The sequence below is a fragment of the uncultured Clostridium sp. genome (assembly GCF_900547735.1).
Taxonomy (GTDB): Bacteria; Bacillota; Clostridia; order Lachnospirales; family Lachnospiraceae; genus Otoolea.
On the sequence record NZ_URHZ01000044.1, the window covers coordinates 1 to 43,697 of the forward strand.

Sequence of the window (43,697 nt, forward strand, 5' to 3'; positions counted from 1 at the left end):
GGACTTATGTGCGCTATATCAACCTGATTCATTACTGGCATCACTGCACCTTCCCATGGCATGTCGGCCTGATGTACCAGTATAAGAGCCCTGAAGAGATTGATTTGATGCAGAAAATGGTTCATGATTGACGGTAGATTGACCGTAACAGGTATTTGGCAGGATTCGGCCGTAATTGGGGTCATGTTTCATTAATGGGGGCCGGCTGCTTCATTTTATGAGGGATTGAAGGGAGGAGTTATTTTATGTTTGGTTTGCCTTTGTGGCTTACAATATTTCTGATTCTCTATGCAATTATGATAATAGGAGTTTGGGTCTTATCTTTTTCAAATGTGCTTTTTGATGAGGAAGAGGATGATAAGGCGGAGTGCGGCAGCGCAGAATGCGGGAAAGAAGCGGGAGGAGAAATAATATGAATGACAGAGTAATCTATATTTTAGTCTTTATAGTCTATATTGCTTTTTGCCTCGGCATTTCCGCAATCGTTAAAAAGAAAGAGACTCACAGGGACAGTAAGGGATTTCTGCTGGGGGACAGAAGCATCGGACCATGGCCTATTGCTTTTTCCTTTGTTGCCACCCTGGTGAGCGCGTCGCTGTTTATGGGAAGCGGTCCGAAGATCTATTCCCAGGGCTGGCCGTTTGCCATCTACGGGCTGCTGCTGTTAAATGTGGGAATCGTTCTGGCCTGGATACTGTATGCCAAGAGACTGTCCAGACTGACGACCAAGTTTAACGCCCTGACACTGGCGGAGCTGTTTCATTACAGATACAATTCCAGGGGAATTAAGATTTTTTCTTCCGTTGCCACCATTGTCGTTTATATTCCGCTGATGGGCGCCCAGCTCGTAGCGGCAGGAAAGCTGTTCCAGAGCATTTTCGGCCTGCCGTTCTGGAGCGGGATTGTGCTGGTGGGAATGGTGCTCACCATCGTAACTGCGGTGGGCGGTTTCAAATCCGTCGTTTATAACGATTTTTTCCAGGGAATTATCATGTACGGCATCTTCTTTGTGCTGGTGCCGCTGATGGTTTATAAAGTCGGAGGGCTGACCGCAATGAATAACCGCCTGACCGCGGAGTTCCCTCAGTTTTTTATAATGCATGACGATTATTGGACTCCCGTGATGATTACGTCCTGGGTTTTCTACTTTATTTTCGGGCTTAATCTGGCACAGCCGTCTCTGCTGGTACGTTTTCTGGCCTGCAAGGATACAAAGGTTATAAAGCGTGCGTTTCCACTGGCGGTTACCTGTCATGCATTTGGAATTTTCAGTGTCGCCATTATCATGATGGCCGCTGCGCTGCTGTTCCCGGGCATTACGGACCGTGAAATAATCTTTCCCACGATTGTCACAAACCTGCTTCCTCCGGTGATGGGCGGCATGGCAATCTGTGCCGTATTTGCCTGTATGATGTCTACGGTGGATTCCCTGATGCTTGTGGCCTCCGGTTCTTTTACAGAAGATATTTACAAAGGGTTTTTCAATAAGAAAGCGACAGAGAAGGAAATTTATAATGTGGGGATTATCAGTACGGTCGTAATCGGCATCGGTTCCATCCTTACCGCCATTTACTCGGGAAAGGGCGTTTTGGAGCTGATTGTACTGGCGGAATCCTGTCTGATTCCAATCTACCTGTTCTCTGTTCTGGGAGTGACCCATTTGAAACGTCTCACATCGGCCGGAGTGCTGTCGGGCATGATTGCCGGAGCAATTGTTGCCTTTGGCTGGGAAATCATTTATAGCTGGGACATCTGTGTTCCCGTCATGCCGGCCATCATTGTATGTGCGGCAGTCACGATTGTTGTGAGTTTAATGACTCCTGCGCCGTCATCAGCCGTCACCGACGCTTTCTGGGGCAGAACGGCAAAAGAAGAACTGGAAGCGTATTATTCACAGAACTAATCGATTATTGAAATTTGGAGGTATTTTATGGATATCAATCCTGCAACCCTTGAAGTAATCAGGAACAGCCTGGTTTCCATTGCCGAGGAGATGGGTGTTAGCCTTGTGCGCACAGCCTATTCGCCGGGAGTGAAAGAGCGCCGTGACTGTTCCTGTTCCATCTATGACGCCGACGGCCGGATGACCGCCCAGGCCGAACACGTCCCCCTTCACTTAGGCGTAATGCCCCAGGCAGTGAAAGAGATTCTGAAGCTGTTTCCGGCGGAGCAGATGCGCCCGGGCGACGCTTATATCATCAATGATCCGTATCTGGGTGCGAATCACCTTCCCGATATTATTATGGTTACTCCGGTATTTTACCGGGACATGCTTTTTGCCTATGTGGGCAATATGGCCCATCACAGCGATGTGGGTGGCATGAGGCCCCGCAGCATGGCGGGGGACAGCACGGAGATTTTTCAGGAAGGAATCAGGATGCCGGGGATTAAGCTGGCCGAAAAAGGGGAATTTGGCGCCCATATCCTGCGCTTTATCCTGGCCAATACGAGGACGCCGGAAAATGTGGAGGGCGATCTGAACGCCCAACTGGCTGCCAACATGCTGGCCTGCCGGCGCCTGGGAGAACTGTGCGGCAAATATGGACTGGACGTGCTCCGCGGCAGCATGAAGCTGATTCTGGATAAATCGGAGCAGCAGATGAGGGAGGAACTTAAGAAGGTGCCGGATTGTACCGTTTACGGCCGTTCCGCCGTGGACTGCGGCGATACCTCTTACCCGATTTGCGTCAAAGCAATCTTTGAGGGAGGGAGCCTGACGCTTGATTTCACCGGGAGCAGTCCGCAGACGGCAAGCCCTGTCAACGCGGCTCCGGCTGCGACCCAGGCCGCCGTTAAGTTTGCCGTTAAGACGCTGATCGCCCCCGGTATTCAGCCGAATGAGGGAGCATTCCGGGCAGTGCGGACAATTTTACCGCCGGGAATTATCATAAATCCCGTATCGCCGGCCCCGGTGGCCGGTTCCTGTGAGGTGAGTTACAAGACGGTGGAGGCTATTTTCGACGCATTGGCCTCCCTCTTCCCGGAACAGATTATCGCCGGGTCCGGGGCGGGCGGCGTGCTCTCCTTCGGAGGTTATGATTCCGTGCAGGGAAAGGCCTATGCGTACGGCGAGGGCCTGGGAGGCGGATTCGGCGCCTCGGGTTATAAAGACGGAGAGAGCGCGTGTAAGCCCTCCATGTCCAATTCCAAGGATTCTCCGGCCGAGGTGCTGGAAATGACTTATCCCATCCGGGTTTCCGGTTTTGCGCTGCGTCCCGATTCCGAGGGCGCGGGGCAGTACCGCGGCGGATTTGGATTCTGCCGGAGCTTTGAAATGCTGGATGACAATGTGATCTGGTCTACGCAGACAACCATGTATTCTCTGCGGCCTCAGGGGCGCCATGGCGGGCTGGAGGCGGAGACGTCCGAATGTGTTGTGAATCCGGGTAAGGAGAATGAACGGAAATTGGAGGCCTATGGAACCGCAGTGCTGAATAAGGGAGATATCATTGAACTGCGCAGTGCGGGTGGAGGCGGCTACGGAGAACCGGGAAGGCGTGAACGCAGTCTTATTATGAATGATATCCGTAACGGACTGCTAAGCGTGGCGCGGGCGGCTGAGGTGTATGGTTATAAAACAGATTCGGAAGTATTTTTAGAACAGGATTACAAGGAAAAAGGAGGGGATTTATGATGGCGGATACGGCGGCGCGTGAGCGCTATAAAGTTTCAATTGATATCGGCGGGACCTTTACGGATGTGGTTTCCATGAGGGAGAGCGACGGCCTCATCCGGGTCATTAAAGTTTCCTCTACCCCGGACGATCCCAGCAGGGCGTTCCTGCAGGGAATAAGAGAGCTTTCAGAACGTCTGGATATCCGTCCGTCCGATATTTCCTGCCTGATTCACGGCTCCACGGTGGGATGTAATGCCGTAGTCCAGGGAAGGCTGCCCAAGACGGCGCTGGTTACGACGGAGGGTTTTAGGGACGTTCTGGAAATTGCCAGGATGCTCCGTCCCGCATCCTATGATCTGCACTTTTCAAAGGCGCGTCTTCTGGTGCCGCGCCATCTGCGTTTCGAGGCGGCCGAGCGGATCGGCGCGGGAGGTGAGATTGTAAAAGCCCTCACCGAAGAGGAACTTCGGAGGATTGTAAAAGAAGTAAAGGACAGCGGAGCCAAAGCGGTTGCCGTAAGCTGCCTGTTCTCCTTTATTAATCCGGAACATGAGAGGGCAATCGGCGAGGCGCTGCGCAGAGGAATCCCAGGCTGCCAGGTCTGCCTTTCCTGCGAGGTCAATCCGATTTTCCGTGAGTATGAGCGGACCTGTGTCACGGTTTTAAATGCGGCCCTGGTCAATGTGATGAGTACGTATTTGGAAAAAATACATGCCGGTCTGAGGGAAATGGGCTGTGCCGCCCCGCTCTACATCATGCGCCAGGACGGCGGCTATATGGGAAGTGCAGTGGCTCAGACCATGCCGGTGCAGGCCCTTGTATCCGGCCCCACGGGCGGGGCTCTTATGGCAAATTATCTGGGGCATCTCACCGGCAATATGGATGTTGTCTCCCTGGATGTGGGAGGCACGACCGCGGATGTGTGCATGACGACGGACGGAGAGATTCAGATTGCGGACAGTCTCCAGGTGGGCGGCTATCCTCTGAGCATGCGTTCGATTGAAGTCAATGCGGTGGGAGCAGGCGGAGGAAGTATTGCCTGGGTTGATTCGGGCGGTTTTCTTCATGTGGGACCCGACAGTGCGGGTTCCAACCCCGGCCCGATTGCGTACGGGCTGGGTGGTAAAAATGTCACCCTGACGGATGCGAATCTGGCGCTGGGAAGACTGGAATCGGGGAGTCTTTTGAACGGTGATATGACAATCGACGCAAAACTCGCCGGAGAGGCGGTGGCCGAATTTGCCCGGACGATCGGAATGAGCGCGGAGGAGGCGGCCGAGGGAATTGTTAAAATCGCCGTAGCCAATATGGCAAAGGGAATCCGGGTGATCTCGGTGGAACGCGGCTTCGATCTGCGCGATTTCACGCTTGTTCCGTTTGGCGGGGGCGGAGCCATGTATGCCTCGGAAATTGCGCGTGAACTCGGAATTCCCAGGGTAATCATACCGCGTCATCCGGGAACCGGTTCCGCTTTCGGACTGCTGACCTCCGACCTGCGCCATGTGGCTAGCCGCAGTTTTGTCTCTTCCGTGGAGGCGGAGAAAGCAAAAGAGCTGCAGGCTCTGGCCGAAGAGCTGACGGCCGGAGTGCTTAAAACGATGAAGGAAGAGGGACATGAGGCAAAAGAAGTGGCTCTCAGCGCAACGGCCGATTTCCGCTATAAGGGACAGTCGTATGAGATTCCGGTTCCTGTTACGGTTCCCATTGACGGTGAAACTCTGAAGGAGGCCGTCGGACAGTTCCACTGTCTGTATGAGGTGCGGTACGGCCATTGCAACCGCAGCCATGTTGTGGAGATTGTCAATCTGCACATTGCCGGAGTGGCGTCCATCGGGCGGGCAAAGCTTAAAAAAATCCCGGAGGGAGCCGGTGCCAAGCAGGCGGTTGTGGGCAGCCGTTATGTGGTATTTCAGGGGCAACGTTACAAGACCGCAGTCTACCAGAGAGAACGGCTGGGAGCCGGCGACGGTATTACAGGCCCCGCAGTCATCAGCGAGTATGATTCTACGACAATTCTCTGGCCCGGTGACGAGGTCCGGGTAGACGGGTACGGAAACCTTGTGCTAAACTGTAAAAAAGCAGAGAACGTGTTTTAAAATTTCATCCAGAAGGTGATTGTTCGGCCGGGAGCCATACGGCGGAAGCGGGGGACGGATATGAAAGAGATTGCGATCTTATTGGAAAACAGGGAACAGGACTATGCGGTAGGAAATTTTATTAAGGAAAACCTCAGGGAGGTGCTGGAGGACACGGTCCGGATCCGCATCTGTTTCCTGGAAGATAAGGACGAATTTCATTTTTCCTCGGTTGATTTGATTTTGGTTATGGTCCACAGGCTGATTCACGCCGTTTACAGCCAGATATCCGATTTTTATAATAAAGAGAATATTCTGTTTGTCTCCCGGACGCTGTCCAGAGAAGCGCTCGATAAAATCAACCGTATTCCCTGCGGGGAGAGGGCGCTTGTGTTTAACCGTTCCCAGTATACGACAATGGAGACGCTGCGGCTTCTGTACCAGTTGGATGTGATGCATCTGGACCTGGTGCCCTATGGCCCGACGGTGGACATATCGGAATTTAAGTATATTATCACACCTGGGGCCATGGATTTTATTCCGGAGTGCGGGGGTGAGATTGTCAATATAGGATACCGGCAGCTCGACTGTTATTCCTTTCTGGACATATTTTCCCACCTGGGTATCAGCGACGACAGGATAAACAGGAACCTGTTCCGGTATACGGAACATCTCTCGGCAAAGCACACCGATGTGGAAAAATGGTATCTGACCACCCAGATGACCTGCAGGACATTAGAAAATATCATGAGCCGGATCGATTTTGGAATCCTGGTGGCGGAGGCGGGACGGCGTGTCATCTATTACAACCGGAAGATCCGGGGCATTCTCCGGCAGGATGTGAGGGAAGGGGAACTTTTTGAAATAAAAGACAACCAGGAGATGACCAGGCAGTTATTTGAAGAGGATTTCCACAGCGAACTCATTCAGATTGGGGAAGAACGCGTCATGGTGGAGCGTTATCCGCTGTCCGATGAGGATATTGCCATGGGGTATTACTTCGAATTCCAGCCGGTTCAGAATATTAACAACATGGGGAGCAGGATCAGTGAAAAGCTGCGCAAATCCGGATTGTACGCCAAGTTTACCTTCCGCGACATTATTTACCGCTCCCCGGAGATGAAAAAATGTGTGGACGTGGCTAAGAAATTAGCCAGGACCGAATTCTCCATCCTGGTTGCCGGGGAGAGCGGTTCGGGTAAAGAATTGTTTGCCCAGTCTATTCACAACGCGTCCGCATGCTCCAAGGGCCCGTTTGTCGCCGTAAACTGTGCCGCCTTCCCGGAGAATCTTCTGGAAAGCGAGCTGTTCGGTTATGAGGGAGGAGCGTTTACGGGATCCAGGAAGGAAGGGAAAATCGGTCTGTTCGAACTGGCCAACAAGGGGAGTATTTTTCTGGATGAGATAGGGGAAATGTCCTATTCCCTCCAGTCAAAGCTGCTCCGCGTATTGCAGGAAAAAAGAATTATGCGGGTGGGAGGCGATCACTTTATCGATATCGACATCCGCGTCATATCGGCAAGCAACCGCAATCTGAAGGAAGAGGTGAAGGAAAAACATTTCCGGGCGGATCTCTATTACCGCCTGTCGACCTTTACCATTACCATCCCTCCGCTCAGGAACCGCAGGGAAGACATCCTGCCTCTTTTCCGGACGTTCTGCCACAGTCAGCCGTCCTTAAGCAGTGCAGAGGAGGAGATTCTGCGTTCCTATCAGTGGGACGGTAATGTGAGGGAGCTGCAGAATGTAGCGGCCTATTACGACGTAATCGGCAATCTGGAACTGCTCTCGATTCCTTCCGGCGTCCCGGTTTCACCTTTAAACGCAAAGGAAAAAATCGTGGATCTGCTGGGCCGGTATCCCAATGAGGGACTGGGCCGGAAACGTCTCATAAATCTTTTAAAGGAAGAGGGCGTTCCACTGAGTGAAGGCCGTTTTGAGGCCCTAATCAGGGAACTGATACAGGAAAATGTGATTTCCCGCGGCCGGGGACGTCAGGGAATCCGCCTGAACTGAAATCCGGTTTCCGGAGCCCGGTGGATGACGGGGGAACAGGCCGCATTCCATCTGAACAGGCTAATTACCGTCCGGGATTCTTTTTCAAATCCCCTGTCGCCGGATTATCAATCAGATGCCCGTCGGAATCAAAGCGGGAGCCGTGGCACGGGCAGTCCCAGGTATGCTCCTGCTTATTCCATTTCAGGGCGCATCCCAGGTGTGGACAGCGGGGACTGGATATGGTCAGAAGATTCATTGTCGCCTCCAGCGCATTGGCGGCGAGCTGCGGCCGGAGTATGGTTCTGGATGGTGAGAACAGGGCGGAATAGGGGGAATCCTGTTCCGTTATAAGGGCGGTGAGCACCATAGCGGACACCATGGAGGAGGTCATGCCCCATTTGTTAAAACCCGCGGCGGCGTAAAGATTCGGCGTGTTTTTCGAATAATGCCCGATATACGGTACATTGTCTAATGTCATGCAGTCCTGTGTGGCCCAGTGGTACCGTTCGCTGGAACCGGGATAATAGTTCAAGGCAAAACGGCGGAGCTCTTCCCAGCTTCCGCCGGTTTTTCCCGTGCGGTGGCCGCCTCCCCCAATCAGGAGAAGGCCGTCATGGTTTCTGAACGACATTCCGTTTTGTGCCTGATCGACATACATCCCGTCTAAATCCGGCGCATTTTCCAGTGCAATCACATAGGAGCGGTGCTGGTACATCTTCAGGAAATAACTGCCGTGCTTATTGATAAACGGAAAATGCGTTGCCACAATGATTTTATCCGCCGTGATGACGCCGCTGTCCGTGCGCGCTGTACTGCCTTCCAGTTCCCGCACCTCGGTGTGTTCGTAAATATTCAAATCTTTGGCGATTGCATTTACGAACTTAAGCGGATGAAACTGCGCCTGCCCCGTAAAGCGGACGGCTCCGGCCACCGGGAAGGGGAGGGGAAGCTGATGAACCGACTCGGCAGGAAAGTTCAGTCTCTGGAGGGCGTCCAGCTCTTCGGCAATTACCCGGGGATCGTCCAGGGAATAAACATATGCGTCTTTCCTTTCAAAATCACATTCAATCCCGCTGCAGAGCTCCGCATATTTTTTTACGGCCTCCTGGTTGGCGCGAAGGTACAGGTCCGCTTTTTCCGTCCCCAGGCTTTTGAGCAGCTTGTGATAAACCAGCCCATGCTGGGAAGTGATTTTAGCGGTAGTGTTTTTCGTGATTCCGCTGCAAACCGTATCCGCCTCAACCAGAACATAGTCCACGCCGGCCTGTCCGAGCATGTAAGCGCACAAGATCCCCGCCATACCGCCTCCGATGATAAGGACGTCGGTTTTTATATCTTTTTTTAAGCTTTTGAAATTTAAAACAGAAGATGTATCGCTCCATACCGATCCATGCCGGTCGCTGCCGCCTTTTCCCATATGATGTTCGGGCCTCCTTATAAATGAATTTCAATTAGAATGCCCATTTATCTCAGGTTTGATTCCCGATCATGGGGACAGCGATAAGAAATTCCGCCCGTTATGTGGATTACAGTTACAGCGGGCCAGAATTTGCTATGAAAAAAATATTTTTACATATTGACGCAGAAATCTGCCTATGCTATAATTCACCAGAAATGAACAAGGGCGTTCATGAGGTTTGGCCTCATGGACGCTTTTTTTAATTGTTGCAGTTTGGCCGAAGGCTGAGCTGTAACGAATAATCAGGCATAAGAGAGGAATGGTGACAGGATGGAAAGAACGGTATATCTCCTTTTGGAAAATGGCGAATACTTTGAGGGAAAAGGATTTGGCGCCTCTTTAGACGAAGTGGCCGGTGAAGTGGTATTTACGACGGGAATGACGGGATATCTTGAGACAATCACCGACCCCAGCTATTTTGGACAGATTGTCGTGCAGACATTCCCGATGATTGGCAATTACGGTGTGATTCCGCAGGATTTTGAAAACAAAGAAGTGCATATATCGGCTTATATCGTAAAAGAATGGTGTCAGGACCCCTCCAACTTCAGGAGCAGTGGTAATCTTGACACTTTTTTTAAGGAAAGAAATATTCCCGCCGTTTACGGAATAGATACCAGGAAGCTGGCAAAGACTATCCGTGAAACGGGTTCCATGAACGGAAAACTGACGGTAAAGCAGCCGCCGTTTGCAAAAGAGGAACTGGAAGAAATAAAGAAATTCCGCATCCGGGATGCGGTTGAAAATGTAACGCCGATGGGAAACAGACTGATTAAAACCGGTGGAGAAACAAAATACCGGGTTGCCCTCTGGGATTTCGGGGCGAAGGAAAATATCCTCAGAGAGCTGACAAAGAGGGGCTGTGACGTATACGACATTGCGGCGTCCACCACGGCGGAGGAAATCCTTGCGCTCGCTCCCGACGGAATCATGCTGTCCAACGGACCGGGTAATCCCGAGGACAATTTGTCCGTGATAGAAGAACTTAAAAAAATCGCAGAGACAAAAGTTCCGATTTTCGGCATCTGTCTGGGACATCAGCTTCTGGCCATTGCAAGGGGAGCAAAGACCGGAAAAATGAAATACGGCCACAGGGGAGCAAACCAGCCGGTCAAGGATCTGGAATCGGGCCGCGTCTATATCAGCAGCCAGAACCACGGTTACGAGGTGCTGAAAGAATCACTTCCGGAAGGGGCCGAGGAGACGTTTATCAATGTTAACGACGGCACCTGCGAGGGGATTACTTACCGCGATATCCCGGCGTTTACCGTGCAGTTCCATCCGGAGGCGTGTGCGGGGCCGAAGGACACGGAAGTTCTGTTCGGCCGCTTTATCAGCATGATGAAGGAGTACCAAGAGAAGAACGGGGCAGAGAAAACAGGAGCTGCCGTAGGAGAAAACGCAGCGGGAACAGAGAAGGAGGAAAGGCATGCCGTTAAATAAGAATTTGAAAAAGGTGATGGTGATCGGTTCCGGACCGATTGTCATCGGGCAGGCGGCCGAGTTTGATTATGCGGGAACCCAGGCATGCCGTGCACTCAAGGAAGAGGGCCTGTCCGTCGTTCTGGTCAATTCCAATCCGGCCACTATTATGACGGACAGCGCTATTGCGGATCACGTTTACATTGAGCCGCTGACACTTAAAGTGGTGAAGCGGATTATAGAAAAAGAAAAGCCGGACAGCATTCTCTCCACACTTGGAGGCCAGACCGGACTGACTCTTTCCATGGAGCTGGCGAAAGAAGGTTTTCTTAAAAGCCACGGCGTCACTTTGCTGGGAGCCTCTCCGGAGACGATAGACAAGGCGGAGGACAGGCAGTGCTTTAAAGACACGATGGAGGAGATCGGCGAGCCGATGATTCCGTCCGAGGTTGTCCGGGCGGTGGACGAGGCAATAAGTTTTGCGGCAAAAATCGGATATCCGGTGATTGTGAGACCGGCCTTCACGCTGGGCGGAACGGGAGGCGGCATCGCAAAGTCGGAGGAAGAGCTCCGTGAGATTGCAACAGCAGGCATAAGACTGTCCCCCATCGGCCAGATTCTGGTGGAGCGGTGCATCGCAGGCTGGAAAGAGATTGAATTTGAGGTAATGCGGGACGGCGCCGGCAATGAGATTACCGTCTGCTCCATGGAGAATTTCGACCCGGTCGGAATCCACACCGGCGATTCGATTGTCATCGCCCCGGCGGTTACCCTGGCGGACCGGGAATACCAGATGCTCCGCTCCGCGGCCCTGAATATCATACAGGCCATGGGAATCGAGGGCGGCTGCAACTGCCAGTTTGCGCTGAATCCCGAGAGCTTTGAATATGCGGTAATCGAGGTGAATCCGCGTGTTTCCAGGTCATCGGCCCTGGCCTCCAAGGCCACCGGCTATCCGATCGCCCGCGTGGCGACGAAGATTGCAATCGGTTACCGTCTGGATGAGATTCCCAACGAGGTCACCGGGGAAACCATGGCCTGCTTTGAACCGGCCTTAGATTATGTGGCGGTCAAATTCCCGAAATGGCCGTTTGATAAATTCGTTTACGGACGCAGAAAACTGGGAACCCAGATGAAGGCCACCGGTGAAGTAATGGCGATCGGAAGAAACTTTGAACAGGCGCTTCTTAAGGCGGTCAGGGGAGCTGAGATTTCCCAGGAGAGCCTGAATATGGACAAGATGGAGAGTCTCTCGGAAGAAGAGCTGAAGGAGAAAATTCTTTCCCAGGACGATGAACGGATTTTTGCCATTTACGAGAGCATGAAACGTGGAATGACGGTAGAGTGGCTCCATGAACTGACGAAAATCGACGAATGGTTTTTAAATAAATTGCTCCGTCTGCTGGTTATAGAGCGCAGGATGCAGAACGGTGAATTTACCGAAGAACTTCACCGGGAGGCCAAACAGTACGGATTTCCCGACCGGGTCATTAAGGAGATGACGGGACTTGCAAAAATCCGCCATATTCCAGCTTGCTACAGGATGGTGGACACATGCAGCGCCGAATTCGCGGCCAGCACACCGTATTTTTACGGTTCCTACGGGGAAGAGGACGAGGCGGAGCCGTTTATCAGGGCACATTCCACGGGGAAACCGGTCGTCATGGTCTTCGGCTCCGGTCCGATCCGCATCGGCCAGGGAATTGAATTCGACTATGCCTCCGTGCACTGCGTCTGGTCCTTAAAACGGGCGGGATACGAGGTGGTCATCGTCAACAACAACCCTGAGACGGTGTCCACGGATTTTAATGTGGCGGACCGTCTGTATTTTGAACCTCTTACGCCGGAAGATGTGCTGGATATTATCCGCGTGGAAAAACCGGCCGGGGCCGTCGTAGCCTTCGGCGGACAGACCGCCATCAGGCTGACGAAATGCCTGGTCGAAAACAACATTCCGGTTCTTGGGACGCCGCCGGACAGCATCGATATGGCGGAGGACAGAGGCCGTTTCAATGCCCTGTTAAAAAAACTCAATATGAAACAGCCGTCCGGCGATACGGTCTACACGGAAGATGAGGCCGTCGATACGGCGCGGCGCCTGGGCTATCCGGTGCTTGTGCGCCCCAGCTATGTATTAGGCGGCCAGAACATGATTATCGCTTATAACGACGACGATATACACGAATACATGAAAATTATCCTGGCCCAAAGAATTGAAAATGCCATTCTGATTGACAAGTACTTGATGGGAACGGAACTGGAAGTGGACGCCATCTGCGACGGGGAGGATGTACTGATTCCCGGAATTATGGAACACATCGAACGGGCCGGTGTCCATTCGGGCGACTCCATTGCCGTATATCCGGCGTTTATGCTGACGGAGAGCCAGAAGGACCGCCTTGTGGATTACTCCATCCGTCTTGCGCTTTCTCTGGGGACAAAGGGACTGATTAACATCCAGTATGTACTTCATAATGACACGATTTACATCATAGAAGTCAATCCGAGATCTTCACGCACCGTTCCATACATCAGTAAGGTGACGGGCGTTCCGATGGTGGATCTGGCAACCAGAATCATGGTGGGAGAGACCTTAAAAGATATGGGATACGAGACGGGACTCTATCCCTCCTCCCCGTACTACGCGGTAAAGGTACCGGTATTCTCGTTTGAAAAACTGTCCGACGTAGACACACAGCTCGGTCCGGAAATGAAGTCCACCGGAGAAGTTCTGGGTATCGCAGGAACGATGGAGGAGGCTCTCTATAAGGGAATGACGGCGGCCGGTTATTCGATGAAGAGAGATGGAGGTCTTTTAATCAGTATCCGTGATACGGATAAGGGCGACTTAAAAGAGCTTGCAAAAACGTTTGTTTCCATGGGATTCCCCATCTATGCCACGGAAGGGACGGCCAGAAAACTGAACAGCGCGGGCATCTCTTCGACGATTGTGAAAAAACTGAAGGAAGCAAAAGAGGGAGAGGAGACAACCATCTCAGTGATGGAAAAGGGCCTGGTAAGCTACGTTCTTTCCACATCGGCCACCGGCCGCCAGCCGGGGCGCGACAGCGTAAGGCTCCGTAGAAAAGCGGTGGAACTGGGAATTCCCTGCCTGACCTCCCTTGACACGGCGGCGGTTCTGGCGCTGAGTCTGGAGAGTAAATACGATGAGAGCAATGTGGAGCTTATTGATATTGCCCATATCACCCACAGCGCTTACGGGACCGGAGAGAGCAATGAATGGAAGGAACGGGCGGAGGATATCCGGATTCCGGGATATGTGCTTCAGGGGCATGAATAACAGAAGATACAGTAGAGAGGAGAAATGGAACATGGCAAAATTTATCTTTGTGACGGGCGGTGTCGTATCGGGTCTCGGAAAGGGGATTACGGCGGCATCCCTGGGCCGGCTTCTGAAGGCAAGAGGCTACAAGGTAGCGGCCCAGAAACTGGATCCCTATATCAATGTGGATCCGGGAACAATGAGCCCTTATCAGCACGGTGAGGTATATGTGACGGAAGACGGCGCCGAGACCGATCTGGATCTGGGCCATTATGAGCGTTTTATCGATGAAGATTTAAACCGTTTTTCTAATCTCACAACAGGAAAAGTATACTGGAATGTGCTGAATAAGGAGAGAAAAGGAGAATATCTGGGAGAGACGGTCCAGGTAATTCCCCATATTACCAACGAGATTAAATCATTTATCTATTCCGTGCAGGAAAAAACGGATGCCGACATTGTCATTACGGAGATTGGAGGCACTACCGGCGATATTGAATCCCAGCCGTTTCTGGAGGCAATCCGCCAGGTGTCCCATGAGATGGGAAGGGGGAACTGCCTGTTTATCCATGTCACGCTGATCCCCTACCTGGAATCCTCCGAAGAACATAAATCCAAACCGACCCAGCATTCCGTAAAACAGCTTCAGTCCTTTGGTATCATGCCGGACATCATTGTGACGAGATGCGACCGCCCGGTGGAGCCGTCTATTTTAAAGAAAATCGCTCTGTTCTGTAACGTAAAGGAAGACTGCGTGATTGAAAACCTGACACTCCCCGTGCTCTACGAAGCGCCGATGATGCTTGAAAATGCCGGTCTCGCTAAGATTGCCCTGCGGGAACTGGGAATTGCCGGCACGCCGAAGGAGTGCGATTTAACCGAGTGGAAAGAGATGCTTGAGCGCATTAAAAACAGCGCCGGTGAAGTGACGGTTTCACTGGTCGGCAAGTATGTTAAGCTGCATGATTCTTATCTTTCCATCGTGGAAGCGCTCCGTCACGGCGGATGGGAAAATGGAGTAAAGGTTTTCATCAACTGGATCGACAGCGAGAGCCTGACACGGATGACCGCGGCCAAACTGCTGGCCGGTTCGGACGGAATTATCGTACCGGGAGGTTTTGGAATCCGGGGCACCGAAGGGATGATTGTGGCGGCGGAATTTGCAAGGAGCAATCAGATTCCTTTCTTCGGCATCTGTCTCGGAATGCAGATCGCAGCCATCGAATTCGCCAGAAATGTGCTGGGATATTCGGACGCCAACTCAAGTGAGTTCGATCCGGAGAGCACCCATCCGGTCATCGCTCTGATGGAAGAGCAGATGGGCTGTGAGGATATGGGAGGAACGATGCGTCTGGGGGCCTATCCGTGTCAAATAACACCGGATACAATGATGGAAAAGGCATACCATGCCAGGCAGATCGAGGAGAGGCACCGCCACCGCTATGAGTTTAATAACCGTTACCGCGATGAATATGCGTCGAACGGAGCCGTATTTTCCGGCCAGTCACCGAACGGGAGCCTGGTGGAGGCGATGGAGATACCGGAGCATCCGTTCTATGTGGGAGTCCAGTACCATCCGGAATTCAAAAGCCGCCCAAACAGAGCGCATCCGCTGTTTCGGGAGTTTATAAAAGCGGCGGCAGCAGGAAAAAACAGATAGAGGAGGAGAACAAATGAAACTGAATGCAAATTACAGAAACCTGGCTGAGAGCTACCTGTTTTCCACAATTGCCGGAAAGGTGAAAGACTACACCGCATCTCATCCGGAGGCAGAGATAATCCGTATGGGAATCGGTGACGTGACCCTGCCAATCTGTAAAAAGGCGGCGGAGGCATTTTCACGGGCGGCAATGGAGCAGGGGAATGCAGGGACATTTCACGGCTACGGCCCGGAACAGGGATATGATTTCCTCAGGAATACCATCCGTGATTATTATGGCGGCTTTGGCGTAAAAATCGGAGCGGAAGATATTTTTATCAGCGACGGGGCTAAAAGCGACCTGGGAAATATTCTGGATCTCTTTGATGAGGATAATACGGTTTTAATTCCGGACCCGGTGTATCCGGTCTATATGGATACGAACGTGATGGCGGGAAGCAATATCGAGTACCTGGACGCCGATGTGAGCAACGGGTTTCTTCCCCTGCCTGAAAAGGGGCGGAAGGCAGATCTGATCTATCTCTGTTCCCCTAATAATCCCACCGGCGCCGTGTATAACAGAGAACAGCTCAAAGAATGGGTGGATTTTGCCAATGAGCAGGGGGCGGTGATTCTTTTTGACGCCGCTTATGAGTCATTTATCCTGGAACCGGATCTTCCGAGAAGTATTTTTGAGATCGAGGGCGCCAAGACGTGTGCAATCGAATTCTGTTCTCTGTCAAAGCTGGCCAGTTTCACGGGAACACGCTGCGGTTACACGGTGATTTCCGGTGAGCTTATACGGGAGGGAATGTCTATCAGAAAAATGTGGCTCCGCCGACAGACAACGAAATTTAACGGCGTTTCCTATCCGGTCCAGAGGGCGGCCGAGGCGGCTTTTTCCCCGGAAGGATTAGAAGAATGCCGGAAACATCTCGACGTTTACCAGGAAAATGCCGGAGTGATAACACAGACGCTGACAGAGCTTGGAATCTGGTATGTCGGCGGAAAGAATTCCCCTTATATCTGGCTGCAGTGCCCGAACGGGATGAAATCCTGGGATTTTTTTGACGAGCTGTTAGAAAAAGCCCATGTGGTCGGAACTCCGGGAAGCGGGTTTGGAAAGAACGGAGAAGGATTTTTCCGGCTGTCCGCTTTTGGAACACTGGAAAACACCAGAGAGGCGATGGAGAGAATGAAAAAGATGTGGAAATGAAAAAGATGTGGAAATGAAAATGAAGAGGCTGATGTGACGGTCAGAGACCGGGGACGCTTCCGGTGATAGAATGCTGCTGAAATCTTTTAGACTGTATGTCTGGATTCAGCAGCTTTTTTAGTCTTATTGTTATAAGCAATGGATGGGATGTATGAAGGGATGAAAGATAGACGGTTGATAGTACTTAAATCTGTTTTTAATTCTAATATAAAATGAAGGTATAATAATTTCAGAATTAATATTGAACTTACACCTTTATTTATGTAGTTTATCATTACTTTTCTAAAATATTCTTAAATAAATAGATAGAGAATTCTGACTTCATTTGTTTTTTCACCTCTTAGATTCCTGATGTTACTGAATTAATGTTGATAAAACGATTTAACTTACAATTTAATACAAGTATATCAGAGAATATTGAAAATTAACCAAATATTTTCTGTTGACACTTAATGATAAATATGTATAATTAGATTATACAAGTTACATACAAGATGTACGGTAAGGGAGGTTGCTTATGCCGGTGCTTTTAAGTGAGGATTATACATATGCGTTGCCGAAACTACACAGAGTGCAACAGCTCTTTGACAGAACTTCACTAAACGGTGTGGAAACAATGTTAAGGGGAGAATTGGAGAAGGAAGAAATAACAAAGAAGATCCGTCCGGGGATGAAGGTAGCCGTCGCAGTTGGAAGCCGTGGAATTAAGAATCTTTATCTGATTGTAAAGACCGTAGTGGATGAGCTGAAGGCCAGGGGCGCCAGCCCGTATATCGTCTCGGCCATGGGCAGCCATGGAAACGGCACGGAGGAAGGACAGAGAGAGGTTCTTGAAAGCTATGGAATCACGGAGGAGAACCTGGGAGTCAAGGTAGTTACAACAGTAGATGTCAATTATCTGGGAGTGACACCGTCCGGTAAAAAAGTTTATTTTGACAGAGCAGCCATGGAAGCCGACGCAATCATTCCCATCAACCGCGTCAAGCTGCACACGGATTTTGTAGGAGATTTACAGAGTGGTCTCTGCAAGATGCTGGTGATTGGACTGGGCAACCAGATAGGCTGTTCCTCCATCCACGAGGAAGATCCGGATGAATTTGCAGCGATTATAGAGGATGCCGCCGGACTCATTCTTGAGAAATGTAAAGTAGCCTATGGAATCGCAACAATTGAGAATGCATACGATGAGACATTCATGGTGGAGGCGGTTCCCGCCGATGTGCTGATAGAACGGGAGAAGGAACTGGTAAAGATCGCCAGAACTAAAATGCCGATCTTGATCCCACCTGAAATCGACGTGCTGGTTGTCGAGGAGATTGGAAAGAATATTTCGGGAGCCGGTTACGATCCCAATATTCTCGGGAAAAGTTCCGTACTGAAGCAGTTCTGTCTTCCCGTTCCGAAGATCAAGCGGATGGTCTTACTGGGGGTTACACCGCAGTCGCATGGGAATGCCATAGGGGTTGGGCTTTTCGACGTGACGGTAAAGGAGGTATTTGAGCAGCTGGACTATGAGGCCATGTATGCCAATGCTATTGCCTGCCGGTGTATAGAGGATTGCCGTGTGCCGTTAGTGGCGGCCGATGAGGACGAAGCGGTCCGCGTGGCGGTCAAGTGTATCAGAAATGTAGAAAAAGAACATCTGCGCATTGTAAAGATCAAGAATACACTGGAGCTGGAATATATCGAAGTTTCAGACGCCGTGCTGAACGACATCAGGGAAGATGCGAGAATCAGGATAGTATAAACGGATTAATCCGTCAAATTAACATATAAAATATAAAAAAATAAGGAGGAGGTTTTTATGAAACTGACACAGGAACAGCAGGATATGCTGGATGGAAAGTATGGGAAAGGAACCGCATACGCCATGAAAATTCAGGTGGCCATCGGTGAGTGCTTTGATGCTCCAAGGATGGTGCCGATTACAAGGGCTCACGTAGCGCTTTCCAATCAGGAAGCCGATTTGTGGTTCTGCGAAAAATTACTGAGCGAGGGCGCGAAGTGCCGTATTGCTCCAACCGTCAATCCGGGATTCTGCTATGACTTCTTCACAAAGAGAGATATGGTGGACCCGAAATTTGCCGACTTAATGCAGAGAACCCACAATGCCTATAAGGGAATTGGAGCTCAGCTTACATATAACTGCACGCCGTATATTGACACGAATGTTCCAATGTATAAGGAAGTTATCGCATTCTCAGAGTCAAGTGCAACTCCTTACGTCAATTCGGTATGGGGGGCAAGAAGCAACCGTGAGGGAGCTAACAGCGCGCTCTGTGCTGCAGTAACCGGTTTTGTACCGGAATACGGTCTTCTTCTGGATGAGAACAGAAAAGGCAATATTCTCGTAGAGGTAGAAGCCGATATGAAGACAGCCTACGATTATCATATCCTGGGTATGTTAGGAAAGAAGATTGGTGAGGGAATTCCAGTATTCACCGGACTTCCTAAAGAAACCATCACGAAGGAAGCGCTCAGGAATCTGGGAGCAGAACTGAATACATCGGGAGCCTACGGCATGTACCATATCCTCGGTGTAACACCGGAGGCGCCGGATCTCACGACTGCGTTCGGCGGCAAAGAGCCGGAGAGAAAGGTTGTTATCACAAACCAGGATATGGAAGATATCCTGAAAGAGATTTCCCTGGAAGGAAACCGCCCCATCGATTTTGTTATGTTCGGATGTCCGCATTTTACGCTGGATGAGGTAAAACACATTGCCGAAAAGATCGAAGGAAAGAAACTGGAAAAAGAAATGTGGATTTTAACCTCCAGCCTTGTAAAAGAAATGGCGGAGAGGATGGGATTAGACGAGATCATTACGGAAGCAGGCGGATTTATTGTGCCGGATTCCTGTCCGGATCAGCCATGCTGGCGCCATCTGAACGGAAAAGTAGGCGTAACGGAGTCTCCGAAGTGCGCGTATTATCCGCAGAGAAGAGGAATCCATTTTGTCATCCGCGATTTAGATACATGTATTGAAGCGGCATTAACAGGGGAGGTAAAGTAAGATGAAAAAATACAGCTGCCATAAAATATCGGAAGGTTCTGCAGAGGCGGAAGCAATCGTTTCAAAGGATCACATTATGTTCTATCTGATGAACCCTGAGACAGGGGAGGTTATTGAGAAGGCCCACGATCTGGAGGGAAGATCGGTGGCAAAGAAAGTGCTGATATTCCCGGGCGGAAAGGGAAGCTCCGTAGTTCAGGCAGACGGTTTATACCAGCTTAAAATGCATCAGAACATGCCGGCTGCGATGATTGTGCAGTTTCCGGAGACCGTGCTTGTATCGAGCGCCATTATTATGGAAGTACCGATGGTTGACAAGGTCGACCCGGCTTTTTATGAGGATGTAAAGGACGGAGACAGAATCAGGGTAGATGCAGACAACGGAATTATTGAAATTTTATAAATGATTCAAAGAGGGTAAAAAGTTCAAAGGATGAAAAATCAAGGAGGATGTACTATGAAAAAAGCTAAAAAAGTGATGGCTCTTGGTCTGGCAGCGGTGATGGCCTTCGGACTCAGTGCGTGTGGCGGAAGAAATGCGGGGAATCAGGCAGCCCAGACGCAGGCTCCTGCCGCTGAGGGAGACAATGCGGCCGAGAGCCAGGGGGGTCAGGCATCGGCTGCGGCAGTTACAATCAAGATTGGACACGTGGAGGCGGAAGACCGTTCCACACATAAGGCACTGGTAGAATATTTCAAGAAAACGGTGGAAGAAAAGTCGGGCGGCACAATCAAGGTGGAAATCCATCCCAACAGTGCACTCGGCGGCGATTCAGAACTTACGGAATCAGTGGCAATGGGAACTCTGGAAGCAGCGCTTCCTTCCACATCGGTTCTGGTGGCATATTCACCCGACTTCGGTGTAATGGATATGCCATGGCTCTTCAGCAATGCGGAAAATGCATTCGCCGCAATGGATGGAGACATGGGCAATTACTTTAATGAGAAACTGGAAGCGGTTGGAATCCACAGCCTCGGTTACTCCTACAACGGCCTCAGAAGTATGACGAACAATGTACGTCCTATCACAAAGCCCGAGGATTTAAAGGGACTGAAGATGAGGGTTATGGAGAATCAGGTATTTATCGATTTCTTCAACACATTGGGGGCAAGCGCAACACCGATGAGCTTCAGCGAACTGTTTACGGGACTCCAGCAGAACACGATAGATGGACAGGAAAACCCGCCGTCTCTGATTTACGCGAGCAAGTTCCAGGAAGTGCAGAAATATTTAAGCGTCACGGAGCATGTTAACAATTTCCTTGGTTTCATCATGAACAAGAATTTTTACGACGGCCTGACGGCAGAGCAGCAGCAGATTATTACAGAAGCGGCGGCAGAGTTTGTTAAAGAACAGCGTAAGATGGAACTTGAAGACACAAACCTCTTTGTTGAAAAACTGGAAGAGGATGGAATGCAGGTCAACAGGCTGACTGAAGAGGATAAAGCAGTATTTAAAGAAGCCCTTGCACCAATGTATGATAAGTATAAAGCTCAGTTTGGAGAAGAAGTGTTTAACATGGCAGAAAAATACGAGCAGTAAGTACAAAGGTTAAAGGAGCTGAAGCATGGAAAAGAAAAGTATACTTTCGAGGATAGGCAGGATTTACAACAATCTGGAAGAATACCTTCTGGTTACCAGTCTTATAATAAATGTGCTTCTGGTATTCTTACAGGTTATAATGCGGACGGTGTTTAAAAACTCACTTACCTGGTCGGAGGAACTGTCAAGGTACATCTTCATTTGGCAGATTTGGCTGGGGGCCAGTATTGCCCTGAAATATGATGAGCATATCAGAGTAACATTGATTTATTCTTTCCTTAAAAATAAAAAAGTACAGGCGGCAATCGGTCTTCTGGCTGATTTGATATGGTTCCTGTTCTGCGCCTATATGGTAGTAAACGGCAAAGATCTGCTGGTGTCTATGGCAGCCAGAAAAGCTGTTTCCTCAGGGCTCAGGCTGCCGCTTGTATACGTCTACTCCGTATTCCCGATTGCCTCGTTTCTTGTGTGCGTCAGAATGATGGGAGTACTGGTGAAGGACGTGAAGAAATTTTTTATAAAAGTTGAGGAAGGAGGAAATGTCATATGAGTGCAGCCGTATTATTTGGAAGCTTTTTCGTGCTACTGCTCCTGACAGTACCAATTGGATATGCCATTGGTATTTCCAGTTTGATTGCAATATATTATTTTTCAGACATTCCTCTGATTATTATTGCACAGAAGTCGATTACCGGAGTCGATTCATTCCCGCTTCTGGCTATCCCATTTTTTATGCTGGCGGGGAATCTGATGAGCAGCGGCGGCATTGCTAAGCGGCTCGTGAATTTCTTCGATGCACTGATTGGCCATGTTACAGGCGGCCTTGGTATGGTCACTATCATTGTGTGTATGTTCTTTGCCGCAATATCCGGTTCCGCAGTGGCAACGGTATCGGCCGTAGGAGCTTTTATGATTCCCGAGATGGTGGATCACGGCTACAACAAACCGTTCAGTGCGGCGCTTACAGCGGCAGCGGGAACGATCGGCGTCATTATTCCGCCGTCGATTCCATTTGTAATTTACGGTGTTGTTTCGGGAACTTCAATTACGGATATGTTTACCGCCGGTTTTATGCCCGGAATTATGATGGGTGTTGCCCTCATGATTGTCTGTTACTTTGTTTCGAAGAAAAACGGTTACAGGGGGAAAGAAAAAGCGTCCAGCCCGGCAGAGATATGGGCGGCATTTAAAGATGCGTTCTGGGCGATTTTATCACCAGTTATTATTCTGGGAGGAATCTATTCCGGTTTCTTCACACCGACGGAAGCTGCGGTTATCTCCGTTGTGTACTCATTCATTGTCGGGGTATTTGTATACAAAGAGCTGGATATCAAAGGCGCGTATAAATCATTTAAAGACGCAATCGTGGTAAACGGAGCGACAACGTTCATGGTAGGTTTTTCAACCGTATTTGCAGCTTTCCTTACGATGGCGCAGATACCGAATATGATTGCACAGGTAATTCTGGGGCTGACGGACAATGCGATCCTGATCCTGCTGATTATCAATATCTTCCTGCTGATTGTCGGTATGTTTATTGATAATATTCCTGCAACAATTATCCTTACTCCGATTTTGCTTCCCATCTGTACGGGAATAGGCATGCATCCGGTCACGTTTGGTATTATGCTGACGATGAACCTGGCGATCGGTTTCTGCAGTCCGCCTTACGGAATTAATTTGTTTGTCGCCTCCTCAATATCGAAAGTTTCAATTGAGGATTTGACGAAGAAGATTATAAAACCACTGCTGGCGCTGATTGCGGTATTACTTTTAATTACATATGTGCCTATCTTTACAACAATATTCCTTAAATAGTAAAAAAGCTGTAAAATAAAGGGGAAAAGGCTCCTGCCACACTGGACAGGGGCCTTTTTTAATAGTAAGATAATGGTAACTATTCAGCAGGGGATTCCCCATGACCAGGGGGATAAAGACGTAAATTTTACAGCTGGTTTCAAATATATATGCAGACAAGGAATTATGTAAATGGGTGAACAGAACAGTCTATTAAGAAAAACACAGAAGCCAAGCTATGTACAGATGGCTTATGATGGAATCAGGAACTTGATTATTGAAGAGGAGATAAGCCCGGGTGAGTTATTAAGTGAGAATCAGCTGGCCGCTTATCTGAACATGAGCCGGACACCTGTGAGAGAGGCGATACGCCGCCTGCAGGCAGAGGGATTCCTGGAATCCAGAAAAGGTCTGGGAACCTTCTTAAAACCGCTCACATCAAAAGACGTAAGAAATATTTATGAGGTCAGGGAGGCACTTGAACTAATTGCCTGCGAGACTTCGATTTTTCAGATTACCGACGAAGAGATAGAAGAAGTAAGAAGCAGTCTTCAGTCCCTGCTTGACCGTCACGCGGCCGGTGAAGGGATAGACAGGATGGAGTTCAGCAAGCTGGACGGCCAGTTTCACGATTTAATTGTCCAGAAATCGAATAACGGGTATATTAAAATCCTGATGGATCAGATCTATTTTAATGTGGATCGTTACAGGGTTATTTCGTTCAGTGTATCCCTCGATCTGGAGGAGAGCACGAAACAGCACCTGGATTTGCTGGACTGTCTGAAAGAGAGGGATCTTCAGAAATTGAAGACGGCGCTCAGCGCCCACCTGGAATGGTCCCTGGAACTGCTTTTGAAACATCTGGAGCTTTAGCGCTGTAGAAAGGAAGAGAGCAATGAAAATTGTTATATTAGACGGATATGTAAAGAATCCCGGTGATTTAAGCTGGAAGCGTTTTGAAGAGCTGGGTGAATTAAGGATTTATGACAGGACTCCAGTCGATGATACGGATATGATTATTGAGAGGATAGGAGATGCGGAGGCGGTGCTGGTATCCAATGTGCCGTTAACCGGGAAGGTAATTGAAAGCTGTCCTTCCATCCGCTACATCGGTTTATTGTCAACCGGGTATGACGGGATAGATATTACCGCGGCCAGGGAGAAGAATATTCCTGTCTGCAATATCCCGACCTATGGGACCAACTCGGTTTCCCAGTTTACCATCGCTCTGCTGCTGGAGATTTGCAGCCGCGTCGGCCACCACGGAGACGCCGTGAAGGAGGGAAGATGGGGGAATCAGCCGGATTTCTGCTTCTGGGATTACCCGCTCATTGAGCTGTCGGGGAAAACCATGGGTGTTGTGGGCTTTGGACGGATTGGCCAGAGGACAGCCGCCATCGCCGCCGCACTGGGAATGAAGATTCTCTATAATGACGGTTTCAGGAAGCCGGAACTGGAGACAGAGAACGTGAAGTTTGCGGAGCGGGAAGAACTGTTCCGGGAATCCGATGTCATCGCTCTCCACTGTCCGTTATTCCCGGACACCAGGGGAATGGTCAACAGGGAGACAATCGCAGGAATGAAGGACGGAGTCATTCTGCTGAACAGTTCCAGAGGAGCCCTCATTGTGGACGAAGACCTCGCCGAAGCGCTGAACAGTGGAAAAGTGTATGCAGCTGGCCTGGATGTCGTTTCGGAGGAACCGGTTTCCATGGAGAATCCTCTGCTTTCCGCGCAAAACTGCATCATCACCCCGCATATTGCGTGGGCGGCAAAAGAGAGCAGAGCAAGACTTCTGGAAATAGCGGCTGATAATCTGGCATCTTATGTGGCCGGAAAGCCGGTAAATCAGGTGAATTAAGAAAAGAGCGGTAATAAAGAAAAGAGCAGTAATAAAGAAAAGAGCATCAATTAATAAAAGAGGAGCAATATGGCCAAAAGCCGTTTGCTCCTTTATTGAAGGCGGTGATCTGACCGGGGAGTGTGCGGTTAACATTTGGGGAGGTGGTTTGGATGGATATAAAAGTTCTTAAATATTTTGTACAGGTTGCCCGGGATCAGAGTTATACGCGGGCGGCGGAGCACCTGTATCTGTCCCAGCCGGCATTGAGCAAGCTGATAAAGAAACTGGAGCGGGAACTGAAAGTGCCGCTTTTCAGGGTTCAAAAGAGCGGAGTTTATCTGACGGACTATGGGGAGCAATTTTATCAGCGTGTTGTGCCGATCATTGCGGAGTTTGACTCACTGTCCGCCTTTGTGGAGACAATGCATTCGGCGCCGGTTGGGAAACTGAAACTGGGTGTTACCCCGATGATAGCATCTCTTTATGTGGTTGACATTGTGACGAATTTTAACAGACAGTGGCCGGATATTGAATTGCAGCTGATAGAGGACGGGAGCCGGAGGCTGAGAAAGATGCTCCTCGACGGCAGTCTGGATCTGGCCCTTGGAATTACAGGGGAATCTTTTCCGGAACTCGAGGATACCGTCCTGTTTGAGGACGAGATGGTCGTGATTGCATCCGTAGAAAATCCGCTGTCCCGGTATCCGAGCGTCACATTCGAACAACTGGAGCATCAGAAATTTAACCTTTATACGTATTCATCCGCTTTGTCCCAGCAGATTACGGAACGCTGTGTGAAGGCCGGATTCATCCCAAAAGTGAACATATCCAGCTCCAAGGTCAACTTTATGCTTCAGATGACGGAGTGCGACAGGGGAATCTGCATCCTGCCGCGTCCCTATGCAGTACAGAGTCATTTAAGTCCCGGGGTGACAATTATTCCCTTAAAGGAGAGATTCCCGTGGGTGGGAACTCTGATGCAGAATAAAAATACATACAAAACCTATATTATTAAGCTGTTTGAGCGGTTTGTAGTGCAGTATTTTGAGCAGAGAAGACAGCAGCAGGAAACAGACGGATAAAGGATAAAAGATAAAAGGAAAAGAATAGATGGAGCTTCCGGGCAATGACGGCCGGAGGCTCTTTTTTTAATATCATAGGAAAGTGCTCCTATGATATTAAAAGCCCTTCGGGCAGGATGCGCACTCGCGCGAAGATGTAATATGCCGCTATGCGGCCGCGCTCGGCGCGAGAGTCTGGCGAGCCGGACTCTTTCTTCTACCATAACCGGTGCTTTCCCGGTTCAGACGTGTATTTATAGACTTATGACAAAAAGTTATAGTTCAAATGATTTATAGATCGTGTACTTATAAGACATTGTAATATATGATTTAACTACATAAATAATTTTGGCTTATTTTGGTGAGTCAGGCAAACGCTATAAGGAGGGGAAATTACATGAAAAAAACAGGTACTCGGATTTTTATGTTAACCATTTTGGCAGCAATGCTCGGCGGGTTAAGCGGCTGTGGGGGATCGGGAAGCGCTTCGTCGGCGAAACCCGATACGGAAGCTTCAAAACAATCTGCGGGGGAACAGGGGGCGTCTGGGGAGACAACGCTTGAAAAGACGGATTTGACATGGGGAACCGGCACTCTGGGTGGCACGATTCAGTTAATGGGGACAGCGTGCGCTTCCGTTATGCAGGAGAAGATACCGAATATGACCGTCACGGTACAGGCGACAGGCGGATCCATTGAGAATTGCCGTCTGCTGTCTTCCGGTGACATTAACATTGGACATACCACACAGATGTATGACGCCTATGTGGGGCAGGGGCCATTTGCGGAGGATGGAGCCAATGATAAAATTCTTGCGCTGATGGATTTGTATGATGTGGAGAGTGTGGCGATTGTGCTTGATAAGAGCAGCATCCAGTCGCTGGAAGATTTGCAGGGAAAGACCATAGTTCTGGGACCTTCCGGTTCCGGAATTGCATCGATGGCCACGGCGCTTATGTCGGCCTACGGCTATGACGACAGCAACTGTAAGATGCTCAATCTGGCCAATGATCAGGCTGTGGACGCACTGAAGGACGGAACCGTGGACATGATTTGGGGTTTCTGCAGCGCGAAAGTGCCCGCATCCTATCTGGAATCCCTTTATACCACGGTTGACTGCCGGGCGCTTCCTCAGGATCCGGAAAAAATTGAACTAGCCTGCAGCAAGAGCAAGGACTTCTTCCAGTCCGTCATTGCGGGCGGGACGCTGCCATTCGTGGAAGCAGATTATGTTAATATGGCTGCTCCGGCAGAGCAGTTTGCTTCTGCGGCGATGAGCGAGGAAGTCGCCTATACATTTGTTAAAACAATCTGTGAAAATGTAGATTCACTGGAGAGCTACTATGCCCCGGCAAAATGCATTACCGCCGAAAACGCACTTCACGGCCTGCCCAAAGAAGTACCGCTCCATCCGGGCGCTGCGAAATATTTTAAAGAGGCGGGTGTATGGGATGACGCTTATACGATCGGCCAGTAAAAAGAGAGTCAGGTAAAGGAACCATATTATAACGGGAAACCCGGACCGCCGGACAGGATGTCCGGGTTTTTCATCAGATAAAAGAAAGGAATTTTGCATGGAAAACAAAATAAGCAAAATTGCAGGTAAGATCTTTCCTGTTGCGGCTTTTGCTATGAGTGTTTACCATCTCTGGCAGGTGATGATACCGACCATGGATCCCACCAAGCATATGGATATCCACCTTGCTTTTGCACTGGCGCTGGTATTTTTGAGCGCAATGACAATCAAAGACGATAAGAATCCGCGCCGTGTGTATTTGTCACAAATAGCAAGCATCTGTTTTTTAATAATGGCTCTTGTTTCCACAGCCTATATCTTTGTAAACTTTGAAGCTCTGCTGAACAGGGCGGGCAGGTATACGGGAATGGACACCATCATCGGACTGCTTATGATTCTGGCTGTTCTGGAGGCCACGCGGCGTACCTACGGGCTGCTCCTGCCGGGACTGGTTGTCATTTCCCTGCTGTACGGCCACTTTGGAAAATTTCTGCCGGGACTTTTTCATCACGGCGGATATAGCTGGCCGAGACTGATTGCCAGCGTTACCACATATCTGTATGGAATTTTCGGAACGGTTCTGAATGTTTCGGCCACCTATATTGTCCTGTTTATGATTTTTGGAGGCCTGCTGGAATCCAGCGGCGCGGGACAGTTCTTTATTAATATTGCAATTGCCATCGGCGGAAAAACACGTTCCGGCGCGGCGCAGGCAGCGGTAATCGGAAGCGGCCTGGTTGGTTCCATCAACGGAAGCGCCGTGGCAAACGTGGCATCCACCGGCACATTTACAATCCCAATGATGAAGGACAGGGGATATGAACCGCATTACGCGGGCGCCATCGAGTCGGTCGCATCGACAGGCGGCATGATTATGCCTCCCGTCATGGGAGTCGGAGCTTTCATTATGGCCGGGATTATCGGAGTTCCCTACGCCAAGATTGCACTCTGCGCACTGCCGGCGGCGCTTATGTACTATGTAACAACGGGAATTTCCGTACATATGCGCGCTCTGCGCTGCGGATTCAAACCGCTTCCGGATGAAATGATTCCGGATAAGAAGAAGCTGATGAAAGAGGATGGAATCTTCTTTCTCCCGCTGCTGGCAATTATAGTCCTTTTGATTTCAGGAACCTCGGTAATGCGAAGCGCATTTCTGGGCTGTGTGATACTGGTCATCTGCTATGCGGTGAAACATTCCCTGCACAATCCGAAATTTATTTTCACCCGCCAATTCTGGGGATTTTTATATAACGGTCTGGTAAGCGGGGCCAAAAGCGCCATGACGGTTGCGGCGGCCTGTGCGGCGATGGGAATTGTCACACAGATCTTCGTTATGACGGGTCTTGCCATGAACATTGTATTCTTTATTAAAACACTTTCCGGCAGTGTGGGCCTGGTTGCACTGATTCTGACCATGGCGGTGACGATCCTGTTCGGTATGGGGGTCCCGACAACGGCCGCTTATGTCCTGGTGGCATCCCTTGCCGGCAGCGTACTGGTGGAACTGGGATTTGACAAGCTTGCCATCCACCTTTTCATTTATTATTATGCGGCTCTGGCAAACATCACGCCGCCGGTCGCCAGCGCAGCCCTAGTCGCTTCAAAGATTGCCAAGGCGGACTACTTTAAGACCTCGGTCACGGCCACAAGACTGGGACTTCCCGGATTTATACTGCCGTTTATGTTCGTATACCATCAGGAACTGCTGCTGCAGGGAAATGTATTTTCGATTGTTTCTATCATATTCTCCAGCTTTGTAGGCCTGTTCTGTATGTGCGCCTGCTTTGAAGGATTTGTGTTCCGCAAACTGAATCCTCTGGAACGGATACTGATGGCAGTCTGCGCAGTCTGCGGCATCTGGCCGGGAATTAAGACCGATCTTATCTGCTATGCGATATTCATTGTGGTGATAGGCGGCCAGTATATGCAGAGCCGGAAACTGAAGAGAGCGGCGGGATGAGATGACAGATGATCCGGATAATAGGTATTTAAGGCAATCGATGATTGAGATGACAAAAGGCGAAACGATAAACGGCGAAATAGGAGAGAAACAAGTCATTGACTACTGATGATGTTGTTGATTGATGAACCAATCTATGAATTTGAATAAACACAGAAAGGAGTTGTTATAGAATGAGAGCATTAATTATTGACCGGGTTTCCGAGGTGATCGCCTCAGGGCTGCGCGAACGCGGAGTAGAGGTGGATATTAAAATCCTGCCGTCCGTGGAGGAACTGAAAGAACTGCTCCCGGATTACGACCTTTTGATTATGCGCGTTGATCCGAAAATAGGCAGGGAGGTTCTGGATGCGGCGGCAAAGCGGGTTAAGATGATAGCGGTTTGCTCAACGGGAACGAATCATATCGACCTGGGATATGCGGCACAACTGGGAATCCGTATTCTGAATGCGCCGGGAATCAACTGCAATGCGGTGGCGGAGCTGACAATATCAAAAATGCTTGATTTATCCCGTTTCACGATGGAAGGGGACAGAGAGGTACAGGAGGAACGCATCTGGAACAAATACAAGTACACAGGCCATGAACTGAAAGGCCATGTACTCGGCCTTGTGGGTCTTGGAAAAATCGGAAGCCGGGTTGCCCATCTGGCGCAGGCCTTTGACATGAAGGTGTTAGCCTACGATCCCTATGTGGATGCGGCGGCAATGGAGGAAAAGGGGGTTACCAAAATGGAAACGCTGGGAGAACTCTGCGCCGCCTCCGATTACATAAGCGCCCACACACCGCTGACTGACGAGACGCGTGGAATGATCTCGACGGAAGAATTTGAGCAGATGAGAGATGGAACAATCCTGATTAACTGCGCCAGGGGCGGAGTTGTGGATGAATCTGCGGCCAAAGCAGCTTTGACAAGCGGCCGGCTTGCCGGTTTCAGCACGGATGTGCTGGAAAATGAGCTGGCTGGAAAAGGATTGGGCGACAATGCAAAACTGGAATCCGACCTGTTTGGTTCAAAGGGATTTACCGTCAGCCCGCATATCGGCGGCAGTACCCATGAGGCATACGACGGGATAGGGGAACACATCCTGAGCGGGGTGGTGGAATTCTATGGGCTGGATGACAAGGTAAAATAATCAAACACAAAATAAGGAGGAGTACTGGAATGGAAGCTAGAAAAAAGGTGACGCTGAGTTATATTCTGGAGAAGAAGGAAAAGGGGGAGAAGCTGGCAAGAACGGCGCTCTATGATTATCCGATGGCCGTATTAGCGGAGGAAGCCGGAATTGAGATTATCAATATGGGCGATTCCATTGCAACCGTTATGCTGGGGCATAAAACGACAAATGAGGCGGATTTGAATATTATGATTGAGCACGCAAAGGCAGTGCGCGCAGGGACGCCGAGTGCATTTATCATGGGAGATATGCCGTTTCTTTCCTATCAGATCAGCGATGAGGAAGCCATCAGAAACGCCGGACGCTATATCCGTGAGGCAGGCATGGACTGCGTAAAAGTTGAGGGAGGCATGGAAATCGCCCATACCGTTGCGGCGCTGACAAAGGCGGGTATCCCTGTCATTGCCCATACGGGATTGACCCCGCAGAAGGCGCTTCAGCAGGGTGGATATAAAACCCAGGGACGCGACATGATGGCAGCGGTTGAGCTGATAAAAGAAGTAAAGGCATTTGAGGAGGCGGGAGCCATTGCAATCGTGGTGGAAGCGGTTCCGGCCGAGGTCGCCAAGATTATTTATGAGCGCAGCAACATCCCGATTCTGGGAACAGGATGCGGACCTTACAGTGACAGCCCGATGATTAATTTCTATGATTTACTGGGCTTCTATGAGAAAAATGCGAAGTTTGCCAAAAAATATGCTGATGTAAGAGGCATAATCCTGGATGCGGCAGGCCGTTTTGTAGATGAGTGCCACGACGGCACGTACCCGGCCCCGGAGCACTGCTATAAGATGAAAGCGGGCGAGGAAGAAAAACTTCAGGAACTTTTGAAAGAGCAGGGAATTTAGATGGCATTTCTGTTAAGAGGAGAACCGGTCGCGGAAAATGTGCGCCGGAGAATCGGGAGAAAATGCGAAATTCTGCAGAAAAGGGGAGTAAATCCCACCCTTGGAATTGTGCGGGTCGGCAGCAGGGGAGACGACATTGCCTATGAGCGGGGAGCAATGAAACAGGCGCAAAAGCTGGGAATAAAGGTAAAGCAGATTACGCTTTCAGAAGAAATTTCTGGAGAGGAACTGTGCCGGGTACTGCAAGAAATCAACGCTGATTCCGATATTCACGGCTGTCTGATATTCCGCCCGCTGCCAAACCGGTTAAATGAGGCGGAAATGCTGGAGATTCTCAAACCGGAGAAAGATGTGGACGTCATAACGGCAGCCTCTATGGGCAGGATGGTCACGGGGGCGGATAACGAATACGCTCCCTGCACGGCGGCGGCCTGTCTGGAACTTCTGAAGTATTATCAGATCCCTCTGAAGGGCAGAAGAGTAACCGTAGTAGGCAAAGGAATCAATGTAGGCCTCGCTATTTCCCTGCTATTACTGAATGAAGAAGCGACAGTATCCGTTTGCCATATATTTACGGCCCCGGAGGAAGTAAAACGTCTCTGCAGGGAAGCGGATGTGCTTGTATCCGCGGCGGGATGCGCCGGATTGATCGGAGCGGAACATGTGCGGCCGGGTCAGGTTGTGATCGATGTGGGTGTAAATATGGGAAACGATGGAAAGACGTGCGGCGATGCGGATTTTAATACGGTTGAGCCGATAGTCGAAGCTATTACACCGGTTCCCGGCGGCGTTGGAGCCGTTACATCCTGCATCCTGATGGAGCATGTGGCAGATGCGGCTCTCCGGGAAACAGAGGCTCCTTAGAAGATGCCTGAATATAGTTCCCCTGCACTAAATTTTATATAACAACGGAAAGCACGCTTCGCGGACTTTTCATTGCCACTCAATAAAAAAGTCTCAGAGCCCGGCAGGTAAACCGGTGTACTCTGAGACTTCTTTAATATTTAAATGGTGGAGGAGTATTTCACTTTATAAATTGCAAGTTGTTTATAGTTATTGCGCTGTGGTGCAAAAATTATTTAGCAAAGTATCTTTTTAACAGACCTTCAAATGCTTTGCCGTGACGAGCCTCGTCTCTGGCCATTTCATGAACTGTGTCATGGATTGCGTCAAGGTTGGCAGCTTTTGCACGTTTTGCAAGGTCAAACTTACCTGCTGTAGCGCCGTTCTCAGCTTCTACACGCATCTCAAGGTTTTTCTTTGTACTGTCTGTTACTACTTCGCCGAGTAACTCTGCAAATTTAGCAGCATGCTCAGCCTCTTCGTAAGCAGCTTTTTCCCAGTATAAACCAATCTCAGGATAACCTTCTCTATGAGCAACTCTTGCCATTGCAAGATACATACCAACTTCTTTACATTCGCCTTCGTAGTTAGCTCTTAAGTCCATCATGATATCTTCGCTTGCGCCCTGTGCTACGCCTACTACGTGCTCAGCGGCCCAACCCATATCTGCTGCCTGCTCTTTGAATTTCTCAGCCGGTGCATTACATACTGGACATTTCTCCGGAGCTGCTTCACCTTCATGAACATAACCACATACCATACATACAAATTTCTTCATCGTTAATCTCTCCTTTTCTTTACATATATTAATATTAATTTAATTGATGTTGTGTCTATCAGTAATCAAAATCAATAATGATAATGATTACTGATATTAAGATACCACAACTTGTTTCATCTGTCAATACAGATTTTAAAGATTTTTAAAAATATTACTGGCCGGATGCAGAAGAGCAGTCACCGCAGGTACCATAGAAGAAAATAGTGTGATCTTCAATCGTTCCATTAACATGTCTGCCTGCCTCTTCCTCCAGTCCCTTTGCCGCATTCATAGAGATATCCATGATTTTTCCGCACTGTTTACATACGAAGTGGTAATGAGGGGAGGTGTCATAATCGAAGTGGTCAGTTCCATCCCCACAGGAAAACTTGCGTATTTCGCCTAAATCCACCAGGAGATTCAGATTCCGGTACACGGTACCAAGACTGATATTGGGAAACTGTTCCCGGATGCAGGTGTATAAGGCGTCAGCGGTAGGATGATCCTTACGCCCCATCAGGCAGGTTTTAATGGATTCCCTTTGGCGGCTGTACTTGAGTGTTTTCATAAGCAGCCTTTCTTATTGTGATATTAATAATAGTTACTGTTTATATTATGATGCATTCAAGTAGATTTGTCAAATGTTTTTTATTGTTTTACCTTTATCGGCATCCTCATTTTCTCCTTAATTACTGGAGTGAGGCATATACTGATACATGCACATAGCAGTCTTAGAAACCGGCATAGTCTGTAAAATAATATGACCTGGCCCCGTAATCACGGTATTAAAAAAGCCTTCGCCGCCAAACAGCATATTTTTTGCCCCCTTTACGGCCTGCAAATCGATGGAGCAGGTTTCGGTCATGGCGGCAAGATAACCGGTATCAATAATCATCTTCTGGCCTGGCGCAAGATCATATTCCACCGCGGCCCCGTCAATTTCAAGGAACGCAGTACCCTGACCGGACAGCTTCTGCATGATAAAACCCTCACCTCCAAAGAAACCGGCGCCGGCTTTCTTCTGGAAGAAAACAGAGAGGTCAACCCCTGCTTCAGCCGCCAGAAACCCTGCTTTCTGTACAACCAGTGCAGAACCGGGAGTAATATCAACAGCTCTGATAGAACCGGGGAACGAAGAAGCAAACGCGATCATCCCGTTACCGCCGCGGGCCGTATAGACATTCTGAAACATATTCTCACCCGAGAACATCCGCCCAAACATCTTCCCAATCCCACCCCCGGAAGTATTCATCTCCATATTAGGACTCATCCAGCACATAGCCCCGCTCTCATTAAACATAGACTCCCCATTCTCCAGCGAACAGATAACAACAGGAAGATTCCCACCCTTAATTTCATACTGCATAAAAGACCTCCTTATAATATGTAAAGATAATAAAAAGTTAGAAATAAAAGCATACTGACATTATAACAGAAAAAGGGAAAGGAAGAGAGAAATTAAGGAAATGGTAAAAAAGTGTTAGTAAAAGCCGCAAAAAGAAAAAAACTGGATTGGGGAGGGGGGAGGTGGTATAATGTACGCGTAAGCAAAGAGCAGGGCCACCAAATATCCAAGACACAATTTGTCTGGGAGCCAGCTCACAAGCAAATTGTGTCTTGGATATTTGGTGATAGGGCGAATGCCCGTGAGTGAGATGGAGCGAAGCGGAATCGAACTCCCCTGCGGAGTAGAGGAACGCATCCTCCCCACAGCGTCCCTGGGCCCCGCCCCAGGCAGCATTCCCCCTCATCCCCCCCCACGCTTACCCCCCCAATCCCACCCCAAGGAGGATCCCCGAATGAGCAAAAAACAAATCCGTCAAATCATCACCGATTTAACCGAACGGCTGTGCCGAAAAGAATTCCTGGAGGAATCAGGACTCAGCAAGAAAAACATTCTGATGTTAATGAATAAAGAACACTGGGAGGAGCAGCTCACGCGTCTCATCCCGATAAAAAAGCGGGTTTCCTGCCGCACGGTATACGAAATCTGTGAGGAGCCCCTTGCGCTCTTAGGACGCGAACCCGAAGAGGGCTGGATGAAATTCACTTATCAGTATGTCTGCCACATTCTTTATCCCGATGAGGCATTCACGGAAGCCACGGGCAGATTCTCGGCCGGGGCCTTATTCTACCTGGAAGTTCTCCAATATTTTTTTAATATGGAGCGGGAGGTAATTCCCTTTGATTCCCTCTATGACTTTGGCTTCCTGAGTGATGAAGAAGCGCATAAATTTGAATCATTCGAGGAATATATCCGGTTTAAAAATACATTTGCCAAAGAATATATCTACGAAATGATGCGTCTGAATGCGGAGGTAACTCCGTTCAGAACGCTGGAACATATTGCAGGAGTCCACTATGTGGCCATGACGGTCGGACGGGGACTTGCCGAAGCGGGGCTGCCAATCGATTTGACACTGACCTCGGGAGCGGCCGCAGGCCACGACCTCGGCAAATTTGGCTGTAAACCTAACGAGCGTGTGCCCTATCTTCACTATTATTATACAAACCAGTGGTTCAACAATCACTCCATGGAGTATACCGGTCATATCGCGGCCAACCATTCCACCTGGGATCTGGAGCCGGAGAACCTGTCGGCGGAATCCCTGGTTTTAATCTACTCCGACTTCCGGGTCAAACAGAGCCGTGGGGAAGACGGACGGGAGATTACCTATATCTCCAGTCTGGATGAGGCGTTTAACGTCATCCTCTCCAAGCTGGACAACGTGGATGAGGCAAAACTGAACCGTTACCGTTTCGTCTACTCCAAGCTGCATGACTTTGAGGACTACATGCGCTCCCTGGGAGTAGATGTAAACCTCGACGGCCATCCGCAGAAACGCGCCGCCCTTCCCGATATTTCACTCAGAAATACGGAGCAGACGATAGAATCCCTCGTATTTATGGGAATTGAACACAATATCGAGATCATGCACCGCATGGCTGCGGAGCGGCAGTTCGGAAACCTGCTGGAGGCTGCCAGAAGCGAAAAAAGCTGGAAGAATATACGTGCGTACCTGAACATTTTTGAAGAGTACTTTACCTATACAAACGACAAGCAGAAAGAGCAGACATTGGGATTCCTCTATGAACTCCTGATGCACAGGGAGGGAGATATCAGGGCTCAGGCGGCGAAGCTTCTCGGCCATGTCATTGCTCAGTTCAACGCCGGATACAGGAAAGAGCGGCCGGCCGATATGCCGGATATCGCCGAAGCCAGGGTGATGGAACTGTGGAATGAGTATCTGGAAATGATCATCCGTCCGGATCACAAGCTCACCGTACAGCAGAAACGCCGTATCCGCTATAACCTGAAGGTGGTCCTGGATTCAATTGTAGAATATGCGGGCGCCGCGGACTTCCATCATTTTCTCCGGTCATTTTTAAAGTGGTATGAGAGGGGAGAGGAGCTGGAACCGGGGGAGGCCTTTGTCCTTCTCGACACGGTGCACTTTATGCCGTTTGAACAGTTTAACGAGGAAGAGCTGGGCCGCGTCGGAAACTTTGCGGTTTACGAGGCCGGGGCGGACGAACTGGAGGTCCGGATTGCCGCGTGGAGGGCATTTAAGCTGATTACGGCATACCAGCCCTCCCATCCATGCTGTGAGGCGATCGCGGAGTGCGTGCTGAACGCGACCGTGGAAGGAAATATTACAATGACATTCCTTCAGTACCGCGTTTTAAACAATCTGGGCTACGATACGGAACTTCAGCAGAAAGAGCTTTACGAGCGGGACGTGGTTTCCGATATTTTCCTGGATAACCTGAAGACGTCCACACCGTGGATTATCAAGGCGGTTAACATAAAACTGCTGGTAGATCAGATAGACCACGGGAAATATGAGCACATTCTTCACATTGCCGCCCATTTTTCCAACCTGATCAAAGTCAGCGAGCACGTTGTCGTGCGCCACGATGCGGGCCAGGCGCTTTTGCGGATTATCGAACTTCTGACACCGGATCAGAGGAACGAAATTTCCGTCGAGCTGGTGAAAGGCCTGGAGGTGGGAGAATATGAATTCTCCAAATACATTCCACGCTATCTGGGAGAGTCGGCCCTGTGGCTGCCGCCCGAGCAGCTTGATGAGATCCTGGTGTATTTGAGCAGCCTGATGGCCAGCCCCAACGACAGAATCGTATCGGTGGCCCTCGACACGGTGGGGATTCTGCTGGAATGCTATCCGTGCTACAGGGAGCGGTTTAAGGATGAGCCGGAGCGCTGGGAGCGGCGTCGGAGAAGGTTCCTCGGCATGCTCTTAAACGGACTTGCCAACTACAGGGAAACAGTGCGACAGGAGGCCCTGCTTGTAATCGGCCAGACCGTGTTTGGGTCCAACCGCCTTACATGCAGTGAGAAGAATGAGATTTTCTCTCTCTGTTTCAGAAAACTGCTGTTCCTGCTGAATGAAAATAAAGGGGATGAACTGACCGCATTTTACCGCGCGGCAGCCCTGTCCAATATCTGCCGTTTTATTACGGCATACCGCCTGAATGAAGGGGAGTTTCAAATTGAGGAGAGAAATGCGGTGGCGTTTTTTCCGGGAACCTTTGACCCCTTTACGCTGTCACACAAAGAGATTGTCCGCGAAATCAGAAATATGGGCTACGAGGTGTATCTGGCCGTGGATGAATTCTCCTGGTCCAAGAAAGCGCAGCCCCACCTGATCCGCCGCCAGATTGTCAATATGTCGGTGGCAGACGAATTCCATGTCAACCTGTTCCCGGACGATATTCCGGTCAACATTGCAAACCCGGCGGACTTAAAGCGGCTGAAAGAAGTGTTTTCAGGCAGGGAGGTCTATATTGTCGCAGGCAGCGATGTGATCGCCAATGCATCTTCTTATAAAAAGAAACCCTGTGAACACTCCATCCACACGATGAACCACATTGCTTTCCGGCGTGTCGGCGACAAGCGTTCGGACAATAAATTTAACAGAAAGATGATGGAATCCATCACCGGCAAGGTCTATGAACTGGAACTGCCGGAGCATTTAGAGGATATCAGCTCCACGAAAATCAGGGAAAATATCGATATGAACCGCGATATTTCCAACCTGATCGATCCCTCTGTCCAGGAATACATCTATTATAACGGCCTGTATTTACGGGAACCGGAGTACAAACCGATTATCCGGGCCAGGGCCATTGCCTTTGAGGAAGTAAAGGAGCCGGAGGAAGCGCTGTTAGAAGAAATCTCGGAGCGTATCCTGAAGGAAGAGGATCACAGGGAACAGCTTATGGAATCGATCCGGATTTCCGGGGATCACCTGCTGCTTCTGAGAAATACCGTGGACGACAACAGGCTGGTGGGCGTGGCAAGGTTCCGCTCCCTGGCGCCGGATGAGCTGTTTACGGTGCTTAAAAAGGTGGATCTGGCAGATTTGGTCCGCCGCCACACATCGGGGGAAATTCTCCTGATATCGGGAATCCATGTGGAAAAGGATCCGATGATATACGATGCGGAACAGCTTCTGCTGGCGGAAGTGATTGCCCGTTCCCTGCCGCTGCGGTGCGGCTACGCCCTGTTTTTCCCGTATGAGGGACACTGCCCGGAGCGTGTGCTCTCGGCCATCGAGCGTCAGGGCTTTGTGAAAGCGCCCGAGTTCCAGGAGGATGCGCCGCTGTTCCTGGTGGATATGCATGCGCCCCTTCTGCTGATGCAGAACCTGGAGACGACCTTAAAGGAACCGTTTTCCAGTAATCCGCGCGTGCTGAAGGCAATCTACAAGGCACACCAGGACTTACAGATGACAATGACCGGATTTTATCCCGGGCAGCTCGTGCTGTCGCTTTCGGCCAGCCTGATTTACCACCGTCTGGTGGATATGATTACCTCCCTGAATGCAGTTCCGAGGGAGCCGGTGGTTCCAAGGAGTCTGGGCGAGGCCATGTGCGTGCCGTTCGGAAAAATCTTAAGGGGAAAGGTCATCCCGAATACGGTGACGAAAACGCTCCATACGGATAAGGTTTTCTCCCCGGATTTGAAAGAGGATGCAATTGAAGCGTTCCCTTACTATTCACCGTTAACCAGCCAGATCAGGGGAATCAAGTCATTTGACCGCCCGGTTATCCTGGTAGATGATCTGCTGCACCGCGGAGGCCGTTTTGAGGCGCTGGAGCCGATGCTAAACGAGGCGCAGGTAGAGATAAAAAAAATCATTCTGGGTGTGATATCCGGATATGGCCGGGATACGCTGGCAACAAAAGGCGTGGAGGCGGACAGCGTTTATTTTGTGCCGAACCTCAAATTCTGGTTTGTGGAATCCACGCTCTATCCGTTTATCGGAGGCGATACGGTGCGCCGCGATACCGTGCAGGTGGCGGGGCTTACGCCTTCCATCAACCTGATCCTGCCGTATGCCGTCCCGCCGCTTAAGGACTGCAGCAGCGAATCACTGTTTGAATTTTCCGCCTGCTGTATCAGGAACGCGCGGGATATCCTGCTGGTCCTGGAGGCGGAGTACCGGGATCAGTTTGCAAGAAACCTGACTCTGAGCCGCCTGTCGGAAGCGGTAATCCTTCCGCTCTGCCCGGATAAGGGAGACTGCGTAAGCTATGACCCGAACCTGGCCGCGTCCGTCTATCTGGAAAATGATCTCCAGATGCTTTACCGGACGAAGAAAGCCATAGGGCGGGAATTATAATAATAAGGAGGAGACAGAATGTATTATTATAAAATTGAGGGACAGCTCTGCTGTTCACTGGAGAAAGACCTGTCCTATGAGAAGGCGGAGAAACCGGAGGAAGTTACTTCCCTGATTTATCTGTTCGACAGGGAGCCGGGAAGCTGCCGGGCATCCTTCCGGGTAAATGATCCGGCCATGCTGTTTGCAGAGAGTGAGAATGTTTCCTGGCTGAGCAGCGTGAAACTGGCCGAAGCCGCAGAGGGAAAAGAAGTGGATGAAACGATCCGGGAAGTGATACGGGCCGGAAAGATGCGCGCCGTAAACATGCGTCATCCCCAATTTGCAGAGATTGTGAAGGAAAAGCAGGAAGGCGGCAAAAAGCGCGTCAACGTGCTTGCCATCGGTGATGTGGGCAGCACGCTCCTCACAGGACTTCATCTGCTGGGAGGCGATGTGATAAGCTCCATCGGAATCTGTGATATTTCCGATAAAGTGACGGCGAGGTGGGAATTTGAAGAAAACCAGATTGCTTATCCGTGGGATTACGATGCTCTTCCGGAGATTGACATCGTAAAGCCGGAGGATCTTTTCAAATGTGATGTCTTCGTATTTGTGGCCTCCAAGGGAATTCCTCCCGTTGGCTCCGGTGTCAAGGACGTGAGAATGTACCAGTTTGAAAATAATTCAAAGATCGTCGCCCAGTACGCAAAGCAGGCCAGGGCGGAACATTTTAAAGGGTTGTTTGCCGTGGTTTCCGATCCGGTGGATCCTCTTGCCAAGACGGCATGGCTGGAGAGCAATAAGGATGAAAACGGAGTTCTGGATCATCAGGGCCTCCGTCCGGAACAGGTCCACGGATTCGGTCTGGGTGTAATGAACGCCCGCGCCGCTTACTATGCAAAGCGCGATGAGAGGTTCAAACAATTCCTGACGGAAGGACGCTCCTTCGGCCCCCACGGCCAGGATCTGGTGGTTGCGGATTCCATTGAAAACTACAATGACGAACTGTCAAAAGAACTGACCGAACTGACTGTGACGGCAAACCTTCATATGAGAGCCATCGGTTTTAAGCCGTTCATTGCACCGGCATATTCTTCGGGGGCAATCTCTCTTGTCCTGATGATGCGCGGCGCCTGGCACTGCGGCTCCGTTTTCCTCGGCGGCGTCTATATGGGAGTGAAAAACAGGTACACCGCATCCGGGCTTGAGACGGAAGTGCTCCCTCTGCCGGAAGAACTTTACAGGAGAATCGTACTGGCCGAGGATAATTTGAAGAAAATTGTATAACCTGACATTGATAAACGAATTCCCGTGAGAAAGGAAGCGGTTTTTTTGAACAGTTCAGATATAACAGTGATTAAGCTTCACGGAGAATCCGGCGAGGAGTCCGGACGGCTTAAAGAGGTGCTTTTGGCCGCGCTTGACGGACTTAAGGTCCATTTTATCCACAGCGCGGACGAGATGGGATATTTTACGGATAAGACGGCGCAGCACGGCACAAAACGCCTGCTGTTTGCCGTCTGTCTCGGAAAAACGGGCATCAACCCGGAGTATTACAGGGTGCTACGCTTCCTCAGGGAGAACCCGGAAAGCCTGGATGGCTGGACAGGAGGCGTTGTCATGGACGGCGACAGCGACCTTTACACCAAATCGGTGGCCAGAGAACTTACCTTTACCGCAAACTGCTGTGGCTGTACCTTTGTGGGACGTCCTCTGGTGGAGGGGACAAAAACGCTGTCCAATTTCACCATCGTAGCCGGCAACATGGAAACGGATCTGAAAACCGCATACAAAAAAAGCGTTGAAATCCTCGTGCATGAAATCATGGAATTTGACAGGCCCCTGTCGGACCGGCCCAATCTCCTGGTTCTTCATGCATCGAGCCACCAGACTTCCAACACATTTGCACTCTGGAATGCGGTCAGGGAACGGCTGGACGGTTTTGACATTACGGAAATCGGACTGAGAAACGGAACACTTTCCGACTGTTCCGGCTGTCCGTACAAAATGTGCCTTCACTTTGGTGAGAAGGGAAGCTGCTTTTACGGCGGAATCATCGCGGAGGATGTCTATCCGGCGGTTAAAAAAGCGGATGCCATCGTAATGCTGTGCCCTAACTACAATGACGCCCTGTCCGCCAACCTGACGGCATTTATCAACCGGCTGACGGCTTTATTCCGAACGACGCGGTTTTATGACAAGGCGCTGTTCGGGATTGTGGTTTCGGGTTATTCCGGAAGCGATATTGTGGCGGAGCAGTTGATTGCCGCCCTCAATATGAATAAAACCTTTTATCTTCCTGGAAATTTTGCAATGCTGGAGACAGCCAACAACGCGGGCACCGCAATGAAACTTCCAGGTATTGAAGAGAGAATTGAGCAGTTTGCAGCAAATATTACAAAAACACTGAAAAAAGAGGCAGCAGAATGAAATACCGCAAAAAGGGACGGCTCTGGCTTCTTCCTCTGCTGATCATCCTGTATCTGGCCGTCGGGGCCGTAGTTCCATTCCTCACTTATAAGGAAGTGGAGGAAGGAACGGCGCTGCTTCCGGGACTTGAGGCAATGGTGAGCGGAGAAGATGCAAAAACCGGGTTTTCCGACCGCGCCATGATACTGGAGACGAATGCAAGCGCCTGGGAGGAACGGCTTCGTCTGATGGATCAGGCGAAAGAGCGGATTATACTCTCAACCTTTGATATGAGGGACGGAGAGAGCACGAAAGATCTGCTTGCCCTGATCCTTGAGAAAGCCGACCAGGGAGTCCAGGTACAAATCCTGGTCGACGGATTTTCCGGTCTGGTCAGGATGACGGGAAGGAGCCTGTTTCAGGCCGTCGGCTCCCATCCCAATATTGAAATACGCCACTATAACCCTATTAATCTCCTGGAACCCTGGAAAACCCAGGGACGGATGCATGACAAATATGTGATTGTGGATGACATCGGGTATATTTTGGGCGGCCGCAACTCATTCGATTATTTTATCGGGACCTACGGCACGGAGCATGAGAGCCTCGACCGGGAGGTGCTTGTCTATAATCCCGCCCACGGAACCGGAGAAGGAAACGAGAGCTCTTTGTATGAAGTTGAGAAATATTTTGAGGGTGTCTGGAACCTGGACGTGACTAAGCCCTTTGCCGACAGCGAAAAGCCGGCAGAAAAAAAGAGTGTGTCGGATGACCGGGAAATGCTGAGGGAGAGGATGAAGATCCTCAGGAAAGACAATCCGCAAATATTTGAACAGACTGATTATAATGAGCGCACCGTTGAAACAGAGGGAATCTGCCTTGTGTCCAACCCCACAGGAATATATGGGAAGGCTCCCATGGTATTCTATCAGCTCACAAAGCTTATGGAGGCCAAGGGGGAGGCGACCGCCATCCACACTCCCTATCTTGTATGCAATACATATATGGAGAAACGTCTCAAAGAAGTAAACGGGGCGGTCCCCAATATGAAAATTGTCTTCAACTCAGTGGAAAATGGGGACAACTTTTTTGCATCCAGCGATTATCTGTACCGGAAAAAGTCCCTGATTGCCATGGGCATCCCGCTCTATGAGTATGACGGGGGAATTTCGACCCATGGAAAGTCCTTCACACTGGGGGAGGATATTGCGGCGGTCGGTTCCTACAATTTTGACCTGAGGAGTACCTATCTCGACACGGAGCTGATGCTGGTTATCAAGAGTAAAGACCTGACAAAGGAACTGAACGGGAATCTTGATGCCATTGAGAAAGGGTGCCGCAAGGTGATCGATGAGACGGAGTATGAGGTTCCATCCGGTATCACGGTGGCGGAGATTCCGGGCTGGAAAAAGCTTGCGATGAAGGTGACAGGGATTTTGATGGCGCCGTTTCGGTTTCTTATTTAAGGGGGATTAGTTGAGGAAGGAGAACGCCGCCGGTTACGGCTGGGGCGGGATGGTGAGAGGGAGGGTGTGAGTCTTCAGTCCCGGTTTGTAGGTTGTCGCGGGTGGGGAATCCGGGCAGAA

At 50.0% G+C, this 43,697-nt stretch carries 31 protein-coding genes; 27 read left to right on the forward strand and 4 right to left on the reverse strand.

Annotation, left to right across the window (positions count from 1 at the left end):
- Positions 1–245 precede the first annotated feature (245 nt).
- Genes QZT18_RS14265 through QZT18_RS14285 form a run of 5 tightly spaced genes read left to right on the forward strand, consistent with a single transcriptional unit; the run spans position 246 to position 7,707 of the window.
- Entirely contained in the window at positions 246–416 is a 171-nt protein-coding gene (locus QZT18_RS14265; protein ID WP_294148666.1) for a hypothetical protein, read from the forward strand.
- A complete protein-coding gene (locus QZT18_RS14270) occupies positions 413–1,903 on the forward strand; it encodes a sodium:solute symporter (protein ID WP_294148667.1) in 1,491 nt (496 codons plus the stop codon). The genes QZT18_RS14265 and QZT18_RS14270 overlap by 4 nt, the downstream gene beginning before the upstream one ends.
- 27 nt (positions 1,904–1,930) lie before the next feature.
- Entirely contained in the window at positions 1,931–3,634 is a 1,704-nt protein-coding gene (locus QZT18_RS14275; protein WP_294148668.1) for a hydantoinase B/oxoprolinase family protein, read from the forward strand.
- Entirely contained in the window at positions 3,631–5,712 is a 2,082-nt protein-coding gene (locus QZT18_RS14280; RefSeq protein ID WP_294148669.1) for a hydantoinase/oxoprolinase family protein, read from the forward strand. Before QZT18_RS14275 ends, QZT18_RS14280 begins: the two co-directional genes overlap by 4 nt.
- Before the next feature lie 60 nt (positions 5,713–5,772).
- Complete coding sequence (locus QZT18_RS14285) at positions 5,773–7,707, forward strand: sigma-54-dependent Fis family transcriptional regulator (protein WP_294148670.1); 1,935 nt, start codon at positions 5,773–5,775, stop codon at positions 7,705–7,707.
- A 64-nt stretch (positions 7,708–7,771) separates the two neighbouring features.
- Here QZT18_RS14285 and QZT18_RS14290 read toward each other — a convergent pair whose 3' ends face one another.
- Positions 7,772–9,106 carry an FAD-dependent oxidoreductase gene (locus QZT18_RS14290; RefSeq protein ID WP_294148671.1) on the reverse strand — a complete coding sequence of 445 codons (1,335 nt, stop codon included), beginning with the start codon at positions 9,104–9,106 and terminating at the stop codon, positions 7,772–7,774.
- 312 nt (positions 9,107–9,418) lie between these two features.
- Between QZT18_RS14290 and QZT18_RS14295 the strand changes: the two genes are divergently transcribed.
- The 18 genes from QZT18_RS14295 (at position 9,419) to QZT18_RS14380 (ending at position 32,334) form a co-directional block, all read left to right on the forward strand.
- On the forward strand, positions 9,419–10,591 hold the full coding sequence (locus tag QZT18_RS14295) for a carbamoyl phosphate synthase small subunit (protein WP_294148672.1): 1,173 nt from the start codon (positions 9,419–9,421) through the stop codon (positions 10,589–10,591).
- Positions 10,578–13,871, forward strand: a complete 3,294-nt coding sequence (carB, locus tag QZT18_RS14300) for a carbamoyl-phosphate synthase large subunit (protein WP_294148673.1) — start codon at positions 10,578–10,580, stop codon at positions 13,869–13,871. The genes QZT18_RS14295 and carB overlap by 14 nt, the downstream gene beginning before the upstream one ends.
- Before the next feature lie 31 nt (positions 13,872–13,902).
- Entirely contained in the window at positions 13,903–15,513 is a 1,611-nt protein-coding gene (locus QZT18_RS14305; RefSeq protein WP_294148674.1) for a CTP synthase, read from the forward strand.
- Positions 15,514–15,526: 13 nt separating this feature from the next.
- The gene (locus QZT18_RS14310) at positions 15,527–16,708 is read left to right on the forward strand and encodes an LL-diaminopimelate aminotransferase (RefSeq protein WP_294148675.1); all 1,182 of its coding nucleotides are present in this window, start codon (positions 15,527–15,529) and stop codon (positions 16,706–16,708) included.
- Positions 16,709–17,225: 517 nt separating this feature from the next.
- The gene (locus QZT18_RS14315) at positions 17,226–18,455 is read left to right on the forward strand and encodes a lactate racemase domain-containing protein (RefSeq protein ID WP_294148676.1); all 1,230 of its coding nucleotides are present in this window, start codon (positions 17,226–17,228) and stop codon (positions 18,453–18,455) included.
- A gap of 57 nt (positions 18,456–18,512) precedes the next feature.
- A complete protein-coding gene (locus QZT18_RS14320) occupies positions 18,513–19,721 on the forward strand; it encodes an aconitase X catalytic domain-containing protein (RefSeq protein ID WP_125143065.1) in 1,209 nt (402 codons plus the stop codon).
- 1 nt (position 19,722) lies between these two features.
- Complete coding sequence (locus tag QZT18_RS14325) at positions 19,723–20,124, forward strand: aconitase X swivel domain-containing protein (RefSeq protein WP_125143066.1); 402 nt, start codon at positions 19,723–19,725, stop codon at positions 20,122–20,124.
- A gap of 54 nt (positions 20,125–20,178) precedes the next feature.
- The gene (locus QZT18_RS14330) at positions 20,179–21,264 is read left to right on the forward strand and encodes a TRAP transporter substrate-binding protein (protein ID WP_294148677.1); all 1,086 of its coding nucleotides are present in this window, start codon (positions 20,179–20,181) and stop codon (positions 21,262–21,264) included.
- Between the two features lie 25 nt (positions 21,265–21,289).
- Complete coding sequence (locus QZT18_RS14335; RefSeq protein ID WP_294148678.1) at positions 21,290–21,814, forward strand: TRAP transporter small permease; 525 nt, start codon at positions 21,290–21,292, stop codon at positions 21,812–21,814.
- Positions 21,811–23,082, forward strand: coding sequence for a TRAP transporter large permease (locus QZT18_RS14340; protein ID WP_294148679.1), 1,272 nt, complete (start codon positions 21,811–21,813; stop codon positions 23,080–23,082). The genes QZT18_RS14335 and QZT18_RS14340 overlap by 4 nt, the downstream gene beginning before the upstream one ends.
- Before the next feature lie 171 nt (positions 23,083–23,253).
- Entirely contained in the window at positions 23,254–23,934 is a 681-nt protein-coding gene (locus tag QZT18_RS14345; RefSeq protein ID WP_294148680.1) for a GntR family transcriptional regulator, read from the forward strand.
- 22 nt (positions 23,935–23,956) lie between these two features.
- The gene (locus QZT18_RS14350) at positions 23,957–24,922 is read left to right on the forward strand and encodes a D-2-hydroxyacid dehydrogenase (RefSeq protein WP_294148681.1); all 966 of its coding nucleotides are present in this window, start codon (positions 23,957–23,959) and stop codon (positions 24,920–24,922) included.
- Between the two features lie 152 nt (positions 24,923–25,074).
- Positions 25,075–25,986 (forward strand): LysR family transcriptional regulator, encoded by a 912-nt coding sequence (locus tag QZT18_RS14355; RefSeq protein ID WP_294148682.1) that lies wholly within the window; start codon positions 25,075–25,077, stop codon positions 25,984–25,986.
- A gap of 376 nt (positions 25,987–26,362) precedes the next feature.
- Positions 26,363–27,442 carry a TAXI family TRAP transporter solute-binding subunit gene (locus tag QZT18_RS14360; protein WP_294148683.1) on the forward strand — a complete coding sequence of 360 codons (1,080 nt, stop codon included), beginning with the start codon at positions 26,363–26,365 and terminating at the stop codon, positions 27,440–27,442.
- A 97-nt stretch (positions 27,443–27,539) separates the two neighbouring features.
- On the forward strand, positions 27,540–29,444 hold the full coding sequence (locus QZT18_RS14365) for a TRAP transporter permease (protein WP_294148684.1): 1,905 nt from the start codon (positions 27,540–27,542) through the stop codon (positions 29,442–29,444).
- Between the two features lie 173 nt (positions 29,445–29,617).
- Positions 29,618–30,580 (forward strand): NAD(P)-dependent oxidoreductase, encoded by a 963-nt coding sequence (locus tag QZT18_RS14370; RefSeq protein WP_294148685.1) that lies wholly within the window; start codon positions 29,618–29,620, stop codon positions 30,578–30,580.
- A gap of 29 nt (positions 30,581–30,609) precedes the next feature.
- Positions 30,610–31,470, forward strand: a complete 861-nt coding sequence (panB, locus tag QZT18_RS14375; RefSeq protein ID WP_294148686.1) for a 3-methyl-2-oxobutanoate hydroxymethyltransferase — start codon at positions 30,610–30,612, stop codon at positions 31,468–31,470.
- Complete coding sequence (locus QZT18_RS14380) at positions 31,471–32,334, forward strand: bifunctional 5,10-methylenetetrahydrofolate dehydrogenase/5,10-methenyltetrahydrofolate cyclohydrolase (protein ID WP_294148687.1); 864 nt, start codon at positions 31,471–31,473, stop codon at positions 32,332–32,334.
- A 211-nt stretch (positions 32,335–32,545) separates the two neighbouring features.
- Here QZT18_RS14380 and QZT18_RS14385 read toward each other — a convergent pair whose 3' ends face one another.
- The 3 genes from QZT18_RS14385 to QZT18_RS14395 all read right to left on the reverse strand — a co-directional run bounded on the left by QZT18_RS14385 (position 32,546) and on the right by QZT18_RS14395 (position 34,439).
- Positions 32,546–33,091 (reverse strand): NADH peroxidase, encoded by a 546-nt coding sequence (locus tag QZT18_RS14385; RefSeq protein ID WP_294148688.1) that lies wholly within the window; start codon positions 33,089–33,091, stop codon positions 32,546–32,548.
- 154 nt (positions 33,092–33,245) lie between these two features.
- Positions 33,246–33,641 carry a transcriptional repressor gene (locus QZT18_RS14390; protein ID WP_294148689.1) on the reverse strand — a complete coding sequence of 132 codons (396 nt, stop codon included), beginning with the start codon at positions 33,639–33,641 and terminating at the stop codon, positions 33,246–33,248.
- A gap of 117 nt (positions 33,642–33,758) precedes the next feature.
- Positions 33,759–34,439 (reverse strand): TIGR00266 family protein, encoded by a 681-nt coding sequence (locus QZT18_RS14395; protein WP_294148690.1) that lies wholly within the window; start codon positions 34,437–34,439, stop codon positions 33,759–33,761.
- A 433-nt stretch (positions 34,440–34,872) separates the two neighbouring features.
- On the opposite strand from QZT18_RS14395, the gene QZT18_RS14400 reads away from it, so the two are divergent.
- The 4 genes from QZT18_RS14400 to QZT18_RS14415 are packed head-to-tail and all read left to right on the forward strand — an operon-like array spanning position 34,873 to position 43,577.
- Complete coding sequence (locus QZT18_RS14400; protein WP_294148691.1) at positions 34,873–39,720, forward strand: nicotinate-nicotinamide nucleotide adenylyltransferase; 4,848 nt, start codon at positions 34,873–34,875, stop codon at positions 39,718–39,720.
- Between the two features lie 18 nt (positions 39,721–39,738).
- Positions 39,739–40,989, forward strand: coding sequence for a lactate dehydrogenase (locus QZT18_RS14405; protein ID WP_294148692.1), 1,251 nt, complete (start codon positions 39,739–39,741; stop codon positions 40,987–40,989).
- 45 nt (positions 40,990–41,034) lie between these two features.
- Positions 41,035–42,132 carry a flavodoxin family protein gene (locus QZT18_RS14410; protein WP_294148693.1) on the forward strand — a complete coding sequence of 366 codons (1,098 nt, stop codon included), beginning with the start codon at positions 41,035–41,037 and terminating at the stop codon, positions 42,130–42,132.
- Positions 42,129–43,577 carry a phosphatidylserine/phosphatidylglycerophosphate/cardiolipin synthase family protein gene (locus QZT18_RS14415; RefSeq protein ID WP_294148694.1) on the forward strand — a complete coding sequence of 483 codons (1,449 nt, stop codon included), beginning with the start codon at positions 42,129–42,131 and terminating at the stop codon, positions 43,575–43,577. Before QZT18_RS14410 ends, QZT18_RS14415 begins: the two co-directional genes overlap by 4 nt.
- Positions 43,578–43,697: the final 120 nt, after the last annotated feature.

Bases quoted from the DNA above. Each gene is read 5' to 3' on its own strand.
- QZT18_RS14265 (WP_294148666.1), top strand. From the start codon at position 246: ATGTTTGGTTTGCCTTTGTGGCTTACAATATTTCTGATTCTCTATGCA.
- QZT18_RS14270 (WP_294148667.1), top strand. From the start codon at position 413: ATGAATGACAGAGTAATCTATATTTTAGTCTTTATAGTCTATATTGCT.
- QZT18_RS14275 (WP_294148668.1), top strand. From the start codon at position 1,931: ATGGATATCAATCCTGCAACCCTTGAAGTAATCAGGAACAGCCTGGTT.
- QZT18_RS14280 (WP_294148669.1), top strand. From the start codon at position 3,631: ATGATGGCGGATACGGCGGCGCGTGAGCGCTATAAAGTTTCAATTGAT.
- QZT18_RS14285 (WP_294148670.1), top strand. From the start codon at position 5,773: ATGAAAGAGATTGCGATCTTATTGGAAAACAGGGAACAGGACTATGCG.
- QZT18_RS14290 (WP_294148671.1), bottom strand. From the start codon at position 9,106: ATGGGAAAAGGCGGCAGCGACCGGCATGGATCGGTATGGAGCGATACA.
- QZT18_RS14295 (WP_294148672.1), top strand. From the start codon at position 9,419: ATGGAAAGAACGGTATATCTCCTTTTGGAAAATGGCGAATACTTTGAG.
- carB (WP_294148673.1), top strand. From the start codon at position 10,578: ATGCCGTTAAATAAGAATTTGAAAAAGGTGATGGTGATCGGTTCCGGA.
- QZT18_RS14305 (WP_294148674.1), top strand. From the start codon at position 13,903: ATGGCAAAATTTATCTTTGTGACGGGCGGTGTCGTATCGGGTCTCGGA.
- QZT18_RS14310 (WP_294148675.1), top strand. From the start codon at position 15,527: ATGAAACTGAATGCAAATTACAGAAACCTGGCTGAGAGCTACCTGTTT.
- QZT18_RS14315 (WP_294148676.1), top strand. From the start codon at position 17,226: ATGCCGGTGCTTTTAAGTGAGGATTATACATATGCGTTGCCGAAACTA.
- QZT18_RS14320 (WP_125143065.1), top strand. From the start codon at position 18,513: ATGAAACTGACACAGGAACAGCAGGATATGCTGGATGGAAAGTATGGG.
- QZT18_RS14325 (WP_125143066.1), top strand. From the start codon at position 19,723: ATGAAAAAATACAGCTGCCATAAAATATCGGAAGGTTCTGCAGAGGCG.
- QZT18_RS14330 (WP_294148677.1), top strand. From the start codon at position 20,179: ATGAAAAAAGCTAAAAAAGTGATGGCTCTTGGTCTGGCAGCGGTGATG.
- QZT18_RS14335 (WP_294148678.1), top strand. From the start codon at position 21,290: ATGGAAAAGAAAAGTATACTTTCGAGGATAGGCAGGATTTACAACAAT.
- QZT18_RS14340 (WP_294148679.1), top strand. From the start codon at position 21,811: ATGAGTGCAGCCGTATTATTTGGAAGCTTTTTCGTGCTACTGCTCCTG.
- QZT18_RS14345 (WP_294148680.1), top strand. From the start codon at position 23,254: ATGGGTGAACAGAACAGTCTATTAAGAAAAACACAGAAGCCAAGCTAT.
- QZT18_RS14350 (WP_294148681.1), top strand. From the start codon at position 23,957: ATGAAAATTGTTATATTAGACGGATATGTAAAGAATCCCGGTGATTTA.
- QZT18_RS14355 (WP_294148682.1), top strand. From the start codon at position 25,075: ATGGATATAAAAGTTCTTAAATATTTTGTACAGGTTGCCCGGGATCAG.
- QZT18_RS14360 (WP_294148683.1), top strand. From the start codon at position 26,363: ATGAAAAAAACAGGTACTCGGATTTTTATGTTAACCATTTTGGCAGCA.
- QZT18_RS14365 (WP_294148684.1), top strand. From the start codon at position 27,540: ATGGAAAACAAAATAAGCAAAATTGCAGGTAAGATCTTTCCTGTTGCG.
- QZT18_RS14370 (WP_294148685.1), top strand. From the start codon at position 29,618: ATGAGAGCATTAATTATTGACCGGGTTTCCGAGGTGATCGCCTCAGGG.
- panB (WP_294148686.1), top strand. From the start codon at position 30,610: ATGGAAGCTAGAAAAAAGGTGACGCTGAGTTATATTCTGGAGAAGAAG.
- QZT18_RS14380 (WP_294148687.1), top strand. From the start codon at position 31,471: ATGGCATTTCTGTTAAGAGGAGAACCGGTCGCGGAAAATGTGCGCCGG.
- QZT18_RS14385 (WP_294148688.1), bottom strand. From the start codon at position 33,091: ATGAAGAAATTTGTATGTATGGTATGTGGTTATGTTCATGAAGGTGAA.
- QZT18_RS14390 (WP_294148689.1), bottom strand. From the start codon at position 33,641: ATGAAAACACTCAAGTACAGCCGCCAAAGGGAATCCATTAAAACCTGC.
- QZT18_RS14395 (WP_294148690.1), bottom strand. From the start codon at position 34,439: ATGCAGTATGAAATTAAGGGTGGGAATCTTCCTGTTGTTATCTGTTCG.
- QZT18_RS14400 (WP_294148691.1), top strand. From the start codon at position 34,873: ATGAGCAAAAAACAAATCCGTCAAATCATCACCGATTTAACCGAACGG.
- QZT18_RS14405 (WP_294148692.1), top strand. From the start codon at position 39,739: ATGTATTATTATAAAATTGAGGGACAGCTCTGCTGTTCACTGGAGAAA.
- QZT18_RS14415 (WP_294148694.1), top strand. From the start codon at position 42,129: ATGAAATACCGCAAAAAGGGACGGCTCTGGCTTCTTCCTCTGCTGATC.